This is a genomic window from Paraburkholderia sp. EB58 (assembly GCF_050436665.1).
In the GTDB taxonomy this organism is placed as follows: Bacteria; Pseudomonadota; Gammaproteobacteria; order Burkholderiales; family Burkholderiaceae; genus Paraburkholderia.
Genome location: NZ_JBNDMQ010000051.1, coordinates 1 through 55351, shown reverse-complemented (window position 1 = coordinate 55351; position 55351 = coordinate 1). Strand labels below are relative to the sequence as shown.

The 55351-nt window shown below is 60.3% G+C and carries 48 protein-coding genes; 24 read left to right on the top strand and 24 right to left on the bottom strand.

Going from position 1 to position 55351, the window contains the following annotated elements:
* Both P3T40_RS40730 and P3T40_RS40725 read left to right on the top strand, forming a co-directional pair.
* Positions 1 to 936, top strand: a 936-nt coding sequence (locus tag P3T40_RS40730; protein WP_429273349.1) for an HlyD family efflux transporter periplasmic adaptor subunit, incomplete at its 5' end; no start/stop codon positions are given.
* A gap of 86 nt (positions 937 to 1022) precedes the next feature.
* Positions 1023 to 1574, top strand: coding sequence for a DUF4863 family protein (locus tag P3T40_RS40725; RefSeq protein WP_429273348.1), 552 nt, complete (start codon positions 1023 to 1025; stop codon positions 1572 to 1574).
* Positions 1575 to 1626: 52 nt separating this feature from the next.
* On the opposite strand, the gene ilvB is transcribed toward P3T40_RS40725, so the two are convergent.
* The 3 genes from ilvB to P3T40_RS40710 all read right to left on the bottom strand — a co-directional run bounded on the left by ilvB (position 1627) and on the right by P3T40_RS40710 (position 7093).
* Positions 1627 to 3492, bottom strand: a complete 1866-nt coding sequence (ilvB, locus tag P3T40_RS40720) for a biosynthetic-type acetolactate synthase large subunit (RefSeq protein WP_429273347.1) — start codon at positions 3490 to 3492, stop codon at positions 1627 to 1629.
* A 393-nt stretch (positions 3493 to 3885) separates the two neighbouring features.
* Positions 3886 to 6732: a 2-oxoglutarate dehydrogenase E1 component gene (locus tag P3T40_RS40715; RefSeq protein WP_429273346.1), complete on the bottom strand. Its 2847-nt coding sequence runs from the start codon at positions 6730 to 6732 to the stop codon at positions 3886 to 3888.
* Between the two features lie 160 nt (positions 6733 to 6892).
* On the bottom strand, positions 6893 to 7093 hold the full coding sequence (locus tag P3T40_RS40710) for a copper chaperone (RefSeq protein WP_429273345.1): 201 nt from the start codon (positions 7091 to 7093) through the stop codon (positions 6893 to 6895).
* A gap of 344 nt (positions 7094 to 7437) precedes the next feature.
* Here P3T40_RS40710 and P3T40_RS40705 point away from each other — a divergent pair, with 344 nt between their 5' ends.
* From P3T40_RS40705 to P3T40_RS40690, 4 genes are all read left to right on the top strand, one after another.
* Positions 7438 to 9090, top strand: coding sequence for an MFS transporter (locus P3T40_RS40705; protein WP_429273344.1), 1653 nt, complete (start codon positions 7438 to 7440; stop codon positions 9088 to 9090).
* 12 nt (positions 9091 to 9102) lie between these two features.
* Entirely contained in the window at positions 9103 to 10179 is a 1077-nt protein-coding gene (locus P3T40_RS40700; RefSeq protein ID WP_429273343.1) for an HlyD family secretion protein, read from the top strand.
* Positions 10176 to 11711: an efflux transporter outer membrane subunit gene (locus P3T40_RS40695; RefSeq protein WP_429273342.1), complete on the top strand. Its 1536-nt coding sequence runs from the start codon at positions 10176 to 10178 to the stop codon at positions 11709 to 11711. Before P3T40_RS40700 ends, P3T40_RS40695 begins: the two co-directional genes overlap by 4 nt.
* A 150-nt stretch (positions 11712 to 11861) precedes the next feature.
* Positions 11862 to 13595, top strand: a complete 1734-nt coding sequence (locus P3T40_RS40690) for an FAD-dependent oxidoreductase (protein WP_429273341.1) — start codon at positions 11862 to 11864, stop codon at positions 13593 to 13595.
* Between the two features lie 53 nt (positions 13596 to 13648).
* Here P3T40_RS40690 and P3T40_RS40685 read toward each other — a convergent pair whose 3' ends face one another.
* Complete coding sequence (locus tag P3T40_RS40685; RefSeq protein ID WP_429273340.1) at positions 13649 to 14974, bottom strand: epoxide hydrolase family protein; 1326 nt, start codon at positions 14972 to 14974, stop codon at positions 13649 to 13651.
* A gap of 432 nt (positions 14975 to 15406) precedes the next feature.
* Here P3T40_RS40685 and P3T40_RS40680 point away from each other — a divergent pair, with 432 nt between their 5' ends.
* Positions 15407 to 16363 carry an enoyl-CoA hydratase/isomerase family protein gene (locus tag P3T40_RS40680; protein ID WP_429273339.1) on the top strand — a complete coding sequence of 319 codons (957 nt, stop codon included), beginning with the start codon at positions 15407 to 15409 and terminating at the stop codon, positions 16361 to 16363.
* Between the two features lie 36 nt (positions 16364 to 16399).
* On the opposite strand, the gene P3T40_RS40675 is transcribed toward P3T40_RS40680, so the two are convergent.
* Both P3T40_RS40675 and P3T40_RS40670 read right to left on the bottom strand, forming a co-directional pair.
* Positions 16400 to 17074 carry a VOC family protein gene (locus P3T40_RS40675; protein ID WP_429273338.1) on the bottom strand — a complete coding sequence of 225 codons (675 nt, stop codon included), beginning with the start codon at positions 17072 to 17074 and terminating at the stop codon, positions 16400 to 16402.
* Between the two features lie 251 nt (positions 17075 to 17325).
* The gene (locus P3T40_RS40670) at positions 17326 to 17610 is read right to left on the bottom strand and encodes a hypothetical protein (RefSeq protein WP_429273337.1); all 285 of its coding nucleotides are present in this window, start codon (positions 17608 to 17610) and stop codon (positions 17326 to 17328) included.
* A gap of 409 nt (positions 17611 to 18019) precedes the next feature.
* Between P3T40_RS40670 and P3T40_RS40665 the strand changes: the two genes are divergently transcribed.
* The 3 genes from P3T40_RS40665 (at position 18020) to P3T40_RS40655 (ending at position 20085) form a co-directional block, all read left to right on the top strand.
* A complete protein-coding gene (locus tag P3T40_RS40665) occupies positions 18020 to 18730 on the top strand; it encodes an SDR family NAD(P)-dependent oxidoreductase (RefSeq protein WP_429273336.1) in 711 nt (236 codons plus the stop codon).
* 103 nt (positions 18731 to 18833) lie between these two features.
* Positions 18834 to 19064 carry a tautomerase family protein gene (locus P3T40_RS40660; protein WP_429273335.1) on the top strand — a complete coding sequence of 77 codons (231 nt, stop codon included), beginning with the start codon at positions 18834 to 18836 and terminating at the stop codon, positions 19062 to 19064.
* A 43-nt stretch (positions 19065 to 19107) separates the two neighbouring features.
* Entirely contained in the window at positions 19108 to 20085 is a 978-nt protein-coding gene (locus P3T40_RS40655) for a LysR family transcriptional regulator (RefSeq protein WP_429273334.1), read from the top strand.
* 115 nt (positions 20086 to 20200) lie between these two features.
* Here P3T40_RS40655 and P3T40_RS40650 read toward each other — a convergent pair whose 3' ends face one another.
* Both P3T40_RS40650 and P3T40_RS40645 read right to left on the bottom strand, forming a co-directional pair.
* Positions 20201 to 21223, bottom strand: a complete 1023-nt coding sequence (locus P3T40_RS40650; RefSeq protein WP_429273333.1) for a LysR family transcriptional regulator — start codon at positions 21221 to 21223, stop codon at positions 20201 to 20203.
* Positions 21224 to 21274: 51 nt separating this feature from the next.
* Positions 21275 to 21577, bottom strand: coding sequence for a DUF3331 domain-containing protein (locus P3T40_RS40645; protein WP_429273332.1), 303 nt, complete (start codon positions 21575 to 21577; stop codon positions 21275 to 21277).
* Between the two features lie 406 nt (positions 21578 to 21983).
* Between P3T40_RS40645 and P3T40_RS40640 the strand changes: the two genes are divergently transcribed.
* The gene (locus tag P3T40_RS40640) at positions 21984 to 22682 is read left to right on the top strand and encodes an acetamidase/formamidase family protein (RefSeq protein WP_429273331.1); all 699 of its coding nucleotides are present in this window, start codon (positions 21984 to 21986) and stop codon (positions 22680 to 22682) included.
* Between the two features lie 43 nt (positions 22683 to 22725).
* Here the strand turns inward: P3T40_RS40640 and P3T40_RS40635 are convergent, their stop codons facing one another.
* The 4 genes from P3T40_RS40635 to P3T40_RS40620 all read right to left on the bottom strand — a co-directional run bounded on the left by P3T40_RS40635 (position 22726) and on the right by P3T40_RS40620 (position 26316).
* Positions 22726 to 23667 carry a LysR family transcriptional regulator gene (locus P3T40_RS40635; protein WP_429273330.1) on the bottom strand — a complete coding sequence of 314 codons (942 nt, stop codon included), beginning with the start codon at positions 23665 to 23667 and terminating at the stop codon, positions 22726 to 22728.
* Positions 23668 to 23702: 35 nt separating this feature from the next.
* A complete protein-coding gene (locus P3T40_RS40630) occupies positions 23703 to 24335 on the bottom strand; it encodes a DsbA family protein (RefSeq protein WP_429273329.1) in 633 nt (210 codons plus the stop codon).
* A 142-nt stretch (positions 24336 to 24477) separates the two neighbouring features.
* Positions 24478 to 25485 carry a TIGR03571 family LLM class oxidoreductase gene (locus P3T40_RS40625; protein ID WP_429273328.1) on the bottom strand — a complete coding sequence of 336 codons (1008 nt, stop codon included), beginning with the start codon at positions 25483 to 25485 and terminating at the stop codon, positions 24478 to 24480.
* A 153-nt stretch (positions 25486 to 25638) separates the two neighbouring features.
* Positions 25639 to 26316: a type 1 glutamine amidotransferase domain-containing protein gene (locus P3T40_RS40620; RefSeq protein WP_429273327.1), complete on the bottom strand. Its 678-nt coding sequence runs from the start codon at positions 26314 to 26316 to the stop codon at positions 25639 to 25641.
* A gap of 454 nt (positions 26317 to 26770) precedes the next feature.
* On the opposite strand from P3T40_RS40620, the gene P3T40_RS40615 reads away from it, so the two are divergent.
* From P3T40_RS40615 to P3T40_RS40595, 5 genes are all read left to right on the top strand, one after another.
* Positions 26771 to 27214, top strand: coding sequence for a hypothetical protein (locus P3T40_RS40615; RefSeq protein ID WP_429273326.1), 444 nt, complete (start codon positions 26771 to 26773; stop codon positions 27212 to 27214).
* 53 nt (positions 27215 to 27267) lie between these two features.
* On the top strand, positions 27268 to 27396 hold the full coding sequence (locus tag P3T40_RS40610) for a hypothetical protein (protein ID WP_429273325.1): 129 nt from the start codon (positions 27268 to 27270) through the stop codon (positions 27394 to 27396).
* 202 nt (positions 27397 to 27598) lie between these two features.
* On the top strand, positions 27599 to 28258 hold the full coding sequence (locus P3T40_RS40605; RefSeq protein WP_429273324.1) for a response regulator transcription factor: 660 nt from the start codon (positions 27599 to 27601) through the stop codon (positions 28256 to 28258).
* Between the two features lie 175 nt (positions 28259 to 28433).
* On the top strand, positions 28434 to 28811 hold the full coding sequence (locus tag P3T40_RS40600) for a response regulator (protein WP_429273323.1): 378 nt from the start codon (positions 28434 to 28436) through the stop codon (positions 28809 to 28811).
* Positions 28812 to 28999: 188 nt separating this feature from the next.
* Positions 29000 to 29974, top strand: a complete 975-nt coding sequence (locus P3T40_RS40595) for a LysR family transcriptional regulator (protein ID WP_429273322.1) — start codon at positions 29000 to 29002, stop codon at positions 29972 to 29974.
* Positions 29975 to 30007: 33 nt separating this feature from the next.
* Here P3T40_RS40595 and P3T40_RS40590 read toward each other — a convergent pair whose 3' ends face one another.
* From P3T40_RS40590 to P3T40_RS40570, 5 genes are all read right to left on the bottom strand, one after another.
* Positions 30008 to 35539 carry a trifunctional serine/threonine-protein kinase/ATP-binding protein/sensor histidine kinase gene (locus P3T40_RS40590; protein ID WP_429273321.1) on the bottom strand — a complete coding sequence of 1844 codons (5532 nt, stop codon included), beginning with the start codon at positions 35537 to 35539 and terminating at the stop codon, positions 30008 to 30010.
* Between the two features lie 416 nt (positions 35540 to 35955).
* A complete protein-coding gene (locus tag P3T40_RS40585) occupies positions 35956 to 37497 on the bottom strand; it encodes an efflux transporter outer membrane subunit (RefSeq protein WP_429273320.1) in 1542 nt (513 codons plus the stop codon).
* Positions 37494 to 38570, bottom strand: coding sequence for an HlyD family secretion protein (locus tag P3T40_RS40580; RefSeq protein WP_429273319.1), 1077 nt, complete (start codon positions 38568 to 38570; stop codon positions 37494 to 37496). The genes P3T40_RS40585 and P3T40_RS40580 overlap by 4 nt, the downstream gene beginning before the upstream one ends.
* A gap of 12 nt (positions 38571 to 38582) precedes the next feature.
* A complete protein-coding gene (locus P3T40_RS40575; RefSeq protein WP_429273318.1) occupies positions 38583 to 40208 on the bottom strand; it encodes an MFS transporter in 1626 nt (541 codons plus the stop codon).
* 105 nt (positions 40209 to 40313) lie between these two features.
* Entirely contained in the window at positions 40314 to 40988 is a 675-nt protein-coding gene (locus P3T40_RS40570) for an antibiotic biosynthesis monooxygenase family protein (RefSeq protein ID WP_429273317.1), read from the bottom strand.
* A 349-nt stretch (positions 40989 to 41337) separates the two neighbouring features.
* Here P3T40_RS40570 and P3T40_RS40565 point away from each other — a divergent pair, with 349 nt between their 5' ends.
* Positions 41338 to 42270, top strand: coding sequence for a LysR family transcriptional regulator (locus P3T40_RS40565; protein WP_429273316.1), 933 nt, complete (start codon positions 41338 to 41340; stop codon positions 42268 to 42270).
* Here the strand turns inward: P3T40_RS40565 and mug are convergent.
* Positions 42231 to 42776: a G/U mismatch-specific DNA glycosylase gene (gene mug / locus P3T40_RS40560; RefSeq protein ID WP_429273315.1), complete on the bottom strand. Its 546-nt coding sequence runs from the start codon at positions 42774 to 42776 to the stop codon at positions 42231 to 42233. The genes P3T40_RS40565 and mug overlap by 40 nt on opposite strands.
* Positions 42773 to 43783, bottom strand: a complete 1011-nt coding sequence (locus P3T40_RS40555; protein ID WP_429273314.1) for a GlxA family transcriptional regulator — start codon at positions 43781 to 43783, stop codon at positions 42773 to 42775. Before P3T40_RS40555 ends, mug begins: the two co-directional genes overlap by 4 nt.
* A 514-nt stretch (positions 43784 to 44297) precedes the next feature.
* Between P3T40_RS40555 and P3T40_RS40550 the strand changes: the two genes are divergently transcribed.
* Positions 44298 to 44876 (top strand): AraC family transcriptional regulator, encoded by a 579-nt coding sequence (locus tag P3T40_RS40550; protein ID WP_429273313.1) that lies wholly within the window; start codon positions 44298 to 44300, stop codon positions 44874 to 44876.
* Between the two features lie 7 nt (positions 44877 to 44883).
* Positions 44884 to 45183 carry an ArsR/SmtB family transcription factor gene (locus tag P3T40_RS40545; protein ID WP_429273312.1) on the top strand — a complete coding sequence of 100 codons (300 nt, stop codon included), beginning with the start codon at positions 44884 to 44886 and terminating at the stop codon, positions 45181 to 45183.
* Positions 45184 to 45266: 83 nt separating this feature from the next.
* On the opposite strand, the gene P3T40_RS40540 is transcribed toward P3T40_RS40545, so the two are convergent.
* Both P3T40_RS40540 and P3T40_RS40535 read right to left on the bottom strand, forming a co-directional pair.
* Positions 45267 to 46025 (bottom strand): SDR family oxidoreductase, encoded by a 759-nt coding sequence (locus P3T40_RS40540; protein ID WP_429273311.1) that lies wholly within the window; start codon positions 46023 to 46025, stop codon positions 45267 to 45269.
* An 89-nt stretch (positions 46026 to 46114) separates the two neighbouring features.
* Positions 46115 to 46864, bottom strand: coding sequence for an SDR family oxidoreductase (locus P3T40_RS40535; RefSeq protein ID WP_429273310.1), 750 nt, complete (start codon positions 46862 to 46864; stop codon positions 46115 to 46117).
* 103 nt (positions 46865 to 46967) lie between these two features.
* Between P3T40_RS40535 and P3T40_RS40530 the strand changes: the two genes are divergently transcribed.
* Complete coding sequence (locus P3T40_RS40530) at positions 46968 to 47885, top strand: AraC family transcriptional regulator (RefSeq protein WP_429273309.1); 918 nt, start codon at positions 46968 to 46970, stop codon at positions 47883 to 47885.
* Positions 47886 to 47950: 65 nt separating this feature from the next.
* Here P3T40_RS40530 and P3T40_RS40525 read toward each other — a convergent pair whose 3' ends face one another.
* Positions 47951 to 48142 (bottom strand): DUF2970 domain-containing protein, encoded by a 192-nt coding sequence (locus tag P3T40_RS40525; RefSeq protein WP_429273308.1) that lies wholly within the window; start codon positions 48140 to 48142, stop codon positions 47951 to 47953.
* A gap of 271 nt (positions 48143 to 48413) precedes the next feature.
* On the bottom strand, positions 48414 to 49064 hold the full coding sequence (locus P3T40_RS40520; RefSeq protein ID WP_429273307.1) for an MBL fold metallo-hydrolase: 651 nt from the start codon (positions 49062 to 49064) through the stop codon (positions 48414 to 48416).
* On the opposite strand from P3T40_RS40520, the gene P3T40_RS40515 reads away from it, so the two are divergent.
* The 4 genes from P3T40_RS40515 to P3T40_RS40500 all read left to right on the top strand — a co-directional run bounded on the left by P3T40_RS40515 (position 48975) and on the right by P3T40_RS40500 (position 54787).
* Complete coding sequence (locus P3T40_RS40515; RefSeq protein ID WP_429273306.1) at positions 48975 to 49550, top strand: substrate-binding domain-containing protein; 576 nt, start codon at positions 48975 to 48977, stop codon at positions 49548 to 49550. The two genes, P3T40_RS40520 and P3T40_RS40515, sit on opposite strands and share 90 nt — an antisense overlap.
* 294 nt (positions 49551 to 49844) lie before the next feature.
* Positions 49845 to 52256, top strand: coding sequence for a glucose/quinate/shikimate family membrane-bound PQQ-dependent dehydrogenase (locus P3T40_RS40510; RefSeq protein WP_429273305.1), 2412 nt, complete (start codon positions 49845 to 49847; stop codon positions 52254 to 52256).
* 38 nt (positions 52257 to 52294) lie between these two features.
* Positions 52295 to 53281: a porin gene (locus P3T40_RS40505; protein ID WP_429273350.1), complete on the top strand. Its 987-nt coding sequence runs from the start codon at positions 52295 to 52297 to the stop codon at positions 53279 to 53281.
* A 141-nt stretch (positions 53282 to 53422) separates the two neighbouring features.
* Positions 53423 to 54787, top strand: coding sequence for a DUF2252 domain-containing protein (locus P3T40_RS40500; protein ID WP_429273304.1), 1365 nt, complete (start codon positions 53423 to 53425; stop codon positions 54785 to 54787).
* Between the two features lie 109 nt (positions 54788 to 54896).
* Here the strand turns inward: P3T40_RS40500 and P3T40_RS40495 are convergent.
* A partial coding sequence (locus tag P3T40_RS40495) for a DsrE family protein (protein ID WP_429273303.1) occupies positions 54897 to 55351 on the bottom strand: 455 nt, incomplete at its 5' end.

The window sequence follows — 55351 nt, the reverse complement described above, 5'->3', positions numbered from 1 at the left end:
GCGGCGCTCGGCCAGGCCGTGCGCAAGGTCAGCACGCTCTACGTGAACAACGACTACTACGCGGCCAACGTCGCGCAGCGCGAGTCGGACCTGGCACGCGCCAAGGACGATCTGCAGCGCCGTGTTGCGGTGGCCAGTACCGGCGCGGTGTCGGCCGAAGACGTCTCGCACGCCCGCGACGCGGTGGCCTCCGCTCAGGCATCGCTCGACGCCGCTCGCCAGCAGGCGCAATCGAACCATGCGCTGACCGACCGCACGTCGGTGGAACAGCATCCGGACGTGCAGGCTGCCGCCGCCAAGGTGCGCGACGCGTACCTCAACTACGCGCGCAATACGCTGCCGGCGCCGGTGACGGGTTACGTCGCGCAGCGCTCGGTGCAGGTGGGCGAGCGCGTCGGGCCGGGCACGCCGCTGATGTCGATCGTGCCACTCGACGGCGTGTGGGTCGATGCGAACTTCAAGGAAGTGCAACTGCGGCGGATGCGCATCGGCGAGCCGGTCACGATGACGGCGGATGTGTACGGTTCTAACGTCAAGTACCACGGACGGGTGATCGGCTTCTCGGCGGGAACGGGCAGCGCCTTCGCGACGTTGCCGGCGCAGAACGCGACCGGCAACTGGATCAAGATCGTGCAGCGCCTGCCGGTGCGTATCCAGTTCGATCAAAAGGAGCTGGAGGCGCATCCGCTGCGCATTGGGCTGTCGATGCAGGTCGACGCCGACACGCGCGACGATTCCGGCACGCAGCTTGGCGCGGCGGTGAACACGACCTATCACACCGATGTGTTTGCGCAGTACGGCGAACAGGCCGATGCGGAGATCGCGAAGATTATCGAGCAGAACGAAATGGAGGCACCGGTGAAGACTGCGCAGGCTAAGACCCCGCAGGCGAAGACTGCAAAGCCGGGCGCGACGAAGGTGGCGATGGCGAATTGAGCGGACGCAGCGTGACTGTCTTAAGAAGCTCTCGCTGCACTCGCCACGCCGGATGTACATGACACTTGATTCAAGGACGAACTGGAATGTCCCAAACCCCACTCACAAGTAACAAAGACGAGCTTATCGCCCGACTTATCCCCTTTCTGCAAGAGGTCAAGGACATGACCACGAGCACCGAGGTCGAGCAATGGCTGAATACGGAGCACGGCGTCGAAAGCGAGTTGTACAAGGACCTGGCGCGACTGATTGCCCTCGGCGTGAAGGATGGCTGGGCGGCTCACGTCGAAATCGCTGGCCCGCGTTATCGTCGCTCACAACTCGTTTTGCCCTCGTCTGAGACGTTTTTCTTCAGCGCCACTGCGGTGCTGATGGATAGCACGGGTACCGCGCAGAACAACCCCGAAGGCAGCTTCCGTGGTGGCTATCACTCGCATCCCTATGGCGAGATCAATCTTGTGGTGCCGCTCGATGCAGGCGCGGCGCTTGCAGGTCCGAACGGCTGGTGCTATGGCGGCTGGACGGCACCCGCGCCGGGCAGCCACCACTTTCCGGAGGTCAAGGGCGGCGCGGTCGTCTCGCTCTCTTTTCTGCCAGCAGGACGGATTGCTTTCGACGTCAAACCGTCGCAGGCTTGAAGCGCTCGAGCCGGGCCCGCAAGCCCGGCGCTAGTGTGTCCTATTTGCGGGCCTAGAACATATCCGCAGCTGCCTGGCGCCCTGCCCCTTTACCTCCGGCCTCCCGCTTCGAGCGGGACGGAATAAACGGCCCGGTGATCATGCCCGCGTAGCTTTGCCCAGGTCCCACCATCGGAAACACATCGGCGTCGTAGTCGATCATGACTTCGAGGAAAGCCGGCCCGTCAAACTCCACGAAGGCCCTGAGTTTGTCCTCGAGTTCGCTCAGCGTTTCAACGCGCTGGGCAAACTCAAACCCGTCGGCCTGCGCCGCCATGACAAAATCCTTGCGATGCAGCGACTTGTCGCTCACCATCAAGCGCCCGTCGTAAAAGAGACGCTGCCACTGCCGGATCATTCCGTCGCCGACATTGTTGAGCAGCAGTACCTTGACCGGCACGCCATAGGTGGTTGCCGTCTCCAGGTCGCCTATGTTCATGCGGATGCTGCCGTCACCATCGATGTCGATCACAAGTGCATCCGGCCGCGCCATCTGGGCGCCGATCGCCGCGGGCAGCCCGAAGCCCATCGTCCCCATACTGCCCGAGGTCAGGAAGCTGCGCGGCTCGACGAAGTCGAAAAATTGCGCGGCCCACATCTGGTGCTGGCCGACGCCGGTGGTGACGATGGCTCGGCCGCCGGTAATTTCACTGAGCTTTTCGACCACGCGCTGCGGCTGAATCAGCGGACTGTTCCGGTCATAGTTCATACCGTAGGTCTGCTTCAGTTCCCTGATATGCTCGAGCCAGTCCGAAGGAGCCTGCACAGCTGAATCGTGCTGCATCAGCGACAATAAGGTTTCCTTCGCATCGCCCACGTGCGTCCAGTCCGCCTGTTTAACCTTGTTGATCTCCACCTCATCAATGTCGATGTGCGCAACATGCTGCGCTCCCGGCGCAAATGCATGAGGGCGGCCACCGGCGACGCGGTCATCGAATCGTGCGCCCACCGCGATCAGGAAATCGCAATCTTCCACTGCGTAGTTCGCACAGGCCGCGCCGTGCATGCCCAGCATGCCGAGCCCCAGTTCGTGTTTCACGGAGAGGGTGCCGAGACCCATCAACGTGTTCACTACGGGGATGCGATAGCGCTCTGCAAACTGACGCAGCTCCGCCGTCGCGCCGGCCGTAATGATGCCGCCGCCGACATACAGCAGCGGTCGCCTGCTTTGCGCCAGCAGATCGAAAAATTCGCTGCGCTTGTCCTCTTCGAGCAGCGCGCCTTTGGCCACCTTGCGAAGACGGTCGGAGTAGCCGCGAAATTCCAATGTGCCGTGCCCACGGTAAGTGCCGATCCAGTTCTGGATGTCCTTCGGCACATCCACCACAACCGGGCCAGGACGGCCGGTGCGAGCGACTTCGAATGCAGTACGCAGTGTCTGTTCCAGCTTTTCCGGGTCAGTGACGAGAAACACCTGCTTTGCGCACGCCGACATGATGTTGAAGACCGGCGCTTCCTGGAAAGCATCGCTGCCGATCGCGGCACGCGGTACCTGTCCGCTGATGAGTACGACCGGGACCGAATCGCCGTTGCAATCGGCGATCGGCGTCACCGCATTGGTGGCCCCAGGACCTGACGTCACCATGAATACGCCAACCTTCCCGCTCGCGCGTGCATAACCCGCGGCCATAAAGCCGGCGGTCTGCTCGTTGGCAGGTACCACGAGGTTGATCTGGCGCTCGGGATTGTCCTTGTGCATTTCGTTGAAACGAAACACAGCGTCGTACGTGGGCAAGATCGCGCCGCCGCTATAACCGAATACGGTATCGACGCCCTGCTCGCTGAGTACGCGCAAGATGATGTCGGCACCCGACATCGTTTCGCCGGCAAGCGGTGGTTTCGGGAGGACTTTTAAAGCGGTGTTCGGGTTTCGGGTCATGGCTGGCTCGCATGGAAACGGCCGCTGACACTCTCAGCGGCCAAAATCAAAGGACGATTTCCCTTCCAACTCGAGAACAGCATATGTTCCGTACCAGCTCATGGGCGATTGCCTTGACGGGTTCTCCGTTCAAAGCACAGCCCATCTAGCACCCTTTTGATGTGCTTCTGGAAGAATCGTGAGAAATGCTTCTGTCCATTCTGACAACGATTGAAGCTGCGCGGGCGCGGGAGAAGGCTGTCTATGGGCCAAGATAGGCTGCATCTGGGCCAATACGACGCGACTGCCGCGCATCACTTTCTAACCACACCAAGAATCGCCGCCCGGGCACGTGGATCGTGCCCGAGCAGCGGAAATCCTTCAAAACAGCCTCATCGCGATACGCATGCGCCGTTACTGCGCGAATGCACTCGAAATGACGGCCGCCTGTCTCGTCACGAATGCCGAGTGGTAACCGGGCGCCGTTGACGCAGACGCGGGCGGCCCGGCATATTTCAGTTGCGCGCCCGCAGGCAGCATCTCACGCAACTGGGGCTCGACAAAGCTCCATGCGCCCTGGTTGCGCGCTTCCTCCTGAGCCCACACCACCGTCTTCAGGTTCGGATAGCGCGCAAACTCGGTAGCCAGTTGCTGTGACGGAAACGGATACAACTGTTCCATGCGGATGAGCGCAGTTTCGGTAACGCCGGACGTGCGGCGACGTTCGAGCAGTTCGTAGTACACCTTACCCGAAGATACGATGACGCGCTCAACGCTGGACGCCTGCGACGGCTCGACCTGCGTGTCGCCCAGGATCTCACGGAACGCGCCCGTCGCCAGGTCGTCGAACGTGCTTACCGCTTCCGGATGACGCAACAGCGACTTGGGTGTCATCACGACGAGCGGCCGGCGATCGAAGACCGTCGCTTGCATCCTCAGCAAATGGAACAGTTGCGCAGGCGTCGTCGGTTGCACGACCCGCATGTTTTCCTGCGCGCACAGTTGCAGGTATCGTTCGAGCCTCGCCGACGCGTGTTCCGGTCCTTGCCCATCCTGCCCGTGTGGCAGGAACAGGGTCAAGCCGCTCAACTGCCCCCACTTTGCGGCACCTGCTGCGATGAACTGGTCGATCACAACCTGCGCGCCGTTCGCGAAGTCCCCGTACTGGGCCTCCCAGATAACGAGCGCGTTGCGGTTCACTGTCGAGTAGCCGTATTCGAAGCCCAGTACCGCCGCCTCCGACAGAATGGAGTTGGTCACGGCAAACCGGCCTCGCCCCACGCCAACGTCATTCACGTGATCCAGCGGGATATACACGCCGTCCGAACGGCTCGTCCGTTGTTGATTGTGCAAAACGGCGTGCCGGTGACTGAACGTTCCCCGCGCGCTGTCCTGCCCGCTCAAGCGGACATCCACCCCCGCCTCGAGCAGCGAGGCGAATGCCAGGTGCTCGCCCATCCCCCAGTCAAGCGGCTTCTTTCCGGCCGCCATCTCGCGGCGCGCGGCCATCACCTTGCCGACCAGCGGATGGAGTTCATAACCGTCCGGCACAGTCGATATCTGCTGCGCGAGCGCCCGTACCTGCGCGGGCCGCGCCGGCCCATAGGTGACGGGGCCGGAATAGTTGTCGAGAAACAGCGGCCATGGCGGCATATCCTGTGACTGAACCGGCGCCGCAGGCGCCTCGCTGCTGTGTGCACGCTCGAAACCGTCGCGCGCTGCGGCGGCATACTCTTCGACCTCTACGGAAGTCACCACGCCTTCCTTGATCAACTGTTGAGCATAAACAGTCCGCGTACCCGGATGGCTGGCAATCGCGCGGTACATGAGAGGCTGCGTGATGGCGGGGGTGTCCTGTTCCTGATGTCCGTACTTGCGGAAGCAAACCAGATCGATCACTACGCTGCGCCTGAAGGCCGTGCGATAGTCGAGCGCAAGCCGCACGGCCATGGCAACCGCTTCCGGGTCGTCGCCGTTGACGTGCAGAACAGGCGCCTCGATCATCTTGGCGATGTCCGTCGTATAGAACGACGAACGCGTATCGCGCGGATCCGAGGTTGTAAACCCGACCTGATTGTTGACGACGATGTGGACCGTCCCGCCCGTACCGTGCCCGCGAGTGTACGAAAGGTTCAACGTCTCCATCACGACGCCTTGCCCGGAAATAGCCGAGTCGCCATGAATTTCGACGGGCAGCACGTCACTCCCGTCTCCTGCGTCCGAGGCATCCCCTTTGGCGCGTGCCATGCCCTGCACCACCGGGTTGACGATTTCCAGATGCGAGGGATTGAAGGCAAGCACAACCTCGACCGGCCCGTCGCTCGTCTCTGTCACACTGCTAAAGCCCTTGTGGTACTTGACGTCGCCTTCCGGAAGAGGATCCCCAGCCTTGCCGTCGAACTCATTGAAGAGCGCGCGCGCCGGCTTGCCGGCAATGTTCACCAGCACGTTCAAACGACCGCGGTGCGCCATGCCCATTACCACTGTGCCGATCTTCTTCGATGCGCCATAGCGGACGACCTCGTCCAGCAGCACGATCAACGATTCCCCACCTTCCAGAGAGAAACGCTTTTGTCCGACATAGCGGGTATGAAGATACTTCTCCAGCCCTTCGGCGGCCGTCAGGCGCTCGAGAATGCGCTTTTTCTCCGCTACGGAAAACGAAGGCTTCGCACGCGTGGACTCCAGCCTCATCTGCCACCAGCGCCGCTGGTTCGCATCGGTCAGATGCATGAACTCGGCGCCCAGCGTGCCGGAATAGGTCTGTTCGAGCGCCGAAACCATGTCGCGTAGGGTGGCGTCTTCGTCGTCATCAAAGAGAAACGTATCGGCCGTGCTGAATCGCGTAGACATGTCAGCAGCGCTCAAGCCGTAGAACGCTGGCGTGAGTTCGACCAGTGCCCGCGGGGGAGCCCACATCAGCGGGTCCAGATTTGCTGTGCGCGTGCCGACCATGCGGAACGCGGCAATCAGCGACTGCACCGCCACCTGTTTTCTGGCGATCGCAAGACCATCGTCGCGCATCATTACGGTGGCACGCGGGCGTTTGGCCAGATCGACGAAGTTCGACACGACAGGTGCGTGCGGTTCGTCATCGCGGTCGCTGCCGTCGATGGCGGGCGTTTCGCGCAGCGCGTCGAAGTAGGCGCGCCATTCGTCCTCGACCGACGCCGGGTCAGCCAGGTAGAGCTCGTATTGCTCCTCCACGTACGGGGCATTTCCCCCGAACAGGAAAGAGCTTTGAAGTTTTTGCATCAGCATGATGAACCTATCCTCGATTAGCCTCATTGATGACTTAAAGGATAGATGTCGGCACGGCAACTGGAACACGTGGATGGTGTCGTGCCTGGCCAAATGCGATGAGATTTGGGCCACCTGCTGGCAAGCCCAACGCGCGCAGCCTTCGCAGTGCGCAAGCGCGCTAGCCTTCGACGATGATCACGTCCAGGTTCTCGTCGTCGAAAGCGACAAGAAACTCTTCCGGCATCAGCCATGAATCGACGCTCACCGTATGCGCGTCAATGTCGACGTTGACCTTCGCATCCGCATCGACGCTCTTCATCGCATGCTCAATCGTTGAAACATCGTCTGAGCGGATTTCATTTTTCACTGAGAATTTCACTTGTCGCTTCTCCATTCAACAACGTTTTAATAAGGCAGCACACCTATCGATTCATCGACGCCAGTGCGTGCGCGCATTGATTGTACGCATTACCCGTTCTGCTTGCTGATGCACGCACGCACTCTGTTGAGCAAATGGAAAAGAATCGTTTCCAGCCAGGAGGGTGGTCCCGGTAGCGGGTGCGCCGTCTGGCTGGATTTGTGAATGGAATGGACTGCTACGCGAACTTTGTTGGCTGCAAGAAGCGGACCTGTCTCCTAGAATGACCACAATCCATTGCGCGGAGGCGGGGGAGCCTTCCCAATCCACCATCCCGTTCAACACTAGTAGCCTCGCGGACTCTTATGACCACCGCCACGCCAGGGACAAACGGAACGCCAGCACCGAACCCCGCACCGACGCCGGCGCCGGTTTCTGCACAGGAGACAGAGACGCCTGCGCAGCTAGCGCCCAAGGAACCCGAGCTGCCACTTCGCCTTGCTATAGGCCTGCTCGGCATGCTGCTGGCTTCGCTACTGGCCATATTGAATGAAGACGTCACCGAAGTTGGGTTGGAAGATATTCGCGGCGCGCTCTCGATTGGCAATGACGATGGGACCTGGGTGACCGCTCTCTTCGAGGCGACGAACGTCGCCACGATGGTGTTCGCTCCATGGTTCGGGATCACGTTCACGCTGAAGCGATTTACGATCGGCGCCGTGCTGGCCGTGATGCTCCTGGGATTCCTGAGTCCCCTCGCACCGAACCTGCTTAGCCTCTATGTGTTGCGGGTATTACAAGGGATAGCCGGTGGATGTCTGCCACCGATGCTGATCATCGTCGCGCTTCGGTATCTCCCGCCGAAAATCAAGTTATATGGACTCGCGGGTTACGCGTTGACTGCAACCTTTGGACCTGCGCTCAGCACGCCGCTCACGGCGCTATGGACCGAATATGTCGACTGGCAAATGGCGTTCTGGCAAATTGTGCCGCTTGGCTTATTGAGCTGTCTGGCAATCTATATGGGACTTCCGGCGGATCCCCTTAAACTCGAACGGTTCCGTTTATTCAACTGGCGCGGCGTCCTACTGGGGTATCCCGCGGTGGTCATGCTCGTGATTGGCCTTCTGCAGGCTGATCGCCTGGACTGGCTGAATTCCACGTTTATCTGCGCGATGTTTGGTGTCGGGACGCCATTGCTGGTGGCGTTCCTGATCAACGAGTGGTTTCATCCGCTGCCGTTTTTCGGGCTCAGGTTGCTTCGCCGCAGGAATTTCGCGCACGGGCTCCTGACACTGGCAGGCGCGGTTGTGCTGCTGGTTGGCGTCGCCGCCATACCGAGCCAGTTTCTCGCGCACATTCACGATTACAGGCCGCTGCAAACCACGCGGCTGTTTTTGCTGGTTGCCATTCCCCTGCTGATATCGCTTCCCCTGACCGCCGCCCTCCTGAACCTGCGGCAGATCGACCACCGGTGGGTCATGGCCGTTGGACTTTGCCTGATGGTCGCCACGTGTCTGCTGGGAAGTTATATGGACTCCGAGTGGGTTCGCGAGAACTTTTACTGGCTGCAGTCGTTACAGATCCTCGCACAACCGATGGTCATCATAGGAATCCTGATGGGTGTCACGACGGGTCTGCCACCAACCGAAGGGCCGTTCGCTTCGGCCATGTTCAACACGGTCAAAACATTTTCGGCTGCGGTTGCGACCGCTATTCTCGAAGGGGTAGGCACTGCGCGCGAGCATTTTCATTCGAGCATGCTGGTGGACCGCCTGGGCAACAACCCGCTGGTGAACCGCCTCGGCAACAACCCGTTTGCCGGCGGTCAAAATATCGAATCAGACCATGGCTTCGGAGAACTCGCGCAGCGGATTCACGAGCAGGCGGAAGTACTGACGTCGGCCGATCTCTATCTCGTGATGGCAGGTATCGCCGTCGCCCTCCTTCTCGTCATTCCGTTTTTGCCCGTGCGGATCTATCCGCCGTGGAGCACCACGCCACCCCCGTCCCGTTGAGCAACGATACCTATGTCAACCACCTCCTCATCTCGACTCAAAATCCTGGGTCTTGTCGGCTGCGTCGTCATAGTCGGCCTCGTTATATGGGCTTGCGTAGCGCTGTTTGCCGACTCACACAGCGAGACGACCAATGACGCCTATGTCGTGGCCGATTTCACGCTGGTCGCGCCGCGTATCCCCGGCCAGCTTTCGGAGGTGCTCGTCGAGGACAACCAGCAGGTCAAAACCGGGCAGTTGCTGGTGCGTATCGACGACCGCGATTTCCGCGCCGCTCTCGCCAGTGCACAAGCCGACGTAGAGGCAGGCAAGGCATCGGTTGCGAACTACGACGCCGAGATCGCACAGCAGCCCTCGCTGGTCGACCAGGCGCGGGCTACGCTACGGTCAGATGACGCGGCGATCGAGTTTGCGCGACAGAACGCTACGCGCTACCAGAATCTCTCGGTATCGGGTGCGGGAACCACGCAGGAGCAACAGCATGCGTCGAGCTCGCTCGCCGAGGAACTCGCGCAGCAGGCCCACGACCGGGCCGCACTTGTTACGACAGAGCAGAACCTCGACATTCTGCGTACCGAGCGCGCCAAGGCGGCAGGCGCCTTGGCTCATTCCGAGGCCGAACTCGAGCAGGCGAAACTCAACCTGTCCTATACAGAGATCCACGCGCCCGTCGACGGCAAAGTGGGACGACGCTCGGTGCGGGTCGGCGCGTACGTTACCGTGGGCGAGCCACTGCTCGCGATCGTTCCGCTTTCGGAAGCCTATGTCGTCGCCAACTTCCAGGAAAATCAGCTCACCCACATGCGCCCCGGCCAGACCGTGCGTATCAAGGTCGACACCTTCCCTGGCGTCGTGATCAACGGACACGTCGATAGTCTTGCCCCGGCGACAGGCTTGAGTTTCGCGCCTATCGCGCCCGACAACGCAACCGGCAACTTCACCAAGATCGTCCAGCGCGTGCCTGTCAAGATCACCATCGACCGGGGACAACAGGCTGCGTCCAGGTTGAGCGTAGGGCTGTCGGTCGAAGCGAAGGTTGCCGTCGACAGACGTGACGATACACGGATCGCAGGAGCAAACACGCCATGAATGCGAGCGAATTCCGTGAGCTAGCGCTGTATATTTTGGCGTGCTTCACGATGACGGGCTGCATGGTCGGCCCGAACTTCGAACCTCCGCAGTCGGCTACGCCTGACGTGTTTAACCGCACTCAGACTGCGCAAGCAACAAGCAAACCCGTCGAAGCCGACTTCGGTCCGCAATGGTGGACGCTGTTCAATGACCCGACGCTGGACTCGCTGGAACAACAACTGGCCGACGCGAACCTCGACGTAGCTGCGGCATCGGCGCGTCTGAGGCAAAGCCGCGCGGAGCAACGCATCGCGGGTGCAGATGAATATCCCACGCTGGACGCCGCGGCATCCTATAACCGCGAGCGCGCCAGCCCGAACGGCATTCTGGGGCTGCTGGGCGTCAGCCCGACGGGCAGTCCACTGGAGTCGGCGTCGGGCAGCGCGCCGCTCGGCGCCGCCGCCTTGCCGCCCCCTCCCTCGGGCTCGCCGGCTTATAACCTCTATCAGTTTGGTTTCGATGCCTCCTGGGAAGTCGACATCTGGGGTCGCGCACGACGCGGTGTCGAGGCCGCAACCGCTTTGTCCGATGCCTCGTACGAGGACCGCAACTCAGTGCTATTGTCGGCACGCGCCGAACTGGCGCGAGACTACATTCAGTTGCGCGATACGCAGATCCTGCTGCAGATCGCGAGACAGAACCTGCAAATCGCCCGCGACGCGACGACACTCACGGAAAAGCGGGTCCATGAAGGCGTCACCACGGATCTCGATGTAGACAATGCTGCCGCACTGGCCGAGTCAATCGAGGCCCTGATCCCGACGCTCGAATCGCGTTGCGATACTACGATCAATGCGATCGGTCTGTTACTGGCGAAGGAGCCTGGCGAACTACAACCGCTGCTCGCCGAGCCACGCGATGTGCCGGCACTGCCTGAGCAGGTGCCCATCGGGGTTCCGTCTGAACTGGTGCAACGCCGCCCCGACATTCGCAAGGCAGAGGCGCAACTGCACGCGGCCACAGCGTCGATCGGCATGGCGAAGGCTGACTTCTACCCCCGCATCTCGCTGAACGGCAGCGCCGGCTTCCAGAGCCTGCAACTATCGAATCTCGCCAACTGGGCGTCCGGCCAATACGTCGTGGGACCATCAATCACGCTGCCCATCTTCGAAGGCGGACGTCTCAAGGGCACGCTCCATTTGCGCGAGGCACAACAGCAGGAAGCGGCGATTCTCTATCAACGTACCGTTCTGGATGCCTGGCGAGAGGTGGACGATGCACTCGTTGTCTACGACGCCGAGCAGCGCCGTCGCGATCGCCTGAAAAAAGTTGTGAGCCTGAACCAGAACGCGCTGTCGATCGCGCGGCAACGGTATAAAGAAGGCGCGGTCGACTTTCTCAACGTGCTCAACGTGCAGAAGCAGTTGCTCGACTCGCAGAGCGACCTGGAGCAAAGTCAGGCCAACGCGGCCGCCAACCTGATCACGCTGTGCAAGGTGCTGGGCGGTGGCTGGGAATCGACATACGCCAGACAGGACGGCCTTCATTGACCCGCCATGCTGTTGCAAGCGCTTCAAGGCGCTCCTTGCCCGCGGGTTCCACAAACCCCGGGATGCGGAAGATCGGCTAGGATATGACGTCGGCCAACTCGCGTACCAGGCAGGTGGCAGCGCCGATCAGTCGCTGAAGGAGCAAGCGCAATGAGCAACGAGTCAACGCCGGGAGGCGACACGCCGCACGATCAGCCGGCGGAGAATGCGAGCCGTATCGACGACCCGGTGATCGTCGAAGACCCGAGCGTGCTCGACCATCCGCGGTATCAGCAGATGTTTCCTGTCCTCACGGAAGCCGAAGTCGACAGGCTGCGGCGCTTTGGCAGCGTGACGCGCCACGCTAAAGGGGAATTGCTCTATCAGGCGGGAAAGATCTCCCCGGGCGTGTTCGTCCTGCTATCGGGCAAGGTCAGGATTGATGGCCGCGACGGCCTCGGCCATGTGCGGACCGTTCACACCTACTGGAAACGCGGAGAGTTCACCTCCGACGTCACCCAGCTCTCGAAGAAACCGGCGGTTGTCGACGCGCATGTGATCGAAGACGTCGAAGCCCTGCTGATGCAGCCCGACCAGCTGAGCGCCATGATGGTCAGTGAAGCCGATCTCGGCGAAAAGATCATGCGCGCGCTGATTCTGCGGCGAACTCTCGTGATCGACCGGGGACATGGCGTCGTTCTTGTCGGCGATGCCGGTAACGCACGTCTGCTCGCGTTGCAGAATTTCCTGCGCCGCAACTCCTTTCCGAATATCGTGCTCGATGCCCAGCACGACGCCGAAGCCATCGCGCAACTCGAGCGCCTGACGCCGCAACCCGAAGATTTCCCGCTCGTCTTTTGTCCGAACGGCACGGTGCTGCGAAACCCCAACGAGGGACAGCTCGCCTCCTGTCTTGGGCTGATTCCCGAGTTCGATCCAACGCACCTCTACGATGTGGCGATCGTCGGCGCCGGCCCGGCGGGACTGGCAGCGGCCGTCTACGCGGCATCCGAAGGGCTGTCGGTTGCAGTGCTCGACTGCCGTGCGCCCGGTGGCCAGGCCGGTACGAGCGCGCGCATCGAAAACTATCTGGGCTTTCCCACCGGCATCACGGGTCAGGCGCTTGCGGGACGCGCCTTTATCCAGGCGCAGAAGTTCGGCGCGCATATCGGCATCCCGTGCGAGGTTCAGGCGTTGTTTTGCGACAGGCAACCGCCTGTGGTGGAACTGACCGATGCCCGGCGCGTCACCGCGCGTACGGTGGTCATCGCCACCGGCGCAGAGTACCGGCGCCCGGACGTTGCGGACCTCGCACGTTTCGAGCGCTGCGGCGTCTACTACTGGGCGACGCCGCTCGAGACGCGGCTATGCGGCAAGGAACCGGTACTGCTGGTTGGCGGAGGCAACTCGGCGGGACAGGCGGCGGTGTTTCTGGCATCGCAGGTCGAGCACGTGCATATGTTTATTCGCGGCAAGAGCCTCGAGCACAGCATGTCGCACTATCTGATCGAACGTGTCACGTCTCTCTCCAACGTGACGCTTCATACGCGCACCGAACTAACCGCGCTTGAAGGGGATGCGCATCTCGAACGCGTGCACTATCGCGGCGCAGGAGGCATGGAAGGCAGCATGACGGCGCGTCATCTGTTCGTATTCGTCGGCGCCGAACCGAATACCAGCTGGCTCAAGACATGCGGCGTGTCGCTCGACGAGAAAGGATTCGTATTGACGGACATCGACCTTGCCGAAGCTCGCACACGGCCGCTGCTGTTTCAGACGAGCGTCGAGAGTGTCTTCGCCATCGGCGACGTTCGTTCAGGATCCACCAAGCGTGTGGCGTCGGCAGTGGGTGAAGGCGCGGGCGTAGTGGCGCAGATTCATCGCTTCATGGCCGGGGCACGCTGAGACGCCTTGTACACTGCGGACGACCCACGACGGCATCGCCCGCATCTTTACGCTTAACGCAGCTGACGGAAGCTCACGCGAACCTCTTCCGTGAACTCCTGCGGCTGTTCCCAGGCCGCATAGTGCCCGCCTTTGGGGAGGCGGTTATAGTGAATCAGCTTCGGATACGCTTTCTCCGTCCAGCTTTGCGGGGCAGCGTAGATTTCATCCGGGAAGACGCTGACGGCAACCGGAATGGCCACGTGCTTGGGCGCAAAGAAGTTCAGCTTGTTTTCCCAATACAGACGAGCCGAAGACACTGCCGTGTTCGTGAGCCAATAGAGCGTGACGTTGTCGAGCACGTCGTCTCGCGAAAGACCCTCGGGTTGACCGTCAAACACACGGGCGATCATTGCCTGACTCGCGGCGTCGTGGTCGAGCATCCACGCGGCAAGGCCAACTGGCGAGTCTTCAATCCCGTATAGCGTCTGCGGTCGGTTCGCCATTTCCAGTGCATAGCCAAGGCCGTGCTTGTAGAAATAGTCGAGCTGATCGAACGCGTGCTTCTCATCGGGCGAAAGGCCTGCCGGCGCCGGCTGGCCCAATTTGAGTGCCTCGGCGATATCGTCCGGCACGGTAGCCGGCATGTTGGTGTGAATGCCAATCAGTTCGGGCGGTGCCAGTAGAGCCATCTGCTCCGTGACAGCATTGCCCCAATCGCCGCCCTGCGCGACATATCGCGTGTAGCCGAGACGCTTCATCAGTGCGACCCAGGCGCGTGCAACGCGCTGAGGATCCCAGCCAGTTGCGGTCGGCTTGCCCGAGAACCCGTAGCCCGGCAACGACGGAATCACGATGTCGAACGAATCCGATGCGTTTCCGCCGTGGGCCACCGGATCGGTCAGCGGACCGATGATCTTCAACTGCTCGATGATCGAACCGGGCCATCCGTGCGTGACGATCATCGGCAACGCATTGGCATTTTTCGAGCGAACGTGGATGAAGTGAATGTCGAGGCCATCGATTTCGGTGACGAATTGCGGCAGCGCGTTCAGCCGGGCTTCGACTTTGCGCCAGTCATAGTCGGTCGACCAATAACGTGCGAGTTTCTGCATGGTTGCGAGCTGCACGCCTTGCGACGCGTCGGTCACCGTTTCCCGCTCAGGCCACCGGGTGGCCTTGATGCGTCTCTTCAAGTCAATGAGTTGCGCTTCCGGTGCGTGCACATGAAGTGTACGAATGGAAGTCTTGTCACCGCCGCTCGACTTCGTGATTTCAGTAATGGATTGATTCGTGTCCGCGAATGCGAGGCGGCTCAATGAGCCCGCAACAGCGGCCGCCGCTGCCACGCTAATAAAGCGCCGACGCGACGGGATCTGGGGAAGGATATCTTCGGGCATGAAAGTCTCTGTTGAAAATTAGTACGATTAAGTGGAGCGATGAGTGCGGCAGCAACGCAATATCCTGAGAAAACACTTTCACGGTTGTCCGTTTTAGCCGTCTGTCGAGGCAGCCCGTTGGCAGGCCTCACATCGTTACCGCTTCAGCCGACCGTAAACCGCAATCGGCAGTAGTTAGAGTGATTGTGCGGAAGCAATCCCTTTGGGTAAATGCCCGGCCTAGAACAACACTTGTGTCGGTCGTGAACAAGTCCGAATTGTTTTGGATTGCTTCGCATAGCTCAATACGGTGTCCTGATTCTTGATTGGTCGATGCATACATGTTCATTGGTATCTGGTTACTGAGTGCCTACACTAATTCGTGCGGACCGGACGTTATTCAGGTTCCCTCTTCCGCGTCTTTCTTCAGGCTAGAAAAAAGGAAGCAAAAACATGAAACTGGCACAACTGACGCTGGCGCTGGTCGCCGGCGCACTGTTTTTTAGCGGCGACGCGATAGCACAGAACAACCAGCCGGAAGCGGCTGCGAATCAGGGTGCACAACCTGAAGCTGGCGCGAACCAGGAGTTCAAGATCACGCGCGTGACGCCCGCATACTGGCGCGTCACCATCGACCATCCGCCTTTCAATATCTTTGGTCCGGAATCCATACCGCAGTTGAACAGTGTGATTACCCAGATCGAGAACGATCCCGAACTGAAGGTCGTCGTGTTCGACAGCGCTGTCCCCGGCTTTTTCCTGACCCACTATGACTTTGTACCGCCCCTCGAAGCCACTACGAGCATGCCTCCCGGCCGGACAGGCTTGCCGCCGCTGCCCGATATGCTGGTTCGCCTGAGCCGCTCTCCCGTGGTGTCGATCGTGTCGATCCGCGGCCGGGCGACGGGGGTTGGCAGCGAGCTGTCCCTTGCCTCCGATATGCGCTTTGCCAGCCGCGAAAAAGCCGTGCTCTCCCAATTCGAAGTCGGCGCCGGATTCGATCCCGGCGGTGGCCCGATGGCCCGTCTTCCGCGTCTGATGGGCCGAGGCCGCGCGCTCGAAATTCTGCTGAGCGGCAACGATATCAATGGCGATCTTGCGGAACGGTATGGCTACGTCAACCGCTCGCTTCCGGATGCCGAACTCGATAAGTTCGTCGATACCCTGGCCCGGCGCATCTCGTCCTTCGACAAGCAAACCATTGGCGAGATCAAGCACTTTGTCGATATCGCCACGCTCCCGCCTGATAGCGAGTTTGCGGCTCAGTGGCAAGCGTTCACTACCTCCGTACAGCGTCCAGCGGCACAGCACGATATCAAGGCACTGATGGACCTTGGGCTGCAGAAAAAGCCTGATGTCGAAATTCATCTGCCCCGCTATACCGGCGAGGTCAATCAACCGGGCAAGTGATCCATCCCTCAATCAGGCAGCTACCGGCTGCCACGCTTACGTCGGCAACGGGGTGCCGGCCTGCTCGGCGACGATATAGTCCGCATACCAGTCGGGCCAATTTTCGTCATGCTGTCCGGTCAGCTTCTCGTGCTCGCCATGCGCGGCCGCGGCGCGTCGAAGTGCCCCAGCGAGCTCTGTTGAAGAGTTGAACGCCGTGGTTTGCGCGTCCACTCTTCCCGGGAGTCGAGTGGTCACTTCCTGGAAGACCCAACCGTTTCCGTCAGGATCGCTGAACGAGGCGAATGAACCATAGCTGCCCCGCTTCGGATGCGGGCCGCTGACGCGCCCTTCCTCACCGGCGTGATGGAACAGGCCGCCGACGTCATGGAAAACTTCGCTTACCTCAATGCCGCGCTCGACAAGCGCTGCACGAGCCGCGTCTATATCGGACACGATGAGATGGAGTCCCTGCGCCGAACCCGGCTCTTGCGTCGTGACGCCCTTGCCGAACAGGATCGAGCTTTGCGAGCCCGGGGGCGTGAAATGTACGACCCGAAACTGCTCGTCTTTCGCGATATCGACGTCGAGCTTCCACCCTAATTCAGCGTAGAACTGCTTGGCGCGATCGACATCGGAGACGGGAATGACAACGACCTCGAGCTTTATGTCGACCGTTTTCGCTGTTCCAACCGCTGTCCTGGCTTCGTTACCTGTCTGTGCATTGCTCACGTCAGACTCCTGATGTTTTGGTGATCTAAAGGCCACAACTCCGGCCTGCGAATTACAGTAAAGGCAGTCTTTGAGGGCCTACCCAAACCCTGTTTCTCGTGTAACCAGTCTTCAAGAAAGCTCGGCTTCCATAAAGCTTCAAAGAGGAAAAACAATCATGAGCACCGCTCACGAATGCCCTGCAGAGCAACTAGCTTTTCACGCTGTCAGAACGCCGGCTGATTGAAGACGTCGCCGGCGGTTCCATGCCATTAGTGGTGCGCGAACAGATCGCGCTGAACTGCGGCCACCGCACGGCTACCCGATTGCGAGCTGCCGGCCGTTACGCCACCGTATGCCTGTTGCGCCTGTTGTGCGTCAGCGCCGTTCTGGCGCTCAGCACTGATGGTTTCGGCATTTTGGCCACGTTGCGATGCAGGTGAGCCAACCGACGACCGATAGAACGGTGCCGGACCGTAGCCGCTGGCAAAAGCCGGAGTGGCGGCAATGACAGTGACAGCTGCAAGCAACGCGGCGGCAAGTTGGGGGGTCTTCATGATGTAACTCCAATAAAAGTTTCGGATGGGATAGGTGCTGTGGCTCACATATTAATCGCATACGATGTAAGCGGGTGAGACGAATAATTCCCCAACTTCGCCTCCGTGTCAAGCGTGCGCGATTAATTCGTATGCGACATATTTGTAACCAAGGTCCGCCGAAAGACCGGGCGAGTGACCAGCAAGGTATCGATCGCGGCGCTGGACCGCGTCACGAGGCCACTCGGAGCACGCCGCAACTCCAATCCGGACAAGGGACACAGGCCGCAACACGATTTGTTCCTCCGAATCACAAGTGTTTGTCCGCGCCGGGTATTTGAACTTGACGCCAACGCGCCTAAATTTGGTCCGTATCGGAGCCGCGTGCCCGATCGGCAACAGAGCCCACTCAACTGATTCGGAGGTTTTTATGAGCACGTCACAAAAGGTCATCGTCGTTACCGGCGCCTCGCAAGGCATCGGCTCAGAAGTCGTCAAGGCGTTCCGCAAGCTCGACTATCGCGTGGTCGCCACCGCGCGCAGCATCAAGCCGTCGGAGGATCCCAACATCGTGACCGTGGCTGGCGACATCGGCGACCCCGAAACCGCCCGCCGCGTGATCAGTGAAGGCGTGGCGCGCTTCGGCCGCATCGACACACTCGTCAATAACGCCGGCATCTTCGTTGCCAAGCCTTTTACCAGCTACACCGCGGAAGACTATGCAGCGGTCCTGAACGTGAACCTGAACGGCTTCTTCTACATCACTCAACTCGCCATCAAAGAGATGGAGAAGAACTCGAGCGGTCATATCGTCAGCATCAGCACCACCCTGGTCGACCACGCGGTTGATGGCGTACCTTCGGTACTCGCTTCGCTGACCAAGGGCGGCCTGAACGCGGCAACCCGGTCCCTCGCGATCGAATACGCGAAACGCGGCATTCGCGCCAACGCGGTCTCCCCCGGCATCATCAAGTCGCCGATGCACGCGCCCGAAACCCACGGCGCCCTCGGCGCGCTTCACCCGATGGGCCATATGGGCGAAATGCACGACATCGTCAACGCCATCCTGTATCTGGACTCCGCGCCGTTCGTTACGGGCGAGATCCTGCACGTCGACGGCGGCCAGAGCGCCGGCCACTAAGTGCGACCAGGCAACGCCAGATAAGGCGGACCCGTCCCATACGCCCGACCGCCGCTTCCCGGCGGCCGGTTCGTCAAGTACCGCAAAAGCAAAGGAAAACACCATGCCAATCGTCACGATCCAGGTGACCCGCGAGGGCACCAAACCGGGTGCCGACTCGGTTACCGCAGCGGAAAAAGCTGAACTCATCAAGGGCGTCAGCCACCTGCTGCTCGACGTGCTCAAAAAGCCGCTCGAAGCGACCTTCGTGGTCATCGAGGAGGTGGAAACAGAGAACTGGGGCTGGGGTGGTCTACCGACTGACGAATATCGCAAGCAGCGAGGCTTGAAATAGATTTCCGATCCCTGCATTTCCCGTTCTTCCTACGAGATAGATGATGGACCAGCTTTACATGTTGAGAGCCTTCGTTGCAGCGACGCAGCATAAAAGTTTCAGCAAGGCGGCGGCTTCGCTCGGCGTGACGACGGGGTCCATTTCGAAAGCCATTGCCAAACTCGAGGCGGCCGTGCAGACGCGTCTCCTGCATCGGACCACCAGGTCGGTGACCCTGACGGAAGAAGCACAAGCCTATTACCTGAGTTGCTGCCGGCTGCTCCAGGAACTTGATGAGGCGAATCGGCGGATCATGCAGCAACGGGAGGTCGACAGCGGCAACCTTCGTCTGGTCGTGCATCCCATGCTGGTAAATGGCACCTTCTTGAGGTTGGTGTCGGACTACCACGCGATCGCACCGAACGTGCACCTGACAGTGTCGGTACAGGAGCATGTGGTCAATCTTTACGATGGACGTTATGACATAGCCATTGTTCCGCCGCATCTTGTCGAGCAATCCGCAGTGATTCGCAGGACCTTGTCGAAGACCTCGAGCGTGCTGGTCGCTTCGCCATCCTATCTGAGCAAATACGGCATACCGGCACGCGCCGATGATCTGTCCAGACATTTTCTGCTGATCGATCCGCAGCTCCGCCAACAGGACAGCAACTTTATCGATCTGTTCGAGGACGGCCAGCCGGTGAGAGTCCTGGCGATGGCATCGATGGACGGCAGCGAGGCGCTTCTGCGCGCCGCAGCGATCACGGGTACCGGTATTGCGGCGCTGCCGGAAGCGATGGTTCACCAGGACATAGCCTATGGCCACCTGGTTCAGGTTTTGCCCGGCTGCTCGACGTCCGATAGCGAGGTCGAAATCTGTTTGTTCTATTCACATCGCGAACTTCTGCCGGCACGCTTTCGGACGTTTGTCGATTTCTGCACGGCGTTTTTCCGCGACCAGCATCTTGGCCAGCAACCGGCGGCGAACGCGGGGCGGAACAGGCAGCGTCAACGCACCACGGCTGCGTTAGCAGCTGCTTAATCGCACCCCGTAGCGCACCACGTAGCGCGCGGGCGTAGCGCACCACGTAGCGCGCGGGCGTAGCGCACCACGTAGCGCGCGGGCGCAGCGCACCGTCGCAGCACACCGTCGTAGGTCATCGGCCCATCGCGCCGAACTGCGAAGGCTGCCCATGCCGTGCCTCGACCGGCCGCCAACGGCACTCTTCCCGATAGTCCTTCGCAGGTGTTACCGTCTCTGCATCCATGGCGTCACATCGAGCCGACGATCTGAAAAACTGGGTGCAATAGTCGATGAATGTCCTGAGCCGCACCGGAAGCAGTTCCCGGTGCGAGTAGAAGAGACAGATCTCAGCCTTGCTGTCGGAGGTTGTGCACAGCGGCAAGATATGCGTGAGGCGCCTGGCCTCGATATCCCCACGCACCATGGTTTCAGGCAATGCGGCAATGCCAGTCCCCATGAGGGCCGCCGCCCTAAGCAATATTTCGTTGCCGTCCATCGACGACTTGGGACACACGCTCACGCGTGTTCCGCTTTCCAGCAGATCGACAACGTCCACACCTTTCTTCCGGGAATCCGTGTCCAGCAGGAGAAAATGATGGGTCAGCTCGGCGGCGGCCTGGGGCACACCGTACTGCTCCAGATACCCAGGCGCTGCGACGAAGATACGCGGTGACTTCGATAATGTCCGACGAATCACGGCAGTCTGCTCGACGAGATGCGGCGGAAGAATCGCCATGTCGAATCGGCCGTCATACAGGTTTGCGGCGCCCTCCTGAACGGAAACGATCAGGCTCACATTGGGGGCGATGGCGTGATAGCCCCGCACCAGGCGCGAAAAGGTTTCGCTCATCAGCATCGGGTGCACGATCAGCCGCAGCTTTCCACTGTCGACTTCACGCGCTCGTGTAATGCGACGATTCGCTTCATCGAGTTCCTCGAGCAAACGGCAGCAACTCAGATAGTAGGATTGCGCCGCTTCAGTCAGCGAAACGGATCTCGTTGTCCTAAGCAAGACCCTCGTCTGGATGCACTCTTCGAGCTTGGCGATCGCTTTGGATACCGACCCGGTAGTCACATTCAGCGATTCCGCAGCCTTGCTAAAGCTTTGATACCGCGCGGCAGCAACGAATGCACGCAACATGTAGAGCTGGTCCATCTTGCACCTCACTGATCAATGTAGAGCGGAGTATCCAGATGCCACGAATCGTCACTCACACAGCTGGCTTTTCTGTAACGGCTCAATCGCGTTCAAGGCCGATTCGAGGATCATCGCGCGGGCATTGACCGGCGTCGGTTTCGAACGGTGCGGATGAAAGATGCGGTCGCCACGCCTGATCCGTTGCCCGCTCAACGCGCATATCCCCGATACCTTGGCGCTCGCGGCTCGCCAGATCTGGGCGCCGTAGAAGCAGCTCGTCGGATCCCGCCACGCAATCGTCACCGTCGACGAGGTGGTCCGCTCAACCAGACTCACCTTCAGGTGAGGCGAGCAACTGGTACTGGGCGTCACCTGGCGCCGATAGGATGTCGCGCGTTTTGCAACGGGCGCCGGATCATCGCCGACATCTGGGTACCGGGGTTCCGATGATAAGAGTTGTATCGTCTGAACCCAGGGATCAACTTGGCAAAGCAGCATGGCCACGCTCCTTATGAATCGAAACGTGACGTTCCACTCTCAGTGAGCAGGACGCCGCGCCGGTAACAACACGTTAAGCGCGCCGGACGGATGCGCTATGACTTGAGCGCCCAGGGACGGCCGCCGTCCGCTTTACCGTAAGGTATCCAATGTTTGGCGGCGTCGCCAGTCGTTCAATCGGATGTGCGATGCACCTTATCGTTCATCCCTCTCATACTTTCGAATAGGCTCAACGCAACCGTCCCGCCGCACGCCCCGTACCTCGTCGACAGCCGCGCATATGCGCCCCTTCCTCGGCAACATCGGCACCACGCCGGCGCGCGACCTGCCGGACTCCCACAACTGTGCGGACTTCGGTCAGTACCTGGTCGGCGCGCCGCATCGTTACGCGTTGACCACTGAAGAGTTGCATGCCGCGAAGACCGACGACCATATGGACACGAACTCCGTGCGCGAGGGGTGCATTCTGATCTGCCCGGTCGAGGTGCCAGGAGCGGGCGTCTATATGGGTGACATGCACGCGCAACAGGGCAACGGCGAGATCGCGGGACATGCCACCGACGTGTCCGGCGAAACCGAACTCACCGTCGAAGTGATCAAGGGCCTGACGATCGACGGTCCCATCCTGCTGCAAAACGTGGACGATCTGCCACCCATGGCGCGTCCCATGAACGCGGCACAGCGGCAGAAAGTGGCCGAACTGGGTGTGCGCTGGGGTCAGCACGAAGTGGAACAGAGCGGTCCGATTACTTTTATCGGTAGCGGTGTGAATCTCAACGTCGCCACTGAAAACGGTTTGCGCCGCGCCGCTGCCGTTACCGGGCTAAGCTACGAAGAAATACTCAATCGCGCGACCATCACCGGTTCCATCGAAATCAGCCGCTTGCCCGGCACGGTGCGCGTCACCATTCTGTGTCCGCTTGCCATTCTCGACCGCATGGGGATCGGTCATCTGGTGCGGGAAAAGTACCAACTGTAGTGATGGATGCGCTACCTCGGCGGCGTTTCACGGGCAGCACGTCTCAGCCGTTCGAGGTAGTTTGTATCGCCGGACTCTCGGTGTCTAGGGCGCCGTCCGTCCAGTCGCGCAGGAATTCGATCCATGTTTTGATCTTCGCGTCGAGATACTGACGCGACGCATACACCGCGAAAACATTCAGCGTTTGCAACTGATAATCCGGCAGCACGCGTTTCAGCGAGCCCGCGCGCAGCAGGGACCGCACCGTGAAGGTCGGTAACGCACCAATGCCCATTCCTTCCAGCACCGCAACCGCCATGGCATCGGGAACGTTCACCTTGAAGCGGCCATCAGGCAGCATGAATTCGTGCTCTCCCCTTACATCCTCCAGAATCCAGCGGTCCGCTGGAAAAACCGGCATGGAGACCTGAAGACAGGTGTGATTCGATAAATCGTCAATCGCCTGCGGCATACCGTGTATCTCGAGATACTTTGGCGACGCGCACAGAATGCTATGGAACGTGCCGAGCCGCCGCGAGACGTAGGCCGAGTCGGGCAGCGACCCCGAGGTGACCCGCAAGGCCACGTCGTAGCTCTCTTCCAGCAGATCCGGGACGTTCTGCGAGAGCGTGAGATCTACGTTGACTTCGGGATAACGCTCCTGATAGGCCGCCGCCGCAGGGACCACATAGTTTTGTCCCAGGCTCGACAATGCGTGCACTCGCAGCGTTCCCACCGGCTTCGCATGCGCGTTAGACGCCTCAGCTTCTGCCTCCGCAACCGACGCGGTGATCACGCGGCACCGTTGCAGATACCGCTCGCCTGCCTCCGTCAGCGCAATGCGCCGCGTGGTGCGGTTGAGCAAGCGGGTACGCAGATGAGATTCGAGTTCGGCAATCGCCCGGGACACGTTGCCAGTGGTGCTGCCAAGCTGATTGGCAGCCGCCGTAAAGCTCCCCGCCTCGGCCACTTCAACGAAAATCTTCATGTTGCGGAGCGTGTCCATGCGGGGTGCCGGTAGTCTCGTTCCAGTCTATACGCTCAGGCAGCGAGACGCTTGAGCGCCTGTTGAATGTTAGCTGCCGAAGCGTAGCCCGCGCTGATCTGCCCAATCTTCCCGTCCACCTCGACAAACGCCGATGGGAAGCCCGACACGCCCAACCGGCGCGTCTGCTCGAAATCCGCACGAGCCGCCTGTATCGCTCTGTCCGATGCCCAGACGGCAAGGAACGCCTCGGCATCGACATCGAACCCCGCGGCCTTCAACGCCGATGCGCCGACCTCCGCCAAAGCCGCACCGTCCGTGGTATCGGCTCCATCTATGTAGAACGCCCGCTGAAACGCGCCGAGGACCTTCAACAGATTGACCGAAGGCTCGATCAGACGGGCCGTGACGACGGCGCGGCAGACCGGCTCGCTGTCATAGACGAAGTTCTTTCGCGCGAGCAACGCTTCACGATTGAATTGCGCGCCGCTCATCTGTTCGACGCGAGCCCAATGTGTCAGGCGGAACTGCTTGCCCGCATCATCCAGAATCTTGGTGGAACCTGCGGAAAGGCCACCCATCACTACCTGTACCTCAAGGTCGGGCATGGCTTCTACAATGGTTTTCATCTCCTGGCTAAAGCCATAGCACCAGGAGCACATCGGATCGGCTACAAGAATGAATTTCATCGTTACTTCCAGTTAAATTGCTCTGTTGTGGGTAGCATCTGTGGGCACGACTATAGGACCGAACTTTGATGCCACCAAGCTGCCTGGCCTCAATTCACTTTTTACATCGTGTAACCAAGGTCGGGGGCATACTGCGGCACCGTTACCTCGCGGCGAATTCCGGCAAAACGATACTGCCCAATTCATCGAGTATTTCGGCGTACGGACGCGGCGTGACCTTCGGATTCAGCGCAACGTGATTGACGCCTGCGTCCCTCGCTCGCGCGAGAAGATCGCGCAGCGAGCGACTGCCGATCGCAAATCCGCCTCTGATGCGCCTGAACGCACAGTGAGGATTGGGGTGAAGATAAAGAAATCCGCCAAAGGCAAGCGGCTTGCCAGTGCTGCCGTTCCCGGCATGTGGCGTCAGGTCCCGCCAATCTTTTCCAAACTCATTCAGCTTGTCTGGATCGGGGACGAAGCCGAGGTAGCCATCCATGTTATCGGCGATCCATTCCAGGCTCTGCTGCGAACGGCCCACCGCAATGGCTGGCGTGCGACCGTACGGAGGCTTGGGCAGCAGATCCAATGAGCCATCGCTCTCGCCGAAACGCGCGGAACTGAATTGTGGGAATGAACGTTCGCCGACCTTCCTGTAAACGCCGAAGGCGTCTCTAAAGCGCTCGCCCCGCGTGTCAAAATCAATGCCGAAGATCGGATACTCAGACGGGCGGTCACCGGACGACATCCCGACGACAAGCCGTCCCTCCGTCAATTGATCCAGCGAATTGACCTGCTTGGCCAGCAGCCGCGGCTCGCGCAACGGCAGCACAATGCCTGCAGTGCCGAGTGTGATATTACGTGTGGCAGCGGCCAGATGCGCAATATAGATGAGCGGATCGAAAATCTGCCCAACGTCGCCATATGCCGGGTCGAAAAATGGAATGTCCCGCGCCCACAGGGCAGCAACCCCAATTTCCTCAGCCTTGCGCGCCATCGCGACGTGATCGCGCATGGTAGGTTGCGGAGACTGCGGATGCGTCTCGAGCGGCAGAATGAGGCCAACCGTCAGTTCGTCTTCGCGGAACACGCGCTTGTATCCCGGATGTGCTTCGATACGAATGACGTTATTGGCCGGCGCTTGCTCGGTGAGGGGTAGTGACATGTCCATGGCATTTCCTTAGGGTCTCGAAGCAGAGTACTGACTTTTCCGAGCAAGTGAAATGCAGCACTGCTAAAAACACTTGATACACCGAGTCATGAATGGCGGAGCGCCGCGTGTTCGACGCGTGGCGCGGGCCCTCGAGCCCGCGCCGGAATGACACTAGCCCTGCAGGAGCTTGACCAGTTCCCTCGCAGTCGGGCCCGACGACGCGGGATTCTGACCCGTGATCAGTTTGCCGTCGACAACCGTATATACCGCCCAGTCGGGGCCTTTTTCATAGAGGCCACCCAGACGCTTCAGTTCGTCCTCTACGAGGAATGGCACAACCTTGGTGAGTTGTACGGCTTCCTCTTCGCTATTGGCAAAGCCCGTGACGCGCTTTCCCTTGACGATCGGCTGCCCCTGAAAGGTAACCTTGTTAAAGACAGCGGGGGCGTGACAGACGGCGGCGACTGGCTTGCCTGCGTTGTAGAACTCTTCGATCAGGGCGATCGATTTCTTGTCGTCCACCAGATCCCACAACGGGCCGTGGCCACCGGGGTAGAAAACCGTATCAAACCCGGCCGATGTTATTTCGGAGAGCTTGATGGTATTGGCTAGCACGTTCTGGGCTGCAGGGTCCTTTTTAAAGCGTTCCATCGAGTCGGTCTGGTTGCCCGGCTCGTCGCTTTTCGGATCGATCGGTGGCTGGCCGCCCTTGACCGAGGCCACGGTGACCTCTGCCCCGGCATCCGTGAAGACATAGTAGGGAGCGGTGAACTCTTCGAGCCAGAAGCCGGTCGGCTTGCCGGTGTTTCCAAGCACGTTGTGCGAAGTCAAAACCATCAAAATCTTCATTGTCAGTCTCCGTTCGTTGAAACGAATGCCCGAGCGGTCATCGCCGGGGGGCACTCTCGAAATCGATGTCCTCGGTTGAGACGGTTGCCGCCTTCACCGAGAGAGTTTGAGCAGACGTGAAGAACCCTACTTCGAATAGCCTCGGCAGACCATACGTATATGGGATGCCAGCAAGCGCTCTTCGGTTGGAAGACCCATACCAAGGTATAGCAGATACTGCGCGTCCGGATGGGTCCCGGCTGCATAACGAGGGTAGTCCGCTTCATCGGCGTCCTCGGGACCGCCCTTCGACCCGATGCGATATACGGTCGTATGAGTTCCACACGCTTTTTCAGAGGCAGTGCCACCCATTCGTACAATGGTTTTCAACCGCGGGACCGTTTATCCTGGTGTCATGGCGAGCGGCCGTCTCGCGCGCAGCCGACCAGGAGGGCGAGTCGTGAATGCAAGAGAAATGGCAGATCCGGTGACCAGTCTGCACGACGTCGCGCTCTCCTCAGAACCGAAGTTCCCTCAGACCGACGCCCACACAGTGAATGCACTCTCCGAGCGCGTGCTCAAAACACTCGTAGTTGTGGTCTGTGGGTGGTCGTTGATTGAAGCGCCGTTAGAGCTGGATGTATCCGACGCGTACGCGGGGGTGTTTGCCTTGGTCCTGTCGAAGCTCGTGTTGATCGGCACAGGCCTCGCGGCCGTTGCCAAAGTACGCTTCGCTCGCCAAATGTTCGCCTTTATCTGCGGTGCGAGCGTGTTGGCTATCGCACCCGGACTACCGATGGAATTCAAGCAATCCTTCGCGATAGCCATGATCTCGACGGTCGAATGCTTCACCAAGGCCGCGTGCGTGTTGGCATTCGGCGTCCTATCGTCGCGAGCAAAGCAGTCGCGCCAGCAATAGCGTCCTCAGCAGAAATCCGGTTGCACATGACGCGCCCGTTTGAGGAGGTGGATATGTCCCACGTATTGCACAACTGGATTTTTGTGGGCAGTAACGCCTATGACGAATACACCTTCGTCCCCTGGCTCAACAAGAACGTATACCGTCGGACGGTGGATCTGAGTCGTGTGTGCCTGCTGTAAATCAACCGCGTGTGAGTTCGATTCGTCAGGAGAAACGGTGTCTCGCTGTAGCGCCGGTCGCGCTGCCCGGTAAAGGTGACCTTGAAGCTTCATGAAAACAGAAAAGACTGCGCGCAATATGTAGCGATAAGTCCGAGCATTGCTTACTATACGAAAAGTATCCGCGTGAGGTTAACGTAACGAACTTTTCGAAGATCGGGCGATGAAACACGACAGCGTTGGGGCGGGAAGTGAATCATTGCGAGACTCGATCGTTTATGTGGTCGACGACGATGAGTCGATTCGAGGCTCGCTAACCACTCTGCTCATGTCAGTTGGAATTCACGTGCGGGCATTCGAGTCGGCCGACGAATTTCTGGCCGCGGAGATGCCGGACGTGCCGAGTTGTCTCATTCTTGATGTTCGCCTCCGCGGCGCGAGCGGCCTGACCTTGCAGCAAGAGCCCTTTAAAGAAAGCGTTCGATTTCCGATCATCTTTCTGACCGGGCACGGTGACATCGAAATGTCCGTCAAGGCAATGAAGGCCGGTGCTTTCGATTTCATGACAAAGCCGTTCAAGGATCAGGACCTGATCGATACCATCGCCGCTGCTCTGAAAAGGGATAACGAATTAAGGCGCCAACAAAGAATCGTTGCGAGTATCCGTCAAACTTACGACTCGCTAACTGCGCGCGAGCGGGAAGTCATCAGGTTGGTCGCCGATGGACTGTTGAACAAGCAGATAGCCGACCTCCTATGTCTGAGCGAGGTGACGGTCAAGATCCATCGGGCGCAAGCCATGCACAAGCTGAATGCGGGCTCAGTGGCCGATGTCGTCAAAAAGTTGCAGCAGGTACTGCCTGTCCAGCAAGGTGCCCGGTAGAAGTTTCCGCATTTCACCGCGCCGCAACCCCCACCTGAAGCGCCAGGAACGGCCCCGGCTAATACGAACTGTCACTAAAATCATTCGAAGGTCTTATTGTCGCGTTGTCTGCGGGCTTGTAATTTGTCTATAGGATTCACCTTTCCGAATCCTTTCGATGCTCTGCGGACTCGCGATGAAATCACAACGCTCTGCTGCAGTTATTGGGGTGGTGGACGATGACGAATCCGTCCGGATGGCGATATCCAGTTCGCTTCGTTCAGCGACCTGGAAAGTCGTTGCCTACTCGTCCGCCAGCCATCTGCTAGGTGACGCGCGCCGGTCGCAACTGAAGCTTGTTGTCGCGGATATTCACATGCCGGACGTGGACGGTTTCGGGCTGCTCGAGTCGATCAACCTATGGAAGCGGCCGGTTCCTGTCATTTTCATTACCGCCTACGCGACGCAGGAACTTCAGGAGCGGGCTCAAGCCGGCGGAGCCGCCGGTTTCTTCTCAAAGCCAGTGGACGATGCGGGACTGCTCGCGCTGATTGGCAAAATACTGCAGAAGTAGCCTGACGGCCGCGCAGTCGCGCACGTCGAAGAAACTCCGTCACGCTGCCGCTTGTTCAAAGCATCCGAACGTATTAGACGAACATGCGACTGCACAACGCATCACACCACATCGGACGATAGAATCGCGCGGCGTTCGCGCTTACCCTTCAATCCACTCTCTTCGTGTCTTTGCCTGCGAGGTGCAAGATGGATCAGCTTTACATGTTGCGTGCATTCGTTGCGGCCGCGCGGTATCAAAGTTTTAGCAAGGCCGCCGATTCCCTGAATGTGACCACCGGGTCAATATCGAAAGCGATCGCCAAGCTCGAGGGGTGCATCCAGACAAGGGTCTTGCTCAGGACAACCCGGTCCGTCTCTTTGACTGACGCGGCACAGCCCTACTATCTGAGTTGCTGCCGCTTGCTTGAAGAACTCGATGAAGCGAACCGTCGCATTTCGCAGGAGCATGAGGTCAACGGCGGCAGGCTGCGGCTTGTCGTGCATCCCATGTTGATGAGCGAAACGTTCTCCCGCCTGGTGCGGCGCTATCGCGCGATCGCCCCCAATGTGAGTCTCGTTGTTTCGGTGCAGGATTCCGCGACGAATCTGTATGACGGCCGGTTCGACATAGCGATTCTTCCGCCTCATCTTGTGGAGCAATCCGCCGTGATTCGCCGGACGCTATGCAGGTCGCCGCGCATTCTCGTCGCTTCACCCGCTTATCTGGAGCAGTACGGTATGCCCGAAACCGCTTCGCAGCTCGCCGATCACTTTCTGCTGGTCGACCCCGAGTCGAGGAAGAAGAGCGCGGATTTCATCGAACTGCATGAGGGTGGCCGCAGAGTGAGCGTGTCTCCCATGTCGTCGATGGACGGTAACGAAGTGCTGCTGCGGGCGGCGGCACTAACCGGGACCGGCATTGCCACCTTGCCTGAAACCATGGTTGGCGAAGATATCGACATGGGACATCTCGTGCACATCCTGCCGGCATGCACGACCGCGGACGGCAATGTTGAAATATGCCTCTTCTATTCGCACCGCGAACTGCTCCCGGCGCGGCTCAGGACGTTTGTCGATTTCTGCGCCGAGTTTTTCAGAGCGCCGGGACGGCCTGTCGCTCATGCGGCAATCAGGATTTCGCAACCGGTGAACCGTGATGAGGACCTCGAAACGATGTCGTGACGTGCTGTTGTTACGTGCTGTCATGACACTTCGTCAGCGTATATCGCGTTTCGCAGGATCGTTGCCCGGATGCAAGCCGTTACCTTGCGCGGGCAACGTGAACTGGAAGGTGGCGCCCCGCGGGGAGTTCGACGTCACCCATAACCGCCCGCCGTGACTCTCCACGATCGAGCGGCAGATCGGCAGTCCCATCCCCAGGCCGTTGGATTTGGTCGTGAAAAATGCCTCAAAGACGCCTTCCAGATGTTCGGCGTCGAGCCCTGGTCCAGAATCCTGCACGGTCACGCAGAGTTCGTTGGCGCCGCTCCTCGTGGTTCGGATCAGAAGCGTGCGCTCGCCGTCCTTCGTTGCGCTCATCGCTTCAAGGGCGTTGATCATCAGGTTGAGGATCACTTGCTGCAGTTGTACGCGATCCCCCTGGATCTGCGGCAATCCCTCCACCAGTTGCGTGACGAGCTCGACACCATGCCTGCTGGTTTCGCTTTGCATGAACGCGATCAGTTCAAGAATCGTTTCATTGATATCGAGGCCGTCTTTACGCCGCGGCTCCTTTTTGAAGAACGCGCGGGTTCGGTCGACGATGGTATTGGCGCGCTCGCTATCTTCGACAATCCGATTGAGCGCCTGACGCGCTTCGCCGAGATTGGGCGGATGGGCCGCCAGCCAGCGCAAGGCCGCACTGGCATAGGCAATCGTCGCGGTGATGGGTTGCTTTACTTCGTGAGCAATCGAGGCCGATAACTGCCCCATCGTCGCCACGCGGTTTGAGTGCGCCAGTTCCATCTGGAGTTCGAGATAGCGTCGTTCGCTGTCGCGCACTTCCTGTTGCGCCCGCTTCTGGTCAGTCAGGTCGATGATGAAAGCGACGCCCTGACCCACGCGGTCGCCAAACGCCGCCGGCCCGATCAGCACGGGCACCCGGCGGCCATCCTTGCGGAGATATTCTTTCTCGAAGGGCTTGGCACTTCCGGTAGCCTTCAATTCGGCCTTCGCCAGTTCGTCGCGTTCACGCCACTCAGGCGGCGTCAGATCGGGCCAGCGGATACGCCCTGAGAGGAGATCTTCGCGGCTGTAACCCACGATCCGCAGAAACGCATCGTTGGCTTCGACGACGTTGCCTTCAAAGTCCCAGATGTGGATGCCGATGATGTTGGAGTCTACGAGGCGCCGAACCTTTGCCTCGCGCTCCTGAAGATCGGCATAAAGACGGGTGTTCTCGAGCGAAATAGCCGCCTGCGACGCGAGCAGATCGAGCAGCGCCGAGCGGCGCGCGGTAAAAACATGCGAAGTGGCCGTGTTCTCGAGATACAGCAGCCCGCCGAGTTTTCCCTGTCTGACAAGAGGCAGGCAAAACAGCGAACGAGTCGCGCCGCTTGCCACGTAGCTGTCCTGAGAGAACATATTGGGCACCAAAGCGTCGTCGATAATCACGCTCTTTTGCGTGTGAATCACGTAACGCAGAATGCCGGCAGGCACAGCGGAATGGGCCAGCGGCTGCCGGCTCAACTCTATGCCGTTCCCATTGACGCGCGCCTCTGCCTCGATCCGGTAACCTTCCGGCTGCTGCGGCACGACCAGGAGGCCACGATCTGCGCCGGCGATCTGCAGCGCAATCGCCATCAGGCGCTCGATCAGCCCGGTCAGCTCAATCTCGCTGGAAAGCGCTTGAGACGCCTTGAGCAACGTCGCGGCGTCGAACTGCCGCCAATCGAAGCTGAGTGTCGACGTCGTCGTACTCGCGTCCTGATTGGCGAGGCGGGGGAACTGCTCGTCGAGCTGCGCGACTTTGCCGTCCGCGCCCCAGACGGTGAAGCAATGACGCGCGTTGCGCAAGTACGCATCAGCGCTCGTCCTGAGACCGGTGCCAAGATAGAAACGACCCGCAAGTTCGTTGGCGATGCCTTCGTGCTGTAGAAAGCCGCTTTCATGAGCGGAGTGGACCGCCTCTTCGTAGAGGCGAATGGCGTCGAGATCGCGCCCCTCCAGACGCGCGAGCTCCGCACACACCAGTGCGTAGCGGTTCTGATAGTTCTCTGGACAATGCTCGGCCCACATTTCCAACTTCTTCAGCTTCGCTGCCAAAATGCGCCCATAGACTTGCTGCTGTTCCTCGGATGCCTCGGGATACAGCGCCGTCAACGTGAGCACGTGAAAGAAGTGATAGGTCGCCTCGATCGACAGTGCCATGACAGAACTAAGGACGGCTTCCGCCCGATCCGCAGCCTCCAGCGCGTCGGCATACCGGCCGTCAAGGAAGGCAAGCATGACCTTGATGATGCGATAGACACCGATAGCACAGCCGAAATTCGATTTGATGATGGCCTCGAAGCAAGCTGTTTCGTCGAACGTATCGTCGTTCAGCCTCAACGTTTCGCTCGTCTTGCCCCGCAGACTGAGGACGAATTGCCGCTCGACGCGAATCAACTCGTAAACGGCGTCGTTATGGCTCTCGCGCATGAGCGCAGCGTACTTTTCCGCTACCGACTGCACGTCCTCGAGGGCGCCCCCTTTCTCGATGGTCTGCCAGACCGCGTTGAATGCAACGTTGCCTGCGAAAACGAAGTCGCCTACTTCCAGACACGCAGCGGTCGCCCGTTCGAGAACCGGTAGATTAGTCGCAATGTGGCAGCGCCAGAAATTGACATGGGAGCCGTACAGGTGAAGCAGCTTTCCATACAGGCGCCGATTGCCGAATTTTTCGTTCAGCTTGAGCGACATTTCGGAAAACTGCACCGCGGCGGGGATATCGCCGATCAGTGAGACCAGCATCAACGCGTAATTGCCGAAAGCAAAACTCGAGTTTTCGGTGTTGCCGTGCCGCAAAGAGAGGTTGGCCGCCTTGAGCGTGATGAGTGGATAAAACGCGGGCCGTGCGGCAAAGGCGCAGTTCATCGCCTGAAGGAGAAGATTGACGATCGCAAGGATCGCAGGATCCGTCGCGACAGGTGTCTCGACCAGTTCGCCGATGCGACGCTCACCCTGAATGGCGCGAACGTCGCGCAAGCCATCATGGAAGGCCGCCTGGATGTCCTGATCGTTCTCTGGAAAGACGATGCCGAAATCGCGCAGCGCAGTGAGCGCGACTTCGAAGCTTTCGTCATATCTTCCGGCGAGCTGATACAACTCGATGCGCAGGCTGAAAACCTTCGCACGATCGAGACTGGAGCGCGCCTCGGCGAGCATCATGTCGGCCAGCGCGTCGGCTTTCGCAAAATCGCCAACCAGATATTCGCACTCCGAAAACGCGAGATAGAGGTCGAACGTGCTGTCATAGCGCTGCGTCCACGCATCGGGCGGCAGCAGCGCGACACCCTGCGCCAGATAGCTGCGAGCCGCCGCGTAGGCCGTCGAATTCATCGCGCGCCTGCCCGCGATGAGGTTCAACGCGACGACCTGCTCACGTTCAGTCTCGGTGACGATCAGCAACGCGCCGCGATTGAGATGGTTGACGATGTCGAAGATGGCATCTTCAAGCGCTTCAGGCGCGGTCCGCGACACCAGCGCCCGGCCAATCCGCAGATGGGCGGCGGCGCGCTCGTCGGCGGGGATCAGCGCATAAGCGGCCTCCTGCACGCGATCGTGAGCGAATTCATAAGCGTTGGCCACGCGCAGAACGAGACCCGTCCGCACGGTTTCCCACAGGTTCGCGTGCATCGTCTCCTCGGACCCGCCCTGCACCCACGTCAGTGCGGTGACTTCGGCGACGTTGCCGAGACACGCTAGCTGCCCCAGTGCGTCTTGCGTCCGGCGAGGCAAGCGGCTCAGCTTCGCCGCCATCAGATCGGCGACGTTCTCGGTAAAGCCCTTCGCATGAATACGCGGCAGTTCCCAGCGCCACAGCGCGGCGCGGTGGTCGAAGGTAAGCAGGTCTTCATCGGCGAGCGCCGTCAGAAACTGGATCGTGAAGAACGGATTGCCACCCGTCTTCTCATGCACCAGTCGTGCGAGCGGCCGGGCCGTCGCGCTGTCGCAATGGAGCGAATCCGCTACGAGTTGCGTCACGCTCTCCGGCATCAGCGGCGCGAGTTCGATCTGCTGCACCTTGCCTTCGGCGCGGCTGATCGACTCGAGCGTGCGCGCAAACGGATGCGACGCATCCACCTCGTTATCCCGGTAGGCGCCAACCAGTAGAACATGCTTCACATCCGGATGCGTGACGAGGTGGGCGAGCAGGTCGAGCGTCGCCGTATCGACCCATTGCAGATCGTCGATAAACAGCGCGAGCGGATGCTCAGGTCGCGCGAATACGCCGAGAAAACGTCGAAATACCATCTGGAAGCGGTTCTGCGCATCCTGCGGCGGGAGAGCGGGCGCGCTCGGCTGCTCGCCGACAATCAGCGCAAGCTCGGGGATCAGATTCACAATCAGCTGACCATTGGGCCCGAGCGCCTCCAGAAGCGCGTGCCGCCACGGCTCGACTTCTGCGTCGCTCTTGCTCAACAGGTTGCGCACGAGCGACTGGAAGGCTTGCGCAAATGGCACATAGGGGATGTCGCGTTTGTACTGGTCGAATTTACCGGACGCAAACAGGCCGCGTGGCGGCACCAGCACCCTGTGCAACTCGTTGACGACCGACGATTTGCCGATACCGGCATAGCCGGCGATCAGCACGAGTTCAGCCCCCGCGCCGGCCACGATACGATCGAACGCCGTCACAAGCGCTTCGATCTGTGCCTCGCGTCCGTACAGTTTTTCGGGGATCAGCAGCCGGTCGGACGCGTCGTGCGCACCCAGTGGGAACGGGTCGATGCGGTGATACGCCTCCCATGTAGCAAGGCACGACCGGAGGTCCGCCTCGACACCCGCCGCGGTCTGGTAACGGTCCTCAGCGGCCTTGGCGAGCAGCTTCAGAACGATGCCCTCTACCGCCGCCGGAATCCCGGCGACGCGCTCGCCCGGCGGTCTCGGCCTGCGCGCGATGTGGCAATGAATCCATTCCATCGCATCCGACGCCGTGAACGGCAGCGTCCCGGTGAGCATCTCGTACAGCGTGACGCCGAGCGAGTAGAGATCGCTGCGCGTGTCGATCGAGCGGTTCATGCGGCCGGTCTGCTCGGGCGCCATATACGCGAAGGTCCCGGCAACGATCTCCGGCGGCGCGGGCGGCTGATGTTCGTGCGGCAGCTGCGAGGCGATGCCGAAGCCCGTGAGCCGCACGTTGCCGTTCCCGTCGACGAGCACGTTCGCCGGCTTGATGTCTTTGTGCACGAGACCGCATCGATGAACGTGGCCGACCGCCCGCGCCAGATTCGCGGCGATGCGCAAAAAACGCGTGAGCTCCAGTGGACGGCCGAGCGAGCGATGCAGAGGCTCGCCGCCATCGTCATCGAGAACGAGCATGGGCGGCTCTCTGCGGCGGTAGAGCGCGAGGGGCTGAGCCGCCCAACTGGAATCGAGCAACGGGGCCAAGCCGTATTCGTGCTCGAGGCGTGAAATGCTGTGCGAGGCCGTGCGCGTGGCGACCAGCGCGAGCACTGAGACAGGATGGCTGGGTCTTCGAGCGCGAAAAAGTGAGAAGTCGCCGTCATCGTGCAGCGGCTCCAACTCATATCCGGTGAGATCCACAATGGACTCCCCTGTCGATCGGAGTTAGTGCTTCGGCTGTCGACCAGAGTTCGCGTTTTAACGCGTTACTCTGGTCCCATGCAAAACTCTCACTCCGGTCCCATGCAAAATTTGCGGCAAAGCTAAACAGCGAACTCCATTCAGAAATTATTTACCGTGCCTCTCGCCTTTTCGGCTACCGCTCACACCGCCATTCAACAGATCATTCAGGACAACGGGTGACCCGCCATGGTGCAGGAGACGAAACCGCCGTCCCACTTATTGGATCACTGCCAGCGCTTTGCGCGCCTCGGATCCGGCGCACCTCCCGCTAATCGCCATAGGCGATGCCTGTTGAACAACAATACATGGCATTGCTCATTAAGTACACGGCGAAGTGCGATTTTTTCCAACCTACGGCTGCCTCCGTGCCTCCATCAACGCGAGGCATATGGATTGCTGTAAGTCGATTCCCAGCCGCCGCCGAGCGCCTTGCACAGCGTGATGAGATTCGCAGCAGCAGTCGCCTGGCTTTGTTCGAGGTTGCTCTGGGCGTCGAGTAGTTGCTTCTGCACGTTCAGCACGTCGAGATAATCAACCGCCCCACCCTTGTAGCGCTGCTGCGCGATCGAAAGCGCGCGCTGGTTCAGCGTAACCACCGCCGTCAGCTTATCGCGGCGCAGCTGCTCGGCATCGTAGACGACCAGCGCATCATCTACCTCACGCCAGGCCTCAAGTACGGTGTGCTTATAGTTGATCGCGGCTTCCTGTTGTTGCGCCTCGCGCAGGTGCAGTGTGCCCTTGAGGCGCCCGCCCTCGAAGATCGGCATCGTGATGGAGGGTCCGACAACAAACTGTCCGGACGCCCAGTTGGCGAGGTTCGAGAGCTGAAGACTCTGGAAACCCGCGCTGCCATTCAGGGATATGCGCGGGTAAAAGTCGGCCTTCGCCACGCCGATCGACGCCGTGGCCACATGCAACTGCGCTTCCGCCTTCCTGATATCGGGTCTGCGTTGCACGAGTTCCGACGGAAAGCCGATGGGCACCTGTGCAGGCAGCTCGGGCACGTCGTGCGGCTCGCCGAGCGTTTGCGCAAGCGCGCCCGGCTCTTCGGCGAGCAATACGCCAATCGCGTTGATCGTGGTCTCGCAGCGCGATTCGAGCGGAGGAATCAGGCTTTCGATTGATGCCACCTGTGCGGAGGCGTTGGCCACGTCCAGATCCGTCGTTACGCCTTCATGCACCCGTATCTGCGTGAGCTTCGTGGTATTGCGGGCAATCTCAAGGTTCTCTCTCGCGATCCGCAGCAGCGACTGGGTATCGCGCAACTCAATATAGTCTCGGGCGAGCTCGGCACGGGCAGACAGCAACACTGCGTTTCGATCATCGAAAGAAGCCTCGGACATGGCAGACGCGGCTTCGACCCCGCGCCGAACTCCGCCCCAGATATCGAGTTCCCAGGAAGTATCGAAGCCGGCTTGATAGAGGTTATAAGCCGGCGAACCCGTCGGGCCCGGCAACGGCGCCACGCCAAGCGGCGTTGCACCCGAAGCGGATTGCGACTGCGTTCCGGTTGGGCTCACCCCGAGCAGCCCCAGAATGCCGTTAGGACTTCCGCGCTCGCGGTCGTACGACGCAGCGCCATCTAGCGTGGGATATTCCGCCGCGCCCGCCACGCGCTGTTCGGCCCGGCTTTGGCGAAGGCGCGCCGACGCCGCGGCCACATCGAGGTTCGCATCGGCCAGTTGCTGTTCGAGCGCGTTCAAGGTGGGATCGTTAAACAGGGTCCACCAGTCTGAATTGAAACCCGTCTCGACAGCCTTGCTCGATGCCTGAGCAGCCTGGGTACGATCGAAGACCTGCGGCGGCGTGGACGTCGTTGGACGTTGAAAATCTGGCCCGACGGTGCAACCCGCCATCACAACGCACGCCAGTATCTCCACCACTAACGCGCGGATGGAAAAGCCGTTCGCATTCATTTTCCCTCTCCCCCTTCGGCCAATGCTTCGCTATGCTGACCGACGGTGACTTCCGTTTCGACCGAAAGCCCCACGCTCAACGCAGACGCTGCTTCTTGACCCCGGTCAATGGCGATCTTGACCGGTACGCGTTGGACGATCTTCGTGAAGTTGCCCGTCGCATTGTCCGGTGCGATAGGCGCAAAGGCCACGCCGGTGGCGGGAGCGAGACTATCGACACGGCCGTGAATCACCACGCCCGGAAAGCTGTCGACCTTGATCCGCACGCTTTCGCCAGGCCGCATGTGGGTGATCTGGTTCTCCTGGAAGTTGGCGACGACATAGGCCTCGGAAAGCGGTACGATCGCGAGAACCGGCGCGCCAGGCGTCACGAATGCGCCAACCCGCGCGGACCGCCGCCCAACCTTGCCGTCGACCGGTGCGCGAATCTCCGTATAGGACAGATTGAGCCCGGCCTGCTCGAGCGCCGCTTCGGCGCGTGCGAGTGCGCCGGCCGCCTTGTCGCGCTGGGTGTTCAATACGTTCAGGTTCTGCTCAGTCGAGCTCAGCACGGCTCCATCGTGAGCCTGCTGGGCGAGTTGCTCGGCGAGCGTGCTCGAAGCGTGCTGTTGCTCCTGAGTCGTTCCCGCGCCCGCTTCCGAGAGGTTCTGGTACCGCGCGGCATTCGCCCGCGCAAACTCGATCGACGCCTCGTCGGATTTGAGCGTCGCGCGCGCCTGCTCGACAAGCGAAGGCTGCCGTGCAATCTCGGCGTCGTAGTTCGCGACGGACGCCTTCGCCGCAGCCACGTCCGCTTCTGCGCTCATCAATGCGGCCTTGAAGTCGCGGTCATCGATACGCACCAGTAATTGCCCGGCTTTGACCGACTGGTTGTCCTCGACGAATACGTCGGATATCTGACCGGCGACACGCGGTGCCACGAGGGTGAAATCGGCCCCGACATAAGCATCGTTGGTTGACTCGGTATTCGAGCCGCCTGACAGTCCTGAGCAAGCCCATACGCCAACACCGACCGCGACGACCAGAGCGACCACCGGAATTATTTTGAGGGGAGATCGAGCAACGGATGACATAATTAGCGTCCCTTAACGAGAAGAGGGAGGCGTAGTGCACCACGGCGGATAAATACGCACGGGTAACACTGGCACCAGGAAAAGAGTGGCGAGGGCAATGCCCGCGATGACGCGATAGAGATCCGCCGAAGTCAGTACCACGGCCTGCTCGTGAATCCGGTGTGCAAGTTCGCCGAGACCGTGAACTGCGTCGATACTTTGGCTCGTCACGAGGGCGTGATTGCCCAACTGGTCCACGAGCATGTTCGAATGGAGACGTTCGCGATCGGTGCCCAAGCCTTCGATAAGCGCCGTCGCCACAGCCGCGGAAAACGTTTTGATCGAGTTGAACATCGCCGAAGCAAACGGACCGTCGGTCGGGGCCAGGTCCGTCGTCACGCCCATCAGGATTCCCAGGATCACCATCGGTTGCGCGACGATCTGGATCGATTGAAGCCAGTAGAAATCGTTGCGGATCCACTCGGACGTGATGAAGCTTCCCATCAGGCACGTGGTGATCATGAGGCACAATCCAATCGCCATGACCCAACGGTGATCAACCCGCCGCAGATTCAGGACGGCAGCCGTCAAAGGAAGCGCGATCAATAGCGGGATCGCCACCAGCAACGACAAGGGCGCAGTCTGCAGTGGCCGATAGGCGTGAACCCTCGCGAGATATTGGCCAGGTATCGCAGCCACGCCAACCAGCAGGATGACCGCGCCCACGAGTGTCATCAGTCCGTGCGTAAAGTTTCTGCGCGACAGCAACTGCAGCTTGAAAAAAGGCAGCGGGTGAAACCACTCGTTGACGAGAAAGGTCGCAAGCAGCAGCCCCCCTCCGACAAACATCACGCGAATGAAATCGGAATTGAGCCAGTCAAGCCGATCCCCTTGCAGAAGGCCGATCACGAGCATGGCGACGGCGGGAAAACCCGTCAGAAAGCCGGTCCAATTGAATGCCTTGAGTCGTTCGAGCTTGAGCGGATCGGGCGGCAGCCCCTGCTGGATCGCCACGCAGACTGCGAGGCCGAGCGGGACGATTTGCCAGAAGGCCATTTGCCAACCCACATATTCGGTCCACAAAGCGGCGAGCGGCGTGCCGACTGCCGGTCCAAAGGTCGCCGTAAGCGCGTACCCGGCGAGTCCGTACAGTTTCACTTTGGGCGGAAGATAGCGCAGCGCCACGATGATCAACATTGGGGGAAGGCATCCGCCAGCCATCCCCTGCAGGACGCGCAACACATAGAGCGTATGCAGGTTCGGTGCGAAGGGGCACAGGAAACCGAAGAGCATCGTCGCGATCACGGCGCCGATCGTGAATCGCTTGAGCGTGAAGGTGATCCCAAACCACGGAGCAAACACCATCGTCGTGACGTTAGCCGCTTCGAACAGCGTGGTCAGCCACGTTCCATCGTCATGCCCGATCGAGAGCGCGCCCTGAATGTCCGCCAGCGATAGGGCGGTGACCTGTTCGTTGAGGATGGCCAACAGCGATGCAAAAAGCATCCCGATGAGGCCAATGGCTAGACGAAGCGAAAGCGTGGCTTGTTTGGGCACAGGCTGTGCGGGAGTTGCTGTTCCCAGCACAGCAGCGGGTCCCGGCGACTGCGCGACATTCAGCGCTCCCGCTCCCGTTGATAAAGAGTTACCTGTAGTCATAGAGGTCCCGTTGCTACTTATGTTTGATAGGGCATCTAAACATCGTGGCTGGAGGACCCGTGCAAATCGGGGATCCTCCACCACCGATAACGCAATGCGGCCGTTTTAGGCCATCGGTTGCGCCTCTTTAAAGAATTGCGGCGCTTCCCGGCGATCGAACATTCCGTACTCGCGGACGATGCGGATATTGCGCAGGCGCGAGACATCCGGCGTCGCTGCATCGCCGAGGAATGCTTCAGCTGCTGCATGGTCGCGCCACGTCACCACCGCGATCACGTCGCCCGATGTGATCAGGTGATCGAATACGTCCCACGAAACGAGGCCAGGCGCGTTTGTATCGATGCCAAGCGCTTTCGCCACTTCTTCTGAGAGAGCCTGCTTGACCCACTCCGGCGAGAACTTCCCATCGTGCAGCGTCACCGCCGTGCCCTGCCCGACCTCGGTGACATCCAGGCGCTGCTCACGCAAGACCTGTCCCGCGGGTACCTGGGTATCGCTGACGGTCTGACCGATGCGCAAGCGATAGTCGGAAAACACGCGATCACGCGCAGCCTGCATGATCTTGTGGTGCGTTTCCTGGCTGCGCCAGCGGATGAGCGACTTCTCATCGCGCCAGCTCGACAGTGAAAGAAGCCATCCTTCGCGTGTGAGACTGGCGTAGCGATTGTTGTCGATAAACCCATCGATCTTCTCGAGTTCAGGGCGTAGCATCTTGGCCATGCCGAGATAGGCATCGACTTGTGCGGGTATTGGGTGAACTTCAAGCATGGCGGAGAACATAAGCACCTCTGTGTTTAGTCAGCCTTACGACGTGCAGTGATTGTCCAGGATAGCGCCAATGCATTGGAGTCCAAGCTGGTTGGTATTGGGCCAATGAGTGAGCGAATTTTGCCAGGCGGCCATGGAGGTCCTGATAACCATCGCTGCCTGAAAGAGTCTTTTTCGAACCGGTAACGCGGCCCTTTCCGATGTGGCAAATCTAAACAGCCAATTTCTGCTATCTGGAAAGAATCCAGCGTTGGACATTTCGTGACTTCTTTGAGCCATTCGACGACGTCAATCGCCACTATGTGGATCACAACGCATAGAATCACGGCGTGTAGCCGCCGGTGATCAGAGGGGAAGTGGAATGGACAAATTGCGTGAGATGGAGGTTTTCGTCGCTATCGTCGACCGAGGTAGCTTTACGGGTGCGGCCGAGAAAGTCGGCATGTCGGCCGCCGCGGTCTCGCGAGCGGTCCACTCGCTAGAAACCCGTCTTGCCACCCACCTGCTCGCCCGGACGACCCGATCGGTTCGTCCGACGGATGCCGGTATGGCCTACCTCGAAGCCTGCAGGAAAGTGTTGGACACCATCACGGATGCGGAAGCCAACATTGCGGCCGATCAACTCAATCCCGTCGGCACGTTGACCGTTTCTGCACCGGTTCTGTTTGGCCAACGGTATGTGGCGCCTCTCATCAACGCCTTCGCGCTGCGTTATCCGGACGTCAACGTCAACGCGGTGTACGACGATCGAACCACGCGGCTTCTGGAGGAAGGGGTGGACATTGCTATCCGCGTGGGCCACCTTGGCGACTCCTCGACGTTCGCCATTCCGTTGGGTTTTGTGCGGCGTCGCACGTACGCGGCTCCTTCTTATCTGGCCGCGCACGGAGAGCCTCTTCACCCCAAGGATCTGGCCAATCACCACTGTGTGTCCTTCACCGGTGTCTCTGTTCCGCTCGAGTGGGTGTTCAACGAGAACGGTTCGAGGTTGCCCGTCAGACTTCAGCCGCGGATGGTGGTCGACCTGGGTGTCGCTGCCGTTCTCGCCGCCGTCGACGGTGTGGGGATAACCCAGTTGCTGTCGTATCAGGCGGCTCAGGAGGTGCTCGACGGCAAGCTCCAACCTGTCCTGAGCTCATTCGAGCCCGAGTCGATCCCGGTGAGCCTGCTTCATGTCGAGCGACGCAGCAGCAGCGGCAAGATTCGCGCTTTCATGGAATTCGTTACTGAGGCACTGCGCCAGAACGCGCACCTTCAGGGCGTGGACGCTACGGCAGTGCGAACTTCCCAGTAGGCGGCCACCAGCGCATCAAGGTCGAACCCCCTGTTCAGTCCACTTGGATTGGGTACGACCCAAGCGCGCGCGCCGCCGAATGGCTCGGCTTGCAGGCCCCAGTGGATATCGCGCGTGCCGGAGATTGCCGAGAGCGCCATCTTTCCGAGGAAAACGACGTTCCTCGGAGCATATTGTTCGATCTTGCGCCGGAAGGCGTCGCCGGCCAATGCGATGTCCGATCGCGACAGCTCGGCGGCCTGAGCGGTAGCTCGCGGGACCACGGTTGTGAGACCGCAGCCATATTCAAGCACCGTGTGGTCGTCTTCGGGACGAATCAGTTTTGGAGTGAAACCAGCAAGATGCATGACCCGCCAGAACCGATTGCCTCTACCCTCGAAGTGATGACCGCTTGATGCCGCACGCATGCCTGGGTTGATGCCGCAAAATACGAACGACAAGCCCGGTTCAAGGAGATCAGGAAGCGATTGAACGGACTCAACGTCCGTCACAGACGAGACAGTCATTGCAAAGCAACCTGCTTTTGAGCACCGTTATCGACCCGTGGCTGCTTGTCTGTCTCACCGCGGAATCGTTGCCGGTATTGTTTCGGCGTGACCTCTAGCCGTCGCGAGAAAGTCGTGCGCATATGCGTGGCGCTGCGAAAGCCGCATTTAAATGCCACGGTCTTCAGCGGTGCATCGGTGTCTTCGAGCAACTTCCTCGCCGTGTCGACGCGAACCTGCTCGACAAACACGGACGGCGTCACCTTTGCATACTTCGCAAATACTCTCGAGAAGGTCCGCCGGCTCACTGAAACTGCGCTCGCGAGCTGTTCGATCGAGAGCGCATCGGTTATATGCTCAGTCACATAGCGGTGGACTTTGCCGATAATCGGATCTTCCTCCCGTCCTGCTCCAATATATGGGCTGTACTGAGACTGGCCGCCTTCGCGCTGGATATAGACCACAAGACGTTTTGCAACGCGCACCGCCAACTCGTGTCCCCAGTCCTCGGCAACAAGTGAAAGGCACAGATCGATGCCGGCCGTCACGCCCGCCGAGGTAAACAGGCGCCCGTCACGAACGAAAATCTTGTCGGGCTGCACAGATGCCTGCGGAAATTCGTGGGCGAGGCGGCCTGCATCCGCCCAATGAGTTGTCACTTCCTTGCCGTCAAGCAGTCCCGCATGGGCAAGCACGAATGCCCCATTGCAAACAGAGCCAAACCGTTTCGCGTCTCGCGCCTGGTTTTGCAGCCACGTCAGAAAGTCACTGGATGGATGAGCGTCGGGCAATTGCGGGCCGCCTGCGACCAGTAGCAGGTCCCATTGCGTGTCGAGATCCGCATAGCCAAACGGCACCGAAAGTTGCATACCGTTCGAGCACGTCACTGCCCCGGCCCGAGGTCCGATAAGGGTGACTTCGTATTTCTGCTCTGCGGAAAGGATCGTATTCGCTTCCGCGAACACGTCGAGGGGGCCTGCAACATCGAGCGCCTGCACACCATCGAATATAACAATGGCGACTTTCATGCCGTGACCTTCGTGGAGTTAATAGGCCCGATTCCGATACCGGCGATTCGATAGGCTTCACCCGAACGACTGGAGCAAGCTTACAAACCGGTATTGACGAGCGGTATCGCAGCTTACCGCAACGGCCCGGAAACAGGGACACACTAACCGGTAATTGTCTTTTGCAGCCGTGTAATAAGAAGACCGAACTGGAGCAGTGCACGGCGGACACCCCCCGGGGACGCAATTCAACGTCCCACAGTCCCGCAGCGGCGCCGTTGGCCTAAATCTCACGTTGATTGGCCAGGGACGGTGACATCCACGTGTTCCCTGTTCCGTGCCGCCTGATTAGACTGAGTTTGATCGGTACGGCTAAGGCCGCCTCTTCAAAATTCGCGGTCTGCGTTGCTACGCGACGATAACCGAGGACAGATTCACCATGTTGAAAATGCCATACCTCACACCGAGCGGTAACCGGGTGCGGTCGCAGCGGATGCGACCGCTCGTCTGCAGTGGCTTTGCGGAGTAACGGCGCATGCAAGTTGCAATGATGCTGTACGCAGGATTCCGGCTGCTCGAAGTGACCGGCCCGATGGATGTTTTCCACGAAGCAAACCGTCTGTGCGGCTCAACGCTGTACGACCAGCATCTCGTGGGGCCGTCGCCGGGGCCTGTCCTGTGCTCGAATGGCGTGGCGGTGGGCACGACGGAAAGCTTGTCGGACATGCGCACTTCATTCGATATCGTCGTAGTGCCAGGTTCTCAGGTCATCGGTTCGGGGCTTGAGCATAGCGAACTGGTGGACTGGCTCAGCGAGGCTGGACGTAGCGTGCGCAAGCTCGCGTCGGTGTCCAACGGGGCTTTTTTGGTCGCGCGCGCCGGTCTTGCCGACCATCGCACGTTGACGGTCAATTGGCGCCACGCGCAACGTCTCTCCGCCGAGTATCCCCTGGTGCACGTCATGAGTGATCAACACTGCCTGAAGGACGGCAACCTGTACTCGTCGTGCGGTGTCAGTGACGGTATGCAGCTCGCCTTGGCCCTCGTCAGGGAGGACCTTGGCGAAGATTGCGCGAGGAACATTGCGAAGTCATTGTCGAGGCAGCGCCACTGAGCCCACCATGGTCGACGAGAATTTAATTCATAAGGCACTCGCCAACCCGTTCCGACGCGAGGTCCTGAGGTGGTTGAAGACGCCGGGCGAATGCTTTGCGCAGGAATACGGCGCTCCTGGCAGCGGAATACCGGTTAATGCAATCCATGCGCGCAGTGGGCTATCCCAATCGACCGTCTCGGCCCACGTCGCGGTGTTGATCGAGGCGGGCCTGCTTGTTTCGACCCGTGTCGGTCAGTGGCTGCTTCTGGCGCGAAATGAAGAAGTCATTCAGGCCTTCGCGACCCAGGTCAGGTTGCATCTGTAGCTGGTGGGGGGCACTTACGCTAGCGCGATTACGCAGGTCGCGCTCCTTGAAATCAATGGAGTGGAGTGTGGCTCGAAACCACCTCACCAAGGGATTGTTTCGCCTTCCCAGCGCGTGAACGTCCCTGTGGGGCTGTCCGGGCCCAGCAGCGCGACGCGCACCGCCTCGCGAGCGCCCTCCTCGACCGTCTCCGTGCCCGCATAGCCGTTGAGGTTCGTACTCGTGTAGCCCGGAGAGACGGCATTGACCTTGATGCCCTCCGGTTCCAGTTCGAGTGCCATGGCGAGCGTCAAAGCGTTGAGAGCCGTCTTGGACGCCGGGTAGACCGGGCCAAAAATCGCCCGATAGGCGTAGGCCGGGTCCGAATTCGTCGTTAGCGACCCAACGCCGCTCGACACGTTGACGATGCGGGCGCCCGGCGTTCCGCGCAGAAGCGGCAGCATCGCCTGGTAAACAGAGAGGACCCCGAATACATTCGTGTCCCACACCGCGCGCATTTCATCGATGGACACGTTGCTCGGTCGAGTCGTCTTCGCATACTCCTCGACGGACTGACCAAACCGCTTCCTCGTAGTCGAAATAGCCGCGTTCTGGATGAGCACGTCGAGGCGGCCAAACTCGTTGCGCACGCGTTCCGCCGCGGCCGTGATCGACCCCTGATCCGTCACGTCGAGCTGCAGCGCGTGAGCGTCCAGCCCGACCTCCTTGGCCGCAGCCTCGCCGCGCTCGAAATTGCGCGACCCGACCAGCACAGTGAAGCGATGTGCCGCGAGATCCTTCGCGATCTGAAGACCGATTCCTTGATTCGCCCCGGTGACCAGAGCGACGGGTTTGTCTTGCATAGTCATCTCCTTTCGTATTGCCCTGTATTGCGTTGTAGCGCACAAAATCCGTTGCTGGTTTCAGTTCAGCACGGTGGCGCGCCGTTCGCTCAGCGAAGCTCGGCCGCCCAGGCTTCGGCGTCGGCGCCGGCCGGAATGTGCATCGGCGATGACGAGTCGGTCGCCGCGCGCCACACGGCTTCGGCGACGTCCTGTGCCTGGGTGGTCGGGGAAGACGTATCCAACAGCCGCGCGAAGACTTCCTTGACGAGATCGGCATAGGCCTCGTGGTCGAGGCCATGCATATGGGCGCGCGCGTTGTCTCCGAAGCGGGTGTCGGGCGCACGGCCCGGCAGCACCAGGTGCGCTCGCACGCCGAACTGTTCGAGCTCAGGCGCCATCGACTCAGTGAACGCGTTCACCGCCGCCTTGCTCGCGCGATAGGCGGCAAGCAGGGGCAGCGCCTTCAGCGTCACACTCGACGTGACGTTCACGACGACGCCGGCCCTGCGCTGGCGGAACTGAGGCAGCACCGCTTGCGTCAATGCGATCGTGCCGAAGGTGTTGGTCTCGAACAGCTCGCGTACAGTCGCCATCGGCACCAGTTCGGCTGGGGAAGCCGCGCCGAAGCCCGCGTTGTTGACGAGGACGTCGATCGGGCCCGCCGCCTCGACGGTCTCGCGAATGCTCTCCGGATTCGTGACGTCGAGCGCCAGCACGCGCAGGCGGTCTGAAGGCGGCAGCACGTCGGCACGCGGCGTGCGCATCGTGGCAACGACCTGCCAGTCGCGGGCCAGGAAGTAGCGGGCGATTTCGAGGCCGAATCCGGACGAGCAGCCGGTGATTAGCACCGTTTTCATGGAAATTCCTGTGGGGGGTGGTTTGCGTGTACCCCTACGATAGATCGCCACGACCGTACTTGCTACAATCAATCATCCGAATTTCATTTGCAGGAGTCCGGCAATGATCGATCCGTTGGCCGAAGTCGTGACGCTGCTGCAGCCAGGCGCCCGGTTCTCCAAGCTCGTCCTCGGCGCCAGCCCCTGGCGCATCAGTCGCTCGGATGCCGGCCAGCCGTTCTATTGCGTGATCCTCGAGGGTGGGTGCCATATCGCGATCGACGGACACGAGCCTATTGAGCTCCTGTCGGGTGACTTCGTCCTGATTCCGGCGGCTTACGGCGTCGCGATGTCCAGCCTCGAGCCGCCACCGCCGGGTATCGAGACGGCGGCGCCCACCCCACTGGGCAACGGTGAATACAGAATCGGTGCCCCGGACAACCCGATCGACGTGCGAATGATGGCGGGCCACTGCAGCTTCGCTTCGCCGGATGCGTCCCTGCTGGTCTCGCTGCTGCCGCAAATCGTGCATGTTCGCGGCGAACAGCGGCTGGCCACGCTCGTGGGGCTGGTGCGAGAGGAATCACGCGAGCAGCGGCCCGCGCGCGAGGTCGTGCTCTCACGACTGCTGGAAGTGCTGCTCATCGAGGCGCTGCGGTCCGTGGCAGGGACCGACGCGTCACCGGGCCTCGTGCGCGGGCTCTCCGATTCTCGGCTCGCGGCCGCAACCCGCGGGATGCACGCACGCCCGACGCACGCATGGACAGTGGCTGAACTCGCGAAGGAGGCTGCGCTCTCGCGCTCGAGCTTTTTCGAGCGCTTCAGCCGTGCGGTCGGCGTCGCTCCGATGGAATATCTGCTCACCTGGCGCATGGCGCTCGCGAAGGACCTGCTACGCCGCAATGAAGGCCGTATCGCCGAGATCGCGCAGCGCGTCGGCTACAGTTCCGCCAGCACGTTCAGCGTCGCGTTCACGCGGCATGTCGGCCGGCCGCCTACGCAATATGCGCGCGAGGAGCAGGCGGCCGCGGCTGGCGCGTAGGACGGCGCATTCACTTTGTTCACTTTGTCGCCGGGGAGCTAGCGCCGTCCAGTTTCCTGGCAGAATCAACCCGCAACGTGAACCGCGATATCCGCCAGCCCATACACCAGCACAGCGAACGCGCCGGCCACGGCGAAGGCCATCAGCGGCAGGGCTAATGGAACCTTGATATCGTCGAGATCAGCGCGATGATCTGCACTGCTACGCACACCAAGAAAGCCCCAAAACACTGTTCTAAGCGACGCGACGACTGTCATGATCAACTCCGTTCCAGACATATTTGATGCTTATCAGGTTACGCACTTGACGGAACAGGTCAGATCACAGTTGGGTTGTTTCATGAGCGATACAGTGCACGGCGGGCCGGTGCATCATGTTGACTGTTGCGCTAGTACTCGAACTACTGCACGCAATGTCGGCGAGCGGAATGAGCAGGCGCACGCGCTCACCGCCGCCATCGCACAACTTGCTTCGCAGTGCTGCGATTTCAGGTCGAACCTGCTCGACCCGATCCGGGAGTAAACGTCATCAGCGAAACAGAAAGCGAAGCTGGTGATCCAGCACCTTGACGCCGCCGTAGTCGGGAAAGCGGTCTAGCATCTTTTGCCTGAATTCCCCCGCGCTCGTCGACGACGCGAGCGCGTCCTTACCGAAATCCAGATACGTGATCATCTCGTCGTAGAGCTCCCGGCCGCCTGGTACGCCGTGTCCAGGCAACACGAGATCATAGGGAAGTTCGCGATACGTCCCGAGTGCCGAGCGCCATCCGTCAAAATCGCGCTCGCCCATAAAGAGATGCACGCGGTTATAGACGAGATCCTGAACAATCACCGCCCGCACGTCGGGCAAGCCAATCACCAAGGCATCTTCGGTCTCCGCGGCTTGGACCCTGAGGTGCTCGATGCGCACGCCATCCATGATCTCGAGCCCTTCACGGACCTCATAGTCGGGCTGTCGAGCGTGAACAGGAATGTCTTCGGGGTGTTTCTCGTGCTCCTCCGACGCCACCCTGTCTCCAGCCGCGGCGATCTTGCCGGAAACGGCCGCAAGCGTGTAAAGCGGCGCTGCGAACTCGCAGGCGCCCAGCAGATGATCGGGATGATAGTGAGTGACGTACAGGCGTGCGATTGGCTTGCCGAGCCGCTGCGCGTATGCGGCCACCTCGCGTGCGAATGGCATCGTGTACCCTTTACCGCGCCGCTCGATGGCCGGTGTGTGATGTCGCTTGAAGCAGTGGTCGTCCAAAGCCGGAGCGCGCCGCGCGCAGACAGTCGCACGAGCATCGCCGCTCTGGCTGATCAGGACTGGATCCTCAATTCGGGCGGATGCGGTTATCGCGCCGCGCTGGAGCGTGCCATGGCCAACCAGGGCCTTGGCATGCGCGTGTTCGTCGACTCTCAGGATATCGAAGAACAACTGAAGCTCGTAGCGTCCGGACTTGGACTCGGGCTCGTGCCGCACGAATTCCTGAACCTGAGCGCGAGCCACGATCAGTTGACCATCATTGAAGTGTTCGACTTCGTCTTGACCATCGACGTGTGCCTCGTTTATGGCAAGGCGCTGGGCAATCTGGGCAAGACACTCGGAACGCTCGCAGCGACTCTCGAAGAAAAATTCGGACCGTCACTGAAGGTGAGTACGGTGCCGCGGACGGCTGTTGCCTGACGTGCTGCACGAAATACGCCCTCTTCTACATTCGACTGTAATATCTTCCGACGAATGATCTGCCGATATGGCCGCTCGCTCGTCTATCCGCACGCCACCGTTCTAATTAACAAGCAATCCGCCGCCCCGTCGCATACAGTGACCGAGCGGGCCCGAAAAATGCAATCGCCCATCACGGCGCTATGCGTGGCGGATCCGCGTCGTTTCATGAATGAGCGCCGACGAGGCCCCTACACCTCACCCCGGTTACTGCTCGGCAGTCCCGTCCTTATAGAAATCCAGGAGGTCGACATCATGCAGAAGCGCGCATCATCGGACATAGGCCGTCTCCTCAGTGTTCTCTTCGCCGCTCTCGCCGGCTTGTATCTGCTGATTGGCGGGATCTGGCTTACCGCGATCGGCGGGTCGCCATACTATGTCATCGCCGGTGTCGTCATGCTGGTGACGGCCGCCCTCCTTTACCGCCGTAGAGCCATCGCGCTTGGGCTCTATGCGCTACTGCTGCTGTGCACCATCGTATGGGGCGTGTGGGAAGCCGGCTTCGACTTCTGGGCACTCACGCCACGACTCGATGTGCTGGTCGTATTCGGCATCTGGCTGCTGCTACCGTTTGTCTACCGCACTCTCGACGCCCCCGGAAAACCCGTGGCGCTGGCATTGGGCGCAACACTGATTCTCAGCGGCGTTGTGCTCGTTTATGCGTCCTTCAACGATCCACAGGAAATCAACGGGACGCTGAGCGCCAATGCCGCGGCTTCGGCAACCCCGGCCGCGAGCGGCACGGCTGGCGATTGGCCTGCCTATGGCCGCACCCAGCACGGCACCCGTTACTCGCCCCTCAAGCAGATCACCGCGGACAACGTGAAGAACCTGCAGGTTGCCTGGACTTTCCAGACCGGCGACACGAAGCGCCCGACCGACCCGGTTGAAACGACCAATGAAGTCACGCCAATCAAGGTGGGCAACATGCTCTACCTGTGTTCGCCGCACCAGATACTGTTCGCGCTGGATGCCGCGACGGGCAAGCTGGCGTGGAAATTCGACCCCGGTCTAATAACGGATCCGAGCTTTCAGCACGTGACATGTCGTGGTGTCTCATATCACGACATGCGTGACACGACGGCTGCAAGCACGGATGACAATGGTCAAACGACAGCCTCAACCGCCGCGTCCGCCCTCTGCTCGCGCCGCGTGTATCTGCCGGTCAACAACGGTCACCTGTTCGCACTGGATGCGCAAACGGGTCAACGCTGCGCGGAGTTCGGCAACAATGGCGACCTCGATCTGCAGCATGGCCAGCCGGTCACCACGGCAGGTCAATATGAACCCACGTCTCCACCCGTCATCACCGACAAGGTCATCGTCGTAGCCGGTGCAGTGACCGACAACTATTCGAGCCGCGAGCCTTCCGGCGTGATCCGCGGTTTCGATGTCAATACCGGCAAGCTGCTTTGGGCATTTGATCCGGGCAACAAGGATCCGAACGCCATTCCTGCCGAAGGCGAACACTACACGCTGAATTCGCCGAATTCGTGGGCGCCTGCTGTCTACGACGCCAAACTCGATATCGTCTACCTGCCGATGGGCGTGACGACACCGGATATCTGGGGCGGCAACCGCACGCCCGAGGAGGAGCGCTATGCAAGCGGGCTGCTCGCGCTACACGCTTCGACTGGCAAGCTCGCCTGGTTCTACCAGACGGTGCATCACGACCTGTGGGACATGGACTTGCCGGCCCAGCCTACGCTTGCCGACATCACCGACAAATCGGGCAATGTCGTGCCTGTGGTCTATGCACCTGCCAAAACAGGCAACATCTTTGTACTCGATCGTCGCACCGGCGAGCTGGTCATCCCGGCTCCGGAGCAACCGGTCCCACAAGGAGCGGCACCGGGCGATCACGTATCGCCCACCCAGCCGTTCTCCGAATTGACGTTCCGGCCGAGCCAAAAACTGACGGGCGCCGATATGTGGGGCGCCACGATGTTCGATGAGATGGTGTGCCGCGTGATGTTCCACCGCCTGAACTATGACGGCACGTTCACGCCGCCTTCGGTGAAAGGCACGCTGGTATTCCCAGGCAACCTCGGTATGTTCGAATGGGGCGGGCTGGCTGTCGACACCGATCGTCAGATCGCGATCGCCAATCCGATTGCCCTGCCCTTCGTATCGAGGCTGATGCCGCGCGGTCCGGGCAATCCGATCGAGCCGGCCGCAAGCGATGCGGGCGGCAGCGGCACCGAATCCGGTATTCAGCCGCAGTATGGCGTTCCGTTCGGTGTGACGCTAAACCCGTTCCTGTCACCGCTTGGCTTGCCCTGTAAGCAACCGGCCTGGGGTTATGTCTCGGCGATCGATCTGAAGACCAACCAGATTGTTTGGAAGAAGCGTATCGGCACCGTGCGCGACAGCTCACCGCTCCCGCTTCCGTTCAAGATGGGGATGCCGATGCTCGGCGGCCCGATGACCACCGCGGGCGATGTGTTCTTTATCGGCGCAACCGCAGACAACTATATCCGCGCCTTTAGCACCAACACAGGTGAGCAATTGTGGCAGGCGCGCTTGCCCGCGGGCGGTCAGGCCACGCCGATGAGCTATGAAGTCAACGGCAAGCAGTACGTGGTGATTGCGGCCGGCGGTCATGGCTCGTTCGGCACGAAACTGGGCGACTACGTGATTGCCTATGCATTGCCTGATGGGAGCTGAGCCGCGTGCGTAAGCGAGCGGTCTGCCCGGTTTCCGTCCTGCTCGCACTGGGCGTGAGCGCCCAGTGCACCCATGCACAAAGTTCGGTGACACTGTATGGCCTCATCGATACCAGCATCGAAATCACCAACCCGGGTTCTTCGTGGACACCACGGCTGGACTCGGGCGCCTTTCGCGGATCGCGTGTTGGCTTGCGTGGTGAGGAGCAGATCGGTTCGGATACGCGCATCCTGTTCGACCTCGAGAATGGTTTCAACTCGGCCGACGGTGCGCTTGCGACGTCGGGCACTTTGTTCAACCGCCAGGCGTGGATCGGTGTGGGTGCGCCGTGGGGCGAAGTGCGACTCGGCCGCCAGTACTCCCCCATCTACATTCCATTCAAGGGGGAGCTCGATGCATTCGGCGCGGGCACTATCGCCTCAGGACTGAACAATCTGTCGAAGATCACCCCGTACACGAATAACGGCCTCGCGTATCTCTCGCCCGATCTGCACGGCTTCACGACGACCTTGATGGTGGCATTGCCCAACAGCGGCAACGGCAACGGTCTATCCGGCAACTACGAGACTTTCGCGTACCGCAACGGGCCATTTCACATTTCGTACGCTCACCAGCAGACCACCGGCGCCACAGGGCTGCGCGCGAATCTCGGCGGCGTGTCGTACGTGCTTGGCAAGACGACCGCATTCGTCTCGTTCTTCAACGGTGACGGTGGATCGCCGCGTTATCACGACGACGGCATGTCGGTGTCGGCTCGCTATGCCGTCTCGGCACACTTCCGTGCCTCGCTGGGATACACCTATATGCGAGACCAGTCAGGCGGTGACAACAATGTCGACCAGTTCAGCGCTGCGTGCGAATATGACCTCTCGGCGAGGCTCATGCTGTACGCGAGCGCCGGCATGCTGCGCAATCATGGCAGCGCTGAATTCACGCTACGCGGTGTCGATGTGACGGGGCTCCCGCCCGCTTATCCTGGTGCGCCTGTTCGGGGCGTGCAGTTAGGGTTGATCGACCGGTTTTAGCCAAACGCCTGTCGAGGCAGCAGCTATTAAAATCCTGGCCATTTCACGCCGTTGTCATTCAACATTGTTTGAATCCCCCCCGACACCAATCAGGGGCAGCCATGCCGCTCCCCTTTTTTATCTACATCACGGGGAGATGCAATGAAGAAAGCGTGGCTCGTTTTGTCCGCTGCGGCACTGCTGTACGGGTCTACCGCCCAGGCTCAGACTTCGCGCAGCAGCTGGGTGGTGACGCAAATCTACAACTACAACCATCCTTTCGCGGCCACGGACAGCACCGACCTGGCGACCAAGATGGCGACCATGGCGGGAGACGCGTTCGACTTTTATCGCGGCACGGACCACATCTTCTACCAGGACATGCTGACCCTGCCTGCATCGAAATACACCACGACGCAGACTGGCTATACGTGGATCGGCGGCGATGCCCACATCGGCAATTTCGGCGCGTGGCAGGACAGCAGCGGCACCAATGTGTTTTCCGTAGACGACTTCGACGAGGGCTATCTCGGCCAGTATGTGTGGGATCTGCGCAGGCTGGCCACCAGCATGGTCCTCGCAGCCCGCGCCAATGGTATTGCCGATAGCGACATCACAACCGCCATCAAGACCATGGTCGGCGCCTATGTCAGCGAAATGAACACCTTCATGGGCAGCAACGCCGAACTCAGTTTTCAGCTCAAAAACGGTAATACGTCCGGTGTGGTGCAAACGACGATCAGCGACTCCAGCGGCGACAGCCGTTCCAGTCTGCTAAGTAAGTACACCCAGGTGACGAATGGTGTGCGCGGCTTCCAGAACATCGCCAATACGCTTGTCCCGGTAGACAGCACGACCTACAGCAACATCGCCGCCGCGATGAGCAGCTATATCAGCAGCATCTCTTCATCCAAGCAATACGCTGCCAGTTACTATCAGGTGAAGGATATCCACCAGAAACTGGGCTCCGGAGTCGGTAGTCTGGGCAAGCTGCGCTACTACGTTCTGATCGAAGGGCCGTCCACGTCCACCTCGGATGACGTGATTCTCGAGTTGAAGCAGGAAACCACGAGCGCCGTGGCCGAAGCAAGCAGCAGCGGGCAGACGTTGTCATCAGCGGACAACAGCGACGATGGCACTCGCGTCGCCATGACCAACAAGGCCCAAACGCTCAATGCAGACGTGCTGGTGGGTTACGCCACGATCAACGGCATGACCTTCTACTTCCACGAGAAGTCGCCGTATGAGGAAGATTTCGACTATACGCAGTTGAGCAGTGCCGGCAAGCTCAATACCGCCGCCACTTATCTGGGCCAGGCGCTGGCATCGGCTCACGCCATCTCCGACCAGGACTATAACAGCGCCATCGTCCAGTACAGCATCGACAAACAGGTCAGCAATGCTGTCACGAGCACGAGCGGACTGGAGTCGGAAATCTCGACCTTCGCTTTCAGCTATGCGGCTCAGGTCAATCTGGACTGGCAGTCGTTCGTCAGCGCTTACAACTCGGGAACGCCGCTGTACTAACGGATTGCCAGCGGCATGATTGTTGAATGGCGGACGCCTCGCCGCAGCGAAGCGGCGAGGCTAAAGCGAGTTTGCGAAACGGACTGCACGGCGCGCACGCGCTGCGTGGTCAAAGCGGCAACAACGCATAACCCGCCTGCTGCAGGGTTGTCACGGTGGTCAGTGCGGACAGCGACAGCGTCACCCTGGGATCAATCCAGTCATACTCGAAGTGGTGTTCTGCCATGGCCTGGCCACACACCGCGATCGTGATGCCATCCTTCCTGAGTATCGCAATCAACGGCAGATTGGGGTTAGGCACGCCAAACTGCGCCCGGTAGTGCGCATCGTCGAGCGCCAACGACGTGGCCGAGCCAGAAGCGACCGCGACGAATTTAAGCTTGCTCAACGGCACGCCCGACGCCACGTAGAGATTCACCGCGCGCGCCACGTGATCAAGCGCGGGACTCACCTCATTGGGGTCCTTGGCCGAATGGCACTTACTTAAGCCCGTGGCGCGTGCCCATATTTTCGGATGCGCTCGCGTGCGATGTGACGAGGCTCTTTCAGCCATGGGTAAGACTT

Bases quoted from the DNA above. Each gene is read 5' to 3' on its own strand.
- P3T40_RS40605 (WP_429273324.1), top strand. From the start codon at position 27,599: ATGAAACACGACAGCGTTGGGGCGGGAAGTGAATCATTGCGAGACTCG.
- P3T40_RS40515 (WP_429273306.1), top strand. From the start codon at position 48,975: ATGATCGGGATGATAGTGAGTGACGTACAGGCGTGCGATTGGCTTGCC.
- P3T40_RS40595 (WP_429273322.1), top strand. From the start codon at position 29,000: ATGGATCAGCTTTACATGTTGCGTGCATTCGTTGCGGCCGCGCGGTAT.
- P3T40_RS40660 (WP_429273335.1), top strand. From the start codon at position 18,834: ATGCCAATCGTCACGATCCAGGTGACCCGCGAGGGCACCAAACCGGGT.
- P3T40_RS40545 (WP_429273312.1), top strand. From the start codon at position 44,884: ATGGTCGACGAGAATTTAATTCATAAGGCACTCGCCAACCCGTTCCGA.
- P3T40_RS40640 (WP_429273331.1), top strand. From the start codon at position 21,984: ATGCGCCCCTTCCTCGGCAACATCGGCACCACGCCGGCGCGCGACCTG.
- P3T40_RS40580 (WP_429273319.1), bottom strand. From the start codon at position 38,570: ATGTCATCCGTTGCTCGATCTCCCCTCAAAATAATTCCGGTGGTCGCT.
- P3T40_RS40635 (WP_429273330.1), bottom strand. From the start codon at position 23,667: ATGGACACGCTCCGCAACATGAAGATTTTCGTTGAAGTGGCCGAGGCG.
- P3T40_RS40535 (WP_429273310.1), bottom strand. From the start codon at position 46,864: ATGAAAACGGTGCTAATCACCGGCTGCTCGTCCGGATTCGGCCTCGAA.
- P3T40_RS40525 (WP_429273308.1), bottom strand. From the start codon at position 48,142: ATGACAGTCGTCGCGTCGCTTAGAACAGTGTTTTGGGGCTTTCTTGGT.
- P3T40_RS40510 (WP_429273305.1), top strand. From the start codon at position 49,845: ATGCAGAAGCGCGCATCATCGGACATAGGCCGTCTCCTCAGTGTTCTC.
- P3T40_RS40700 (WP_429273343.1), top strand. From the start codon at position 9,103: ATGTCAACCACCTCCTCATCTCGACTCAAAATCCTGGGTCTTGTCGGC.
- P3T40_RS40680 (WP_429273339.1), top strand. From the start codon at position 15,407: ATGAAACTGGCACAACTGACGCTGGCGCTGGTCGCCGGCGCACTGTTT.
- P3T40_RS40685 (WP_429273340.1), bottom strand. From the start codon at position 14,974: ATGCCCGAAGATATCCTTCCCCAGATCCCGTCGCGTCGGCGCTTTATT.
- P3T40_RS40625 (WP_429273328.1), bottom strand. From the start codon at position 25,485: ATGGACATGTCACTACCCCTCACCGAGCAAGCGCCGGCCAATAACGTC.
- P3T40_RS40715 (WP_429273346.1), bottom strand. From the start codon at position 6,732: ATGCTGATGCAAAAACTTCAAAGCTCTTTCCTGTTCGGGGGAAATGCC.
- P3T40_RS40575 (WP_429273318.1), bottom strand. From the start codon at position 40,208: ATGACTACAGGTAACTCTTTATCAACGGGAGCGGGAGCGCTGAATGTC.
- P3T40_RS40725 (WP_429273348.1), top strand. From the start codon at position 1,023: ATGTCCCAAACCCCACTCACAAGTAACAAAGACGAGCTTATCGCCCGA.
- P3T40_RS40630 (WP_429273329.1), bottom strand. From the start codon at position 24,335: ATGAAATTCATTCTTGTAGCCGATCCGATGTGCTCCTGGTGCTATGGC.
- P3T40_RS40520 (WP_429273307.1), bottom strand. From the start codon at position 49,064: ATGCCATTCGCACGCGAGGTGGCCGCATACGCGCAGCGGCTCGGCAAG.
- P3T40_RS40530 (WP_429273309.1), top strand. From the start codon at position 46,968: ATGATCGATCCGTTGGCCGAAGTCGTGACGCTGCTGCAGCCAGGCGCC.
- P3T40_RS40615 (WP_429273326.1), top strand. From the start codon at position 26,771: ATGGCAGATCCGGTGACCAGTCTGCACGACGTCGCGCTCTCCTCAGAA.
- P3T40_RS40610 (WP_429273325.1), top strand. From the start codon at position 27,268: ATGTCCCACGTATTGCACAACTGGATTTTTGTGGGCAGTAACGCCTAT.
- P3T40_RS40655 (WP_429273334.1), top strand. From the start codon at position 19,108: ATGGACCAGCTTTACATGTTGAGAGCCTTCGTTGCAGCGACGCAGCAT.
- P3T40_RS40570 (WP_429273317.1), bottom strand. From the start codon at position 40,988: ATGTTCTCCGCCATGCTTGAAGTTCACCCAATACCCGCACAAGTCGAT.
- P3T40_RS40555 (WP_429273314.1), bottom strand. From the start codon at position 43,783: ATGAAAGTCGCCATTGTTATATTCGATGGTGTGCAGGCGCTCGATGTT.
- P3T40_RS40500 (WP_429273304.1), top strand. From the start codon at position 53,423: ATGAAGAAAGCGTGGCTCGTTTTGTCCGCTGCGGCACTGCTGTACGGG.
- P3T40_RS40670 (WP_429273337.1), bottom strand. From the start codon at position 17,610: ATGAAGACCCCCCAACTTGCCGCCGCGTTGCTTGCAGCTGTCACTGTC.
- P3T40_RS40705 (WP_429273344.1), top strand. From the start codon at position 7,438: ATGACCACCGCCACGCCAGGGACAAACGGAACGCCAGCACCGAACCCC.
- mug (WP_429273315.1), bottom strand. From the start codon at position 42,776: ATGACTGTCTCGTCTGTGACGGACGTTGAGTCCGTTCAATCGCTTCCT.
- P3T40_RS40665 (WP_429273336.1), top strand. From the start codon at position 18,020: ATGAGCACGTCACAAAAGGTCATCGTCGTTACCGGCGCCTCGCAAGGC.
- P3T40_RS40565 (WP_429273316.1), top strand. From the start codon at position 41,338: ATGGACAAATTGCGTGAGATGGAGGTTTTCGTCGCTATCGTCGACCGA.
- P3T40_RS40540 (WP_429273311.1), bottom strand. From the start codon at position 46,025: ATGCAAGACAAACCCGTCGCTCTGGTCACCGGGGCGAATCAAGGAATC.
- P3T40_RS40550 (WP_429273313.1), top strand. From the start codon at position 44,298: ATGCAAGTTGCAATGATGCTGTACGCAGGATTCCGGCTGCTCGAAGTG.
- P3T40_RS40585 (WP_429273320.1), bottom strand. From the start codon at position 37,497: ATGAATGCGAACGGCTTTTCCATCCGCGCGTTAGTGGTGGAGATACTG.
- P3T40_RS40600 (WP_429273323.1), top strand. From the start codon at position 28,434: ATGAAATCACAACGCTCTGCTGCAGTTATTGGGGTGGTGGACGATGAC.
- ilvB (WP_429273347.1), bottom strand. From the start codon at position 3,492: ATGACCCGAAACCCGAACACCGCTTTAAAAGTCCTCCCGAAACCACCG.
- P3T40_RS40690 (WP_429273341.1), top strand. From the start codon at position 11,862: ATGAGCAACGAGTCAACGCCGGGAGGCGACACGCCGCACGATCAGCCG.
- P3T40_RS40695 (WP_429273342.1), top strand. From the start codon at position 10,176: ATGAATGCGAGCGAATTCCGTGAGCTAGCGCTGTATATTTTGGCGTGC.
- P3T40_RS40650 (WP_429273333.1), bottom strand. From the start codon at position 21,223: ATGGACCAGCTCTACATGTTGCGTGCATTCGTTGCTGCCGCGCGGTAT.
- P3T40_RS40620 (WP_429273327.1), bottom strand. From the start codon at position 26,316: ATGAAGATTTTGATGGTTTTGACTTCGCACAACGTGCTTGGAAACACC.